Below are 57,671 nucleotides of genomic sequence, written 5' to 3'. Positions count from 1 at the left end.
CGACGGGCACGCACGTCAGCACGGGCGTGCCCTCGAAGACGGGACGGTCCGAGCACCAGAAGTCGGTGAGGGCGCCGCGCTCGGCGACCGCTCGTCGTACCGGTCCGGCGTCGCGGGCGGCGAGCACCGACAGCGGCTGCACGAGCGCGACGACCCCGCCGGGCGCGACGAGGTCGAGCGCCCGGTGCAGGAAGACAGCGCTGGTGTCGGTGTAAGCACCCAGGGCACGCCGGTGCTCCTCGTTCTGCCCGGCGGACCGGCGGCGCAGCTGGCCCAGGAACGGCGGGTTGCCGACGACCGCGTCGAACGTCCGGCCCTCCCACGCGGTCAGCCCGTCGGCGAGGACGACCTGCCGCTCGATCTCGTCGGCCGCGACGCCGGGATCGAGGGCCTGGAGCCGCTCACGGGCGATCCGTACCGCCTCGGGGTCGAGGTCCGAGCCGTGCACCGCCCGCACCCCCAGGCGTCGGGCCGCGGCGACGAGGAAGTGCCCGGTCCCGCAGGCCGGATCGAGCACCGTCGCCCCCGGGGCGCCGGGCAGCGCGCGGTCGAGGATCCAGTCGACGAGCGCGGGCGGGGTGTAGAACGAGCCCTGGGCGCGGCGCCGGTCCCGCTCGTGGTCGGCGAGGTGCTGCTCGTAGGCGTCCGCCACCCCTTCGCCACCGCGCGCCATGCTGGTGAACGCTAGACCACCCTGTTATAGTCACACTGACTACAACATCGAGGAGCCGCGATGGACCGCACCGGACTGCTCACCGACCGCTACGAGCTCACCATGCTCGACTCGTTCGTCCGCGACGGGAGCGCCGATCGCCCTGCCGTGTTCGAGGCGTTCGCGCGCCGCCTGCCCGAGGGCCGCCGCTACGGCATGCTCGCCGGGCTGGGCCGGCTGCTGACCGCGATCGAGGACTTCTCCTACGACGCCGACGAGCTCGCCTGGCTGCAGGCCGAGGGGGTGATCGGCGAGCAGACCGCGCACTACCTCGCCGGCTTCCGGTTCGGCGGCGACGTCGACGGCTACCGCGAGGGCGATCTCTACTTCCCCGGCAGCCCGATCCTCACCGTCACCGGGACCCTCGGCGAGTGCGTGGTGCTCGAGACGCTCGTGCTGAGCATCCTCAACCACGACACGGCGATCGCCAGCGCCGCGGCGCGCATGGTTGACGCCGCGCGCGGCCGGCCGATCATCGAGATGGGCGGACGGCGCACGCACGAGGAGGCGGCGGTCGCGACGGCTCGGGCGGCCTACCTCGCGGGCTTCGCGACGACGAGCAACCTCGCCGCGGGCCGGCGCTACGGCGTACCGACGGCGGGGACGGCGGCCCACGCCTTCACCCTCGCCCACGACACCGAGGCCGACGCCTTCCGCAGCCAGGTCGAGGCCCTCGGCGTCGGCACCACGCTGCTGGTCGACACCTACGACATCGCCGAGGGCATCCGTACGGCGGTCGAGGTCGCCGGCACCGACCTCGGCGCGATCCGGATCGACTCCGGCGACCTGGGCGACGAGTCCCACCGGGCCCGGCTCCTGCTCGACTCGCTCGGCGCCACCGGGACCCGCATCGTGGTGACCAGCGACCTCGACGAGTTCGTCATCGCGGCGCTCACCGACGCCCCCATCGACGGCTACGGCGTCGGCACCCGCGTCGCCACCGGCTCGGGCCACCCGACCGCGAGCATGGTCTACAAGCTCGTCGCCATCGCCGACCACGACAGCGCTCCCCTGCGCCCGGTCGCGAAGAAGTCCAAGGACAAGGGCTCGGTCGGCGGCCGCAAGCGCCCCTACCGCACCTACGACGACCAGGGCCTCCTGACCGCCGAGTGGTTCACCGCCCAGGGGGCTCCCCCACCCGGCGCCGGCGCCCGCGAGGTCCAGGTCCCCCTGGTCCGCGCCGGCGAGGTCGTCCACCGCCCGACGCTCGGCGAGGTCCGCGACTTCGCCGCCGCCACCCTGGCCACGCTGCCCGCCGAGGCCCGCAGCGTCTCGGCCGGGGCGGCGTACCTGACCACCACGCTTCGAGAGGAGACCCCGATGGCCCCCCAGAGCACCAAGGCGCTGATCGTCGTCGACGTCCAGAACGACTTCGTCGAGGGCGGCTCGCTCGGCGTCACCGGCGGCCGCGCGGTCGCCGGCCGGATCAGCGAGCACCTCGCCGCGCACGCCGCCGACTACGCCCTCGTCGCCGCCTCGCGCGACTGGCACCGCGCGGGCGAGACCAACGGCGGCCACTTCCACGAGCCGGGCCAGGCCCCCGACTTCGTCTCGACCTGGCCCGTGCACTGCGTCCAGGGCGAGGCGGGCGCCGACTACGCGCCCGAGCTCGTCACCGACGCGGTCACCCACCACGTCGTCAAGGGCATGGGCGAGCCGGCGTACTCGGCGTTCGAGGGCGTCACCGACCGCGGTGAGCGCCTCGCCGACCTGCTCGCGGCGGCCGGCGTGACCGAGGTCGACGTCACCGGCATCGCCACCGACTACTGCGTCCGGGCGACCGCCCTCGACGCGGTCAAGGCGGGCTTCACGGTCCGCCTCCTCGACGGGCTGCACGCCGGTGTCGCGCCGGACTCGTCGGCCGCGGCACTCGACGAGCTGGCGGCGGCCGGCGTCGACGTGGAGGTGGCGCGATGAGCGAGCACCCCCCGTTTGCGGTCGCGGTCGACCTCGCCGTGTTCACCGTGCGCGACGGAGCGCTCGCCGTCCTCCTGGTCGAGCGCGGCGAGGAGCCCTTCGCCGGCTCGTGGGCACTGCCCGGCGGCTTCGTCGAGCCCGACGAGGACGCCGAGCAGGCGGCCTGGCGCGAGCTGCGCGAGGAGACCGGCGTCGAGCGCTTCCCCGGCCACCTGGAGCAGCTCAAGACCTACTCCGCGCCCGACCGCGACCCCCGCATGCGCGTGGTCTCGGTGGCCCACGTCGCCCTCGCCCCCGACCTCCCCGAGCCGCACCCCGGCACCGACGCCGCCGACGCGCGCTGGTGGGTCGTCGACGACCTGCTCGAGGGCCGCGACGACAGCGACGGACCGGCGCTCGCCTTCGACCACCGCCAGATCCTGCTCGACGCGCGCGAGCGGGTCCGGGCCAAGCTGGAGTACACGACGCTCGCGACCGAGTTCGTCGCCGAGCCGTTCACGCTGCCCGAGCTGCGCCGTGTCTACGCGGCCGTCTGGGGCACGCCCCCGGACCTCGGGAACTTCCGCCGCAAGGTGCTCGGGACCGACGGGTTCGTCGTACCGACGGACACGCGGGGGCACGCCACCGAGGCCGGCGGACGCCGCGCGCTGCTCTACCGCCGCGGCGACGCGACGCTCATCTCGCCCCCGATGGCGCGGGGCGCCTGACGCTCTCTCCTCATTGCTCAACCGAACGGTTGACAAGGACCTCGACCCGGATGCATGCTCAACCACATGGTTGAGCAAGAGGACCGGCTGTCGCGGATCTTCGGCGCGCTCGCCGACCCGACCCGGCGTGACATGGTCGCCCGCCTGGCGGCCGGCGACGCGACGGTCGGCGAGCTCGCGGCGCCGTACGACGTGTCGCTCCAGGCCGTCTCCAAGCACCTCAAGGTGCTCGAGGAGGCAGGTCTGGTCCGGCGCAGCCGCGACGCCCAGCGCCGGCCGGTCCACCTGGAAGCGGAGGTGTTCGACCTCATGACCAAGTGGATCGAGCGGTACCAGCAGCAGGCCGAGGAGCGCTATCGCCGCCTCGACGCCGTCCTCGCCCGGATGCAGGGCCAGGACTCCCCCACCGAGATCAGCGACCGAGCACGAGGAGAAGCAGGATGAGCACCGAGACCACGACCCCCGAGACCCTCATCGAGGCCGACCCCGACGTCCCCACCGTGCGGATGGTCCGCGAGTTCGACGCCCCGCGCGAGCTCGTCTTCCGCGCCCACGTCGAGCCCGAGCTCGTGAAGCAGTGGATGGGCCCCGACTCGATCGGGATGGACATCGACGTGTGGGACATCCGCACCGGCGGCGAGTACCGCTACACCGCCACCCGCGAGGGCGAGGAGATCGCGCACTTCTACGGCGCGGTGCACCGGGTCAACGAGAACGAGAAGATCGTGCAGACCTTCGGCTTCGAGGAGATGCCCGACGCGGTCAGCCTCGACACCATGGTGTTCGTCGAGCTGCCCGGCGGCCGCACCCGCATCGAGGCGCTCTCGGTCGTCTACGACTTCGAGTCCCGCGCCGGCATGCTCGCCAGCGGCATGGAGGTCGGCGTCAACGAGGGCTATGCCGCCCTCGACCGCCTCCTCGCCCGGCTCGTCGCGGAGTCCGGCCGGTGAGCGCCGCCGAGGAGCACCGCTCGATCGCCGGCACCTTCGGCGACAAGGTGCGCGGGGTCGGCGCCGGCGGCTGGGACGCGGCCACGCCCGTCGCGCAGTGGCAGGCGCGCGACGTCGTACGGCACCTGGTGGAGTGGTTCCCGGCGTTCCTCGCCGACGGCTCGGACCTGCGCCTGTCCCCCGGCCCCTCCGTCGACGACGACCCCGTCGCCGCGTGGGAGCACCACGCCGCCGGGGTCCAGGCCGTCCTCGACGACCCGGCCAACGCCGACCTCACCTTCGCCCACCCGCGGCTCCCCGCGATGCCGCTGCCCCGGGCGATCTCGGAGTTCTACACCGGCGACGTCTTCATGCACACCTGGGACCTCGCCCGCGCGACCGGTCAGGACGACCGGCTCGACGAGGAGCGCTGCCAGGTGATGTTCACCGGCATGGAGCCGATGGACGAGATGCTGCGCCAGAGCGGCCAGTACGGCGCCCGGGTCGCCGTACCGGAGGACGCGAGCTGGCAGGACCGGCTGATCGGGTTCATCGGCCGCGACCCGCAGTGGCGACCGTGACCTCGGCCTAGCCGGCTGCCAGCACCAGCTGGACCGCACCGGCGGCGAGCAGCGCTGCCATTCCGGCCGTCAACAACGGACGGAGCCGGGCCGTGGCTCCTGCATGTCCGCCGGTGCGGGAGATCCGCAGGGTCACCACCAGCAGGCCGAGGCCGAAGGAGAGCCCGTAGACGGCACCGGACCACCACGGCGCGACCCCCAGGATCACCAGGCCGAGGATCGCCCAGGTCCCGGAGGTCACCCGGAAGGTCGAGAGCATCGTCCCCGTGTCCAGTCCCCACAGCAGCGCACCACGACTCGCTCCGTACAGGTAGAGGTAGGTCAGCGGCGTCTGGCGCTTGAGCATCGGCGGCTCGAGACCGACCGCGCCTCCGTTGAAGACCACGCACAGCGCGAGCCAGCCGGCGGCGAGGAGCGAGCGCCCGGCGGACGACAGGTCGAGCACCTCGACCAGCGGTCGCCCGAGCAGGCTCACCAGGCTCGTCACGATCAGCGCCGACGTGGCGTAGCCGATCGTCAGGAAGGCCACCGGGCGCCGGACCGACGCCCACGCACGGTCAGCGGCGGAGGTGCGCAGCTGACCGGCGAACGAGAGTCCTCAAAGGCTGACCAGCTGGGCCGTTCCGGCCAGGACGACGACGCCCAGAACCGTCGCCGTCAGGACCACGCTCATGCGTTGAACCTCGCCTTGTCGAAGGTGAACAGCTGTGGGTTCTGGTCGACGAAGTCGGGATCGGGCGCCTTGGGATAGGTGCCTGCGCGCATCTGTGCCAGCTCCGCGGGATCGACCTTCGGCTCGAAGGACATCGGCGAGAGCCGCCCGATCGTGCAGTTGTTGGGCGCCACGGTCCAGCCCGCCGAGCAGTAGAAGGAGCCCGTGTAGCAGTTGCCGCCCGACGTGCACTCCCCGCACGCGTAGGTGCGGCCGCCCTGGCAGCAGTACCAGACGCGCATCGTCCCGCGGGTGCAGTAGTAGCTGCCACCGGAGCTTGGGCAATTCGGCGAGTACACCAGGTCGCAGCAGCGCCAGCCGACCAGGCGGGCACGCGCGTTGGCAGCGGCCCGCTGGGGCGTGGCCACGACGCCGGCCGCCCCGGCCACGGTCGCCGTGCCGGCGGCGCTGAGCAGGCCGAGGAACGAACGCCGCGAGGGCGCGGGGCGCCCCCTCTCCCGGTCCGAGTCCTCGGATCTTGTGTGTCTTCTCCGCACAGCCCTTCCTCCTTCTTCCTCGTTCCTTGTTCGGCGTCCTGCCTTGCCCGGCACCTACCGGGCGACGTTGGGTGTGGCGAGCCGCCCGATCGCCTCGTCCAGGCGCCGCACCGACGGCACGGTCTCCATGGACGCGAACCGCCCCTCCGCGATGAACAGCACCGCCGGCGTCGTGTGCAGCCCGAGGGCGTTGCTCACGGCGCCAGCCCGGAGGGGTTCGACGAGCAGGTGCTGGGTGAGGCCGTACTCCTCGATGAAGGACGCCCCGTTGTCCTGTGACTGCGGTACCACCAGGATCTGCAGCTCGCGTCGCGCCCGGCGGGGCCCGATCCACTCGGCCAGCTGGTGGCAGGTCGCGCACTTCTCGGACAGCACGAGGACGCCGCCCGCAGGCACGGTGTCGAGGTGCTCCGCGAGCCCGAAGGCACTCGGCCGGCGCCCCGCGAGATGCGTGCTGTCGATCTCCTCGGCCCGGTCCTCGATCGAGAGATAGGCACGCAGCTGCTCCAGCTGGCGGTACATCTCGATGAGGGCGCCGAGCAGCAGCGCCACCGCGATCGCCAGCACGACGACCAGGACCAGAGCGACGACGGCGAGGCTCATGCGTCTGCTCCCGGGAGGAGCCGGGCGTTCAACCAGATCTGTGCCCTGCGCTGGGCCGCGACCTCGCGCGCCAGCCGTACGACGCGGACGGTGCGCGGCGCCACCAGCAGGGCGAGGACGAGGCCGGCGAGGACGGCCAGGCCCTGAGCGGCAGACCAGGAAGCACCCGCCCCGGGCCGGGCGACCAGGGCGAGCGCCAACAGCCACAGCGGCAGCGCGGCCACCTGCCGGATCCCGAGGACCGACCGTGCGGAACGGGCTCCCCAGCACGAGCAGCGCACCGCATGGCGCCGGGTCATCGCCACGATCCCGGTGCCGGCGAAACCGAGCGCGAGGGTGAGCGCCGCGAGCACCCCGACCATCGCCCCGGGCCGCAGCACCAGGGCCGCGCCGGTACCGAGCTCGGACAGCGGAACAAGGAGCGCACCGGCGCGGACGAGCCTCTCGGACCTCACCCCCAGGTCGCGCAGCGTCGCCGCGAACAACGAGGGCCGCTCGAGCTTGGCCGTCGCCGCGCCGAGAAAGACACCACCGAGCGCGAGCGTCGTAGCACCGGCGAGCAATTCCAACAACTCGTTCGCGTCCATGGGCGCTACCGTTCCGAGACGACACGTCGACTGCGGGCCGCGAAACTCGACGCCGAATCCATCGGCGCCGATCCACTCATTCTCCCGACCTGCCTCGCGAAATTAACCTCGATATCCGCGCAATGTCCAGGGGCACTGAGGAATTCGCGCCGAATTCCCGCGAATTCTGCTCAGTTCACCGCAACCGGCCGCCGCTGCCCCGGGCACGGCGCACCGGCGCCGACGCTGACCTCGGTCGACCGCGCCCCGACGTGCACCCGCAGCCGCACGCAGGAAGGGCGGGTCAGGTACAGGCCGCCGGTGAAGACGCGCCAGCCCGGCGTACGCGGGCACGGTCGCGCCGTGAACCTCGCACCCGGCTCCGTCTCGCCCCAACCGAGCAGCAGGGGCGGCTCTCCCGCGTCGCCGCTGCCCGGGACCTGCTCGATCACGATCGGCTCGTCGCCCCGGAGCAGCAGGGCGGTCTTCGCGAACAGCACGCCCGCACCGGCCCCGTCGCCCGCCTGCTGTGCGCGGCGTGCGGTCCGCGCCGTGGGGAGCCCCACGGCGCCGAGAACGGCTTCATATCCACGAGGCAGCGTGCGTTGCCGAGCGATGGACATGTCGCACCACGTGCGCTGCGGAGTTTCGGTGTCACGCGCGACCGCACTATCGGGCTCGCTCGACCGGGAAGGCGCCGACGCCTCCGAGCAACCGGTCACGGCGACAATGCCGAGCACGGCGACGAGCGCCCTTGTCCGAATTCCCGAAATCATCGGTCCGCTCCTCGCGCATTGACCGGCACACCCGAATTCCTGCTCTCCCCAAGATACCTTCGACCAGCACGCCTGTGTCGCACTGTCGGTGCCGGGTCCTAGCCTCGTCCCATGGCGTACGACGAGCGGCTGGCGGCCCGGCTCCGCGACCTCCTGGTCGACGAGCCGAGCCTCGCGGGTCACGAGGTGACCGAGCAGAAGATGTTCGGCGGGCTGGGCTTCATGGTCGGCGGCAACATGGCCGTCGCCGCGTCCGGCCAGGGCGGGATCATGGTCCGCGTCGCGCCCGACGAGACCGAGCACTACGTCGAGACCACCGCCGCGGTCCCGATGGAGATGCAGGGCCGCAGCATGCGCGGCTGGCTCCGGGTCGACGCCGGCGACGTGCTCGAGGACACCGCGCTCGGGACGTGGGTCGGCATCGGGGCGGCCTACGCCGCGAGCCTGCCGCCCAAGCCGAAGAAGTGAGGGCCTTCTGGGGCGCGCTGCCCACGGAAGGCCGGTGGCTGCTGTCCACGGTCGCCATCCAGACCCTCGGTCGCGGCCTGACCCTGCCGTTCACGCTGATCTACCTGCACGAGGTGCGCGGCTTCGACCTCGGCCTGTCCGGCACGCTCATGGCGCTCATCGCCGTCGTCGGCTTCCTGGTCACCGGTCCCGGCGGCGCCCTCACCGACCGGTACGGCGCCCGCGCGGTGCTGCTCACCGGCACGGCCGCCATGATCGCCGGCAACGTCCTGCTCGCCTTCGCCACCACGCCCGCCCTCGCAGCGGTGGCGCTGGTCCTGGTCGGCTTCAACTTCGGCGTCTCGTGGCCGGGCTTCAACGCGCTCATCGCGAGCGTGGTCAGCGGTGAGCTGCGCCAGCAGTACTTCGGCATCAACTTCGCCCTGGTCAACCTCGGCATCGGCGTCGGCGGGGTGGTCGGCGGGCTGTTCGCCGACGTGTCCCGGCCCGGCACCTTCACCGCGATCTTCCTCGCCGACGCCGCCTCGGGGCTGATCCCGATGGCACTGCTGCTCGGCCCGCTGCGCCACGTCCACGGCCGCGCGGCGGCGCCCGCCGACGGCAGCCCCGCGCCCGCGACGGTCGGCTACCTGACGATCCTGCGCGAGCCGGCGGTGCGCTGGCTGACGCTGCTGACCTTCATCGGGACGTTCATCGGCTACGGCCAGCACGAGGCGGGCTTCCCCGGCTTCGCGCGCCAGGCAGCCGAGGTGTCCACGCGCACGATCGGGCTCGCGTTCGCGGTCAACACCGCGATCATCGTGGTGCTGCAGTTCGCGGTGCTCTCGCGCATCAGCGGGCGCCGCCGTACCCGGGTGATGCTGGTGATGGCCGCGACCTGGGCGGTCGCCTGGGCGCTGCTCGGCCTCGCCGGGCTGGCCCCGGGCGGACTGGCCGCCGCCACCGGCGTGATCGCCTTCATGGGGGTCTTCGCGCTGGGCGAGACCCTGCTCCAGCCCACGGTGCCGGCGATGAGCAACGACCTCGCCTCCGACCACACCCGCGGCCGCTACAACGCGCTCACCGCGGCCGCCTTCCAGGGTGGCGCGATCGCCGGACCGGTCGTGGCGGGCTTCCTGCTCCAGCACGACCTGAGCGTGGTCTACATCGCGCTCATGGTGCTGGGCTGCGCGGCGATCGCCCTGGTCGCGCTGGTCCTCGAGCGCCATGTCTCGGCGACGGTCAACGGCCAGCAGACTGAACCCGCCGCGGTCGGGGAAGGAACGCCGTCATGACCTCCCCGCTCCGCGCTGCCGCGCTCGCCGTGCTCGCGACCCCGCTGCTGGCCGCCGGCTGCACCGGCGGCTCCGGTGATCTCGCCGCCGGCGAGGTGGTGCGGGCCGCGACCGACGCCCCCGCACCCGGCAGCCCCGCCGCCGAGCGCGGCTGGACCGCCGAGCTCCAGCTCCCCGACGGGCGCCTCACCGCGCGGATCGCGCCGCTGCCCGGGGCCGAGGTGGACGCCGCCGGGACCTTCGCCGAGGAGGCGGTCTCGGCCGACGACGACAGCACCCTCGTCGCGGTCTCCTGGACGACCGAGGCCGGCGCCGGCGTACCCACGGCGGCCCAGACCTCGGTCCTCGACCCGAGCGTGCCCGACGAACTCGCGCTCGTCGCCGGCGACGGCGAGGACGAGCGGCGGGTCCCGCTCGAGGTCGACGGCCTGAGCCGGAGCGCCGGGTTCGTCTACGTCGCCCTCGACGACCCTGCCGGCTGGGGCCTCGAGGTGGTCTTCGACGGCGTCGCCCAGTCGGTCACCGAGGACGCCGCGGCACCCCACGTCGACCCCGCCGCCCAGCCGCTCTACGACGTCCCCGCCTCCACAGCGGCCGGCTACACGAGCTGCCGCACCACCGTGACGCCCACGTCCTTCACCCGCACCGGCGGCAGCGCCTTCTGCCGCGCCCGTACGGCGAGCTGGCCGTGGGTCGCCGGCCAGGGCTGGTCCGCGGACGGCCCGTGGCGGGTGGTCCAGCTCGAGACCACGCTCCAGCCCTCCGGCAGCGCGCCGGTGAGCGCGACCGAGGTCCGGGCGAGCGTCGACGGGCGCGCCCCCGTGGCCACGCGCGACGAGGACCGCGGCGAGAGCGGCGCGACGTCGTCCACGCTGGTGTTCGCTCCCGGGGGCACCCGGCTCGAGGTCCGCCGGACCAGCACGGTCGGGGGCGACCCGGTCACGCTGACCGGGTCGCTCCCCCTCGACCGCTGAGGCTCCGGCCTCAGGCCTTCTGCCAGGGACCGTTGAGGTTCGGCAGGTCGACGCTGGTGAAGTCGGGCCACTTGTCGCCCTCGAAGCCGCGCTGACCGAGCTTGGCCTGGATGGCGTCCCAGTCGCCGGCGTTGCCGACGTTGAGGGTGATCCAGTAGTCGACCGCCTCCTTGACGATCGACGCCGCCTGCGAGCCCGCGGTGACGATGATCTGCACGATCACGCCCGCGCCCCCGGTGAACCAGTTGCCGACGTCGCCGAGCTCGCCGGCCTTGCCGAGGATGGCCGCGGCCAGGTCGACCAGGTTCTTGAGCTGGGCGTTCCAGTGCTTGAGCAGGTTGACCTGGTGGTCGTCGAGCAGGTCGGCCGCCTCGGCGAACGAGTCGGACATGCCCTGCACGGCCTTGAGCTGGAACGCCGAGGTGTTCTCGTACGCCGTGTAGGCGCGGCCGGTCCAGCTTTTGGCGAGGTAGCGGTTGGCCGCGTCGATGTCGATGCGCACCTGGCCGAGCTCCTCGACGGAGTCGCGGTAGCGGCTGGCGATGCTCGACATCCGCAGCGGGTCGCCCAGGATCGAGCCGATCGACTGCCGGATCGTCTCGGAGGCGGTCTCCCAGGCCTCGTTGATGTTGTCGATCGCGTCGTCGAAGCGCCCCTCGAGCTCGTGGCCGACCAGGCCGCCGACGATCGCACCCGGGATGCCGCCGGCCAGGAAGCCGCCGAGGATGCCCCCCTCGGTGAGGTGGTCGTTGATGAAGTTCGCGGACTTCTCGATGAACTCGCCGATGGCCTTGTTGACGTCCTCGATGGCGTCGTTGACCTGGGTGAGGAAGACCTGCGGGTCCTTGTCTGCGTCAGTCATTCGCCTGCCCGATCCTTCAGCTTGCGGAAGTTCTCGCCCTGGGTGGTGTCGGTGCCGCTGAGGTCGTTCGCGGTCTCGACCAGGCCGTTGGCGAGGGTCTGGGTGATCCAGTGCCCGTCGGCGGCGCCGTTGACGAGCACCTCGTTGACCGTCTGGTGCAGCCGGCCGGCGGTGTAGAGCGTGTCCTGCATGCCGAACAGGCTCGGGTAGCCCCAGCCCTCGGAGGCGTAGCCCCACACCTTCTGCAGGGCCGCGGACAGCCCGTCCCAGGCCACCGACGCGGTGACCAGGTCCTGGATCTCGGCCGAGAACTCGCCGTTCGCGCCGCCCGGGGGGTGCGGCTCGCCGTAGCCCGGCGGGTCGTCCGGCGGGTTCCACTGCGGCGGGACGAACGGTCCGTAGACCGGGGAGGGGTTGGGGGTCGTGCTCATCGCCGGCCTCCTTCCTGGGCGTCGGTGAACGCCTCGTTGAGGGCGTGGCGGAGCAGGTCCGCCGGTGCGGTTGCGAGGAACTGCGCGTCGGCGTCGAGGCGGCGCAGGCCGTCGATGTAGCCGAGCTCGACCCGGATCTCGCCCTCGCGGGAGGTGCCGGTGACGGTGCGGTCGAGCCGGTCGTCGCGCCAGGCGCTGCGAGGCTGCACCGGTCCGTCGGGGGCGACCAGCGGCGCCGCGCGGTACGCCGGCGGCGGCACCAACCGGCGCCGTCCCTCGACCAGCTCGCGGCCCCGCTCGATCTCGGCCGGGCTCAGCCGGCGGCGCTCGGCGTTGTGGGCGAGGTGGCCCAGCACCGCGCCACCGATCGCGCGCTCGAGGGCGGCGCGGAGCCCGGCCGCGTCGCGCAGCTCGGGCGCCACCGCGGTGAGCGCGGCCACCCGCACCGGCCACCCGGTCGCGTCGACCTCGATCTCCAGGCCGGTGTGCTCGTCACGGCCACCGGTCGTCTCCTCCGATGCGAACCACTGCGGTCCCCGGATCTCGCGCTGCAGCGCGGCCCGGTCGCCGTACGTCGCGGACAAGTTCATCGCTACCCCGTCGCTGGCTGGGCGCTCGGAGCGGGCTGCCCCGAGCATTGCCCCCAGCCTTCCTCAGCCGCCGCCGATCGAACCCTCGGTTCGGCACCCAAAGTCGCGCGCCGTGTGTTCCGCCACAACGAGGCCCGTTCGGGCCCGGCAGATTTCCTCCGGATCGGCCCCGAGTCGTAAAGTTTTCAACCGTGAAGCACCCGGTCCACGCATGATCTCGTTGAACTCGTTCTGGGCCGCGCTTCCTCGTGAGGGACGCTGGCTGCTGTCCACCGTCGCGATCTCCACCCTCGGTCGCGGACTGGTGCTGCCGTTCACCCTGATCTACCTCCACGAGGTGCGCGGCTTCGACCTCGGCCTCGCCGGAGCACTGATGGCGCTCATCGCCGCGGTCGCCTTCGTCGTCACCGGACCCAGCGGCGCCCTCACCGACCGGTACGGCGCCCGCGTGGTCATGCTCGGTGGCCAGGTCTGCATGGTCGCGGGCACCGCGCTCCTCGCGTTCGCCACGACGCCCGCCGCCGCGGCGGTCGCACTGACCCTGATCGGGGTCAACTTCGGCGCCTCCTGGCCCGCCTTCAACTCGCTCATCGCGAGCGTCGTCGAGGGCGAGGTGCGCCAGCAGTACTTCGGCGTGAACTTCGCGCTCACCAACCTCGGCCTCGGCGTCGGCGGCATCGTCGGCGGGCTGTTCGCCGACGTGTCCCGGCCGGAGACCTTCACCGCGATCTACCTCGCCGACGCCGTCGCCGGACTGGTGCCGCTCGCGCTCTTCCTCGGCCCGCTGCGCCACCTGCACGGTCGCGCGCCGCGCCCGCCGCGCGACCTGGCCGGCCCCGCCGCACCCGGCTACCGCACGATCCTGCGCAGCCCGGCCGTGCGCTGGCTGACGGTGCTGACCTTCGTCGCGACGTTCATCGGCTACGGCCAGTTCGAGGCCGGCCTGCCCGGCTTCGCCCGCGAGACCGCCGGGCTCTCCACCGGCCTGATCGGCGCCGCCTTCGCCCTCAACACGTTCGTCATCGTGGGACTCCAGTTCGGCGTCATGCGCCGCATCCGCGGCCACCGCCGGACCCGGGTCCTCATCGCCATGGCCGGGCTCTGGGCGGTCGCGTGGGCACTCGTCGGCCTCGGCGGCATCGCGCCCGGCGGCGGCGTCGCCGCGATCGGGCTGCTCGGCTTCGGCCTGGTCTTCGGCCTCGGCGAGACGCTGCTCCAGCCGACCGTCCCCGCCATCACCAACGACCTGGCCGAGGACCACCTGCGCGGTCGCGCCAACGCGATCAACGCGGGCGCCGTCCAGGCCGGCACCGTCGCCGGGCCGATCGTCGCCGGACTGCTGCTCCAGCACGGCCAGGGCACGCTGCTCATCGCGCTCATGCTCGTCGGGTGCGCGGTGATCGTCGTCCTGGCCCGGGTGCTCGAGCGGCACCTGCCCGAGACGGTCAACGGCCGGCTCCCCGCGCCCGCACCCGCGGCTCAGGCCCAGGCTCGGGCTCAGACGGCCGGACGCGCGAACCAGAGCGTCCGGTGCGACCAGTCCCCCGGCCCGCGGCGCTCGCCGGAGCAGACCACGATGACCACCTCCGGCGAGCCGTCCACGGCGTCCCAGCCGGGATAGCCGTCCTCGGCGCGCACCTCCTCGCGCACGCTCACCCGGTAGCAGGCGACCTTGCCGCCGGCGCCGTGCAGCACGATCCGGCCGCCCTCGCGCAGGCCGTCGAGGAGCCGGTTGCCCAGCGCCGCCCCGTCGGGCCAGGTGTGGGCGTTGAGCAGCACGTGGCCCGCGCGGCTGCCGGGCTCGATGCCACCGAGGTCCCAGGCGACGACGTCCTTGTCGGAGACCGGCGGTACGCCGGGCACGCCCTGCGCGTCGCGCGGGAGACCCCGCACCTCCGCCCGCCGTACGACGCCGGGGACGCTGAACGCGGTCGGCACGAACCCCCGCCGCGCCTGGCCGTCGCACACGTCGCGCGGCGGCGCGGACGGGGCCGGCGTCGCGGTGAGCGGACCGGGCTGCGGGGACACCGCCTCCGGCGCCGGCGGCTCGGCGCGCAGCAGCCACCAGACGAGGCCGGCGACCACCAGGAGCGCGACGGCACCGGCGATGCCCAGGCGGGTTCTCCACAGCACGCACCCATTGTTCTCGAAGTGTCGGCGGCGTGCGCGAGGATGGTCGACATGGTGACCCCGGACCCGCTGGAGGCGTTCAGCGAAGCGACCCGCGCGTGGTTCCGCGCGGCCTTCGCCGAGCCCACCGCGGCCCAGGCCGGGGCGTGGGACGCGATCGGTCGCGGCCACCACACCCTCGTCGTCGCGCCGACCGGCTCCGGCAAGACGCTCAGCGCCTTCCTCGCGGGCATCGACCGGCTGCTGACCACCCCGCCGCCCGACGACAAGCTCCACCGCACCCGGGTCCTCTACGTCTCGCCGCTCAAGGCCCTCGCCGTCGACGTCGAGCGCAACCTGCGCGCCCCGCTGACCGGCATCCGCCAGACCGCCGAGCGGCTCGATCCCGGCCACCCGCTGCCCGAGGTCACCGTCGGCATCCGCTCCGGCGACACCCCGGCCGGCGACCGGCGCCGGCTCGCGACCCGGCCGCCCGACGTCCTGATCACGACGCCCGAGTCGCTCTTCCTCATCCTCACCAGCCAGGCCCGCGAGACGCTGCGCGGCGTCGAGACGGTGATCCTCGACGAGGTGCACGCCGTGGCCGGCACCAAGCGCGGCGCCCACCTGGCGCTGAGCCTCGAGCGCCTCGACGCCCTGCTCCCCCGGCCCGCCCAGCGGGTCGGGCTGTCCGCGACGGTCCGGCCGACCGAGGAGGTCGCCCGCTTCCTCGGCGGCAGCGCCCCGGTCGAGATCGTGGCTCCGCCCGCGCACAAGTCCTGGGACCTGCGCGTCGAGGTGCCGGTCGAGGACATGACCGAGCTCGGCCAGGTCGTCGAGGACGACGACCCCACCGCCGCGCCGGCCCGGGCCAGCATCTGGCCCCACGTCGAGCAGCGGGTCGCCGAGCTGATCGAGCAGCACCGCTCCACGATCGTGTTCACCAACGGCCGCCGTACGGCCGAGCGGCTGACGGCGCGCCTCAACGAGATCGCCGCGGGCGTCTCCGCCGACGGCGTCGAGCCGCCCGCCCAGATCATGGCCCAGTCCGGCGCCGCCGCCGGCGCGAGCCCGGTGCTCGCCCGTACCCACCACGGCTCGGTCTCCAAGGAACAGCGCGCCCAGGTCGAGGACGACCTCAAGGCCGGCCGCCTGCCCGCCGTCGTGGCGACCAGCAGCCTCGAGCTCGGCATCGACATGGGTGCCGTCGACCTGGTGCTCCAGATCGCCTCGCCGCCGAGCGTGGCCAGCGCCCTCCAGCGCGTCGGCCGTGCGGGCCACCAGGTGGGCGAGACCTCCCACGGCGTCTTCTTCCCCCAGCACCGCGGCGACCTCGCTCCGGCCGCCGTCGCCGTCGCCCGGATGCGCACCGGCGGCATCGAGCAGCTCCACGTCCCCGCCAACCCGCTCGACGTCCTCGCCCAGCAGGTCGTCGCCATCACCGCGGTCGACGAGTGGGACGTCGACGAGCTGTTCGCCGTGGTCCGGCGCAGCGCGCCCTACGCCCACCTGCCTCGCTCGGCCTACGACGCCGTGCTCGACCTGCTGGCCGGCCGTTACCCCTCCGACGAGTTCGCCGAGCTGCGCCCGCGGATCACCTGGGACCGGCTGACCGGCGTCATCAGCGGACGCCCCGGCGCCCAGCGACTCGCCGTCACCAGCGGCGGCACCATCCCCGACCGCGGCCTCTACGGCGTCTTCCTGGCCGGCGAGGGCACCAATCGCCGCGTCGGCGAGCTCGACGAGGAGATGGTCTACGAGAGCCGGGTCGGCGACGTCTTCGCACTCGGCGCCACGACCTGGCGGATCGAGGACATCACCCACGACCAGGTCATCGTCACGCCCGCCCCCGGCGTCCCGGGCCGGCTGCCGTTCTGGAAGGGCGACACCGCCGGGCGCCCGACCGAGCTCGGCGAGGCGATCGGCGGGTTCACCCGCGAGCTCGGCGCGCTGCCCGAGGCCGCGGCCACCGCGCGGGCCCGCGAGGTCGGCCTCGACGACAACGCGGCGGCCAACCTGGTCGGCTACCTGCGCGAGCAGGTCGAGGCCACCCAGGTGCTGCCGAGCGACCTGGCCGTCCTGGTCGAGCGGTTCCGCGACGAGCTCGGCGACTGGCGGCTCGCGGTGCACTCGCCCTACGGCACCGCGGTGCACTCCCCCTGGGCGCTGGCCATCAACGCCCGCCTGCGCGAGCGCTACGGCGTCGACGGCCAGGCACTCGCCTCCGACGACGGCATCGTCATCCGGATCCCCGACACCGACGCCGAGCCGCCCGGCGCCGACCTGATCGTCTTCGAGCCCGACGAGATCGAGGAGGTCGTCACCCGCGAGGTCGGCGGCTCCGCGCTCTTCGCGGCCCGCTTCCGCGAGTGCGCGGCGCGGGCGCTGCTCCTGCCGCGGCGCGATCCCGGCCGCCGCTCGCCGCTGTGGCAGCAGCGCCAGCGTGCCGCCTCGCTGCTCGAGGTCGCCACCCGCTACCCGTCGTTCCCGATCGTGCTCGAGACGGTCCGCGAGGTGCTCAACGACGTCTACGACCTGCCCGGCCTGGTCACGCTGCTGCGCCGCGTCGACCAGCGCGAGGTGGCGATCACCGAGGTCGAGACCAGCCAGCCCTCGCCCTACGCCCGGACGCTGATGTTCGGCTACGTCGCGCAGTTCGTCTACGAGGGCGACTCGCCCCTCGCCGAGCGCCGCGCCGCCGCGCTCACCCTCGACCAGGGACTGCTCGCCGAGCTACTCGGCCGCGCCGAGCTGCGCGAGCTGCTCGACCCCGACGTCCTCGCCGAGGTCGAGGCCGAGCTCCAGCGCACCGTCCCCGACCGGCGTGCCCGCGACGCCGAGGGGCTCACCGACCTGCTCCGCCTGCTCGGCCCGCTCACCCTGGCCGAGGTCGCCGCCCGCTCCCGCGACGAGGCCCCCGTCGCCGACTGGCTCGCTGGCCTCGCCGCCGCCCGGCGCGTGGTCACGGTCCGGATGGCCTACGGCGACGCCTGGGCCGCTGTCGAGGACGTCGCCCGCCTGCGCGACGGCCTCGGCGTCCCCGCTCCGGCCGGGACGCCGGCCGCCTTCACCGAGCCCGTCGACGACCCGCTCGCCGACCTGGTGGGGCGCTATGCGCGCACCCACGGACCGTTCACCTCCGACCAGGTTGCGGTCCGGCTGGGGCTCGGCGTGGCCGTCGTACGGCACACGCTCCAGCGGCTCGAGGCCCAGGGCCGGGTGCTCTCCGGCGAGTTCCGCCCCGTCGGCGCCGGCGAGGAGTGGTGCGACGTCGAGGTGCTGCGCCGGCTGCGCCGCCGCTCGCTGGCCAAGCTGCGCCACGAGATCGAGCCGGTCGAGCCGACCACGCTGGCCCGGTTCTCCACCGCCTGGCACCAGATCACCACCGCCAAGGGCCCGCGCGGGGCCGACGGACTCCTCCGAGCGATCGAGCAGCTCGCCGGAGCCGCCCTGCCCGCGAGCGCGCTCGAGTCCCTGGTCCTGCCGGCCCGGGTCCGCGACTACGAGCCGGCCCTGCTCGACGAGCTGACCGCGACCGGCGAGGTGCTCTGGGCCGGCCACGGACCGCTACCCGGCTCCGACGGCTGGGTCTCGCTCCACCTCGCCGACCGGGCCCACCTCACCCTGCCGCCACCCGCGCCGGTCGGCGACCCGCTCCAGCAGCGGGTCCTCGACGTGCTGGCCCCGGGCGGAGCGTGGTTCTTCCGCCAGGTCTCCGACCAGGTCGCCCAGGCCGCACGCGCCGACGGCGAGGACCCGCCCCTCGACGAAGCCGTCAGTGCCGCGCTCTGGGCGCTGGTGTGGGACGGCCGGCTCACCAACGACACCCTCACCCCGCTGCGCGCCCTGACCCGCTCGGGCCGCGCCGCCCACCGCACCCGCCGCGCCGCCGCCCGCCCCGGCCGCCTGTCCCGGACCGGTCCGCCCGAGACCGCCGGACGCTGGGCCGTCCTGCCCGCCATCGACGCCGACCCCACCCGCCGGGCCCACGCCGGCGCTGAGCAGCTCCTCGAGCGCCACGGCGTCGTCACCCGCGGCGCGGTCGTCAACGAGCGGGTACCCGGCGGCTTCGCCGCGATCTACAAGGTGCTCAGCGCCTTCGAGGAGTCCGGCCGCTGCCGGCGCGGCTACTTCGTCGAAGGCCTCGGCGCGGCCCAGTTCGGTACGGCCGGCTCGGTCGACCGGCTCCGCTCCTTCGCCCCGCCGGCCGGCGGCGAGGAGCTCGACCACAAACCGGTCGCCGTCGCGCTCGCCGCCACCGACCCCGCCAACCCCTACGGCGCCGCGCTCCCCTGGCCCGCGCCGCCCAGCGTCCGCGCGGCGGCCGAGAGCGCCGAGAGCGCCGGTCACCGCCCCGGCCGCAAGGCGGGCGGGCTCGTCGTCCTGGTCGACGGCGCGCTCGTCCTCTACGTCGAGCGCGGCGGGCGCACCCTGCTCACCTGGTCCGACGAACCCGACCTGCTCACCCCGGCCGCCGAGGCGCTCTCCACCGCCGTACGCCGCGGGACGCTCGGCCAGCTCACCGTCGAGAAGGCCGACGGCACCGCGCTCCTCGGCAGCGGCGGACCGCTGCGCGACGCGCTCGCCGCGGCCGGGTTCATCGCGACCCCGCGCGGCCTGCGGATCCGGGCCTGAGGACGGCCTCGCCGTGCCCGAGGGAGACGCGGTCCGCCGTACCGCCGACCGGCTCGACCGGGCGCTCGCCGGAGCGACGCTCACCCACAGCGACTTCCGGGTGCCCCAGCTCGCCACCACCGACCTGACCGGGGCCGTCGTCGACCGGACCGCCACCCACGGCAAGCACCTCCTCACCCGGCTCACCACCGCCGACGGCGTCCCGCTGACGCTGCACACCCACCTCAAGATGGAGGGCAGCTGGCGGGTGGTCCGGGCCGGCGAGCGCTGGTCCCGGCCGGCCCACGAGGCCCGGGTCGCGCTGCGGACCGAGCGGGTCGAGGCGGTCGGCTTCCTGCTCGGCGTCGTCGAGCTGCTGCCCACCGCCGACGAGGCGAGCGCCGTCGGACACCTCGGCCCCGACCTGCTCGGCCCCTGGACGCCCGCCGACGAGGCGACCGCGCTGGGCCGGCTGACAGCCGTACCCGACCGGGTCCTCGGCGAGGCCCTCCTCGACCAGACCGTGGTCGCCGGGATCGGCACCATCTGGCTCTCCGAGACCTGCTTCGTCCAGGGCGCCCACCCGCTCGGCCCCGTCAGTGCGGTCGCCGACCCGCTCCGCCTGCTCCGGCGGGCCCGCGCCCTGCTCCGGGCCGGGCTCGAGCACGGCCAACCGCTGACCACGGGCGACCGGCGCGACCCGGTCTGGGTCTACCGGCGCCAGCGCCGCCCCTGCCTGCGTTGCCGGACGACGATCGAGGCCGGTCCGGTCGGCCCACCCGGCCGGGAGCGGACCACCTACTGGTGCCCGCGCTGCCAACCGGCGGCCGCCGCGGCCCCGCCGCCCGGCGCGTGACCTGGGTCTCCTCGCCGCCCAGGAACGTCCGGCCCGCCGTCGTTCGTTGACCTGGCATGCACCGCCATTTCAACGGGCTCAAGACCGCGGGCCTCTTCGGCGCGATCTTCGCGCTGCTGCTCGCCGTCGGCGGCCTCATCGCCGCTGCCACGGGCAGCTCCGCCTTCATCTGGATCTTCGCGCTCATCGGTGTGGGTACCACGGCCTACGGCTACTGGAACTCCGACAAGCTGGCCATCAAGGCGATGCACGCCTACCCGGTCACCGAGTCCCAGCAGCCGGCGATGTACCGCATCGTCCGCGAGCTCTCCACCGCCGCGAACCAGCCGATGCCGGCCCTGTTCGTCTCCCCCACCCAGGCGCCCAACGCCTTCGCCACCGGCCGCAACCCGCAGAACGCCGCCGTGTGCTGCACCGAGGGCATCCTCGGCCTGCTCGACGAGCGCGAGCTGCGCGGGGTGCTGGGGCACGAGCTGATGCACGTCTACAACCGCGACATCCTCACCGGCTCGGTCGCGGCGGCCGTCGCCGGCGTGATCAGCTCGGTGGCGCAGTTCCTCGCCTTCTCGTCGATCTTCGGCGGCGGCAACAACGACGAGCGGCCCAACCCCCTGGTGATGATCGGTACGGCGCTGCTCGCGCCCTTCGCCGCCGCGGTCATCCAGATGGCGATCAGCCGCACCCGCGAGTACGACGCCGACGAGGACGGCGCCCGCCTGACCGGCGACCCGCTGGCCCTGGCCTCGGCGCTGCGCAAGCTCGAGTCCGGGACCGCCCGCGCCCCGCTCGCGCCCACCCCGCAGCTGCAGAACGCGAGCCACATGATGATCGCGAACCCGTTCCGGGCCGCCGACGTCCAGCGGATGTTCTCGACCCACCCGCCGATGGACGAGCGGATCGCCCGCCTGGAGAACATGGCCCGCCAGCGCTGATCGACGGCGCTCCCGGCAGCCCCGGCAGTGCCCGCAGCCCCGACGAGCAACAGCAACAGCCCCTCCGGTCCCGGACCGGAGGGGCTGTTGCGTCGTGCAGAGGGCCAGGCCAAGCCAGGCGGGCCGTCCGGGTCGGGCCGGATCAGGCGGCGGAGGCGACGACCTCGCCCGCGCGCCGCGGCGCGATCGGCGTGGGCACGGGGCCGAGCAGGGCGGCCTCCTCGAGGGCGACCGCGTCGGCGACGTCGCGCAGGACGTCGGACAGCGGGACGTCGAGGGCCTCGCACAGCGAGGCGAGCAGCTCGGAGGACGCCTCCTTCTGGCCACGCTCGATCTCCGAGATGTAGCCGAGGCTGACCCGAGCAGCGCCGGAGACCTCGCGGAGGGTCAGCCCGAGCTCAGCACGGCGGCTGCGCAGGATGTCACCGAGCGAGCGGCGGAAAAGCACCATCTCGATCTCCTCTCCGGGGTCGTGGAACGGCGGGTCGTGGCTCCAACGCTACCCGAGCCCCGAATCTTCCGCGGGACGCCCGGCCGCTGAGACTCCGGTGAGCTCCTCGCTCAGGGCGGTGAGGGCCGCGACGACGGTCGCGTCCTGGATCGCGCCGCGGCCGCCGCTGAGCCGGAGCGCGAGGACCTGGGTGCCCTCGGGGCCGGCCAGGCCGACGTACACGGTGCCGACGGGCTGGTCCTCCTGGCGGTCCGGTCCGGCCACGCCCGTCGTGCTCAGCGCGTACGACGAGCCGACCAGGCGGCGCGCACCCTCGGCCATCGCCCGGGCACAGGCAGCCGAGATGACGCCGTCGGTGTCGACGAGCGCCTGCGGGACGCCGAGCACCTCGACCTTGACCTGCGTCTGGTAGCTCACCACGCCCCCGACGAAGACCTGGGACGCTCCGGGGACCTCGGTCAGCCGCGCCGCCAGCCGGCCGCCGGTGAGCGACTCGGCGGTCGCCACCGTCGCCCCGCGCTCGCGCAGGGCATGGACAAGAGCCTCGGCCGGTGAACCCACGACACGCATCGTGTCACGGGCCACCGACCGAGGCTCTCGGCGAGGTGCTGCGGTGCGGCTCAGGTCAGCGGCGGACCACCCAGATCGTGGTGACCGTGGTCTGCGCCGTCAGCGCGGTGCTGCCGAGGTAGGTCACGGTGACCTTCTTGCGGCCGGTGCTCTTGAACTTGCCGAGCTTGACCACGGCCTTGCCGTTGACCACGGTGACGGTCTTGGCGGGCAGCCCCTTGGCCTTGACCTTCACCTTGCCGGTGACCGGCTCGCGGTCGGCGTTGACCAGCGTGACGGTGACCGTGGTCTTGGTCTTCTTGACCTTGACCTTGCCGGGCTTGGTCTTGACCGACATGGTCACCGCACCCTTGGCGACCGGCACGGTCTGGGCCGACGAGACGATCGCGTCCTTGTAGTCGGGCGCCGTGGCCCGCACCTGGACGGTGATCCGCTTGCCGGCCTGCGCACCCTTGAGCCGCAGCGTGCTCCCGGTGACCCCGGCGATCGGCGCCCCGTTGGCGAACCACTGGTAGGTCAGCGAGGCGGGCGTCGGCACCCAGGTGCCGGCGTTGGCCGTGAGCACCTTGCCGACCCGGACGGTCCCGGAGATCGTCGGCGTGGGCTGCGTGGTGAACGACTTCTTGTCCACCTCGGCCGTCGGGTCGGAGACGGCGACACCGTCGGTGTAGCCGTCGGCCTCGACCGTGACCCGGACCGTGATCTCCTTGCCGACCTCGGCCCCCGTGAGGGTGTACTTGTCCGTGGTCGCGCCTGCGATCTCGGCACCCTCGGCCAGCCACTGGTACGACGTCGTGGTCGGCGTCGGGGTCCAGCTGCCGGCCGTGGCGGACAGCTCCGCGCCCACCTGGGCCGTGCCCGTGATCACCGGCTTGGTGCCGTTGGCGAAGGTCGCCTTGGCCACCGCGGCCGTCGGGTCGGAGACGGCGACACCGTCGGTGTAGCCGTCGGCCTCGACCGTGACCCGGACCGTGATCACCTTGCCGACCTCAGCAGCCGTCGGGGTGTACTTGTCCGTGGTCGCGCCTGCGATCTCGGCACCGCCGGCCAGCCACTGGTACGACGTCGTGGTCGGCGTCGGGGTCCAGCTGCCGGCAGTGGCAGACAGCTCGACGCCGAGCTTCGGCGTACCGGTGATCACCGGCTTGGTGTCGTTGACGAAGGCACCCTCGGCGACGGTGATCGGGACGATCACCTCGGTCCCGGAGCTCGCGCCGACCAGCGTCAGCGACGTGGCGCCCGCCGGCTGGTTCGCCGGCAGGGTGACGTCGACGTGGGCGGTGCCGTACTGGTCGTAGACGGCGGTGCCGATGGTGTTGTCGAGCGTCGCGGTGCCGATCTGCTGGTTGCCCAGCTTGACCTGGATCTCGGTGTCCTTGGCGTCCGCGGGCGTCGACATGGTCCACGAGCTCACGTCGAGGACGACGTGGCCCCCCGGCTGGTACGACGCCGGGGCGTCGTCCGGGAACAGGATCCCGACCGCACGCTGGCTAGAGTCGAGCGGGAGCGGGGTGCTCGCCGCCTTGGCCGCGAGGTAGTCGACCATCGCCTGCAGGTCGACCTTGCCGGTGTCGGCCCGGCCGGTGCCCTCCTTGAGCTCGAAGAAGTTGTCACCTCCCGAGGCGAGGAACGAGTTGACCGTGACCGAGTACGTCGCACCGAGGTCGATCGGCGTCCCGTTGAGCCACATGCCCGTGACCGTGCCCTCGAAGGTGGCCGTGCCCTGCACCGTCACCGGCTTCTCGGCGTAGGTGTAGGTGAAGCCCTCCGAGACGCCGAGCCGCAGGAACGGCCGGGTCGGGACCTTGCCGGCTCCGTCGCGCTGCCACTGCTGCTCGAGCACCTTCTTGATCTGGGCACCGGTGAGCTTCATGTTCATCAGCGTGTTGGCGAACGGCTGGACGACGGCGGCCTGCTTGTAGCTCAGGACGCGGTCACCGATCTGCGCGGTCGAGTCCGGGTGCGCGTCCAGGTAGGCCTGGTCGACGATCGTGCCGCCCATGTCCTGGCGCAGACCGCCCGGGTTCATGAACGCGATCTGCGCGCTGCCGGACTCCGGCTTCTCGGTCGCCCAGCGCTGGACCTCGGCGACCAGGTTGCCCAGCGAGGACTCGCCACCACGGTTCTCGGTGGTGGCGTTGCTCAGCTTGGCCCGGTTGAAGACCCCGCCGAGCTCACCGAGCTCCTTGGCGCCGAGGACGTCGGCCTTGCTCACCGCGGCGTCGACGATCGCCTGCACGGCCGGGTCGGCCGGGTAGAGCGCCGTCGGCAGCAGCGGGCCGCTGCCGTCGGGGTCGGTGCTCATCAGCGGCAGGATCGCCGTGTCGAGGCCGACCACCTTGCCGGTCTCGTCGACCGAGAACTCCAGCTGGTTGAGGTTCATGCCGTACTGGCCGGACGAGACGACCGGACGCTGGGTGACGGCACGTCCCTCGCTCGCCCAGTCCGCCACCGGGAAGGAGCAGTTGTAGGCGAGGTGGGTGTGACCGGACACGATCGCGTCGACGTCGGAGGAGACGTTCTGGGTGATATTGCCCCAGGTCGTCGTCGGGTCGGTGAACTGCGGCGAGGCGCAGTCGGTGACCGGCGAGCCCTCGTGCACGAGCATCACCACGACGTCGGCGCCCTGCGTGCGCAGGTCGGCGGCCTCGGCGTTGACCGAGTCGACGATGTCGTCGACCCGCAGGTCGGCGATGCCGGACGGGGAGACCAGCGTGGGCAGGTCTTCGGTCACCGCACCGACGAAGCCCACGTCGACCCCGTCGACCGTCTTGATCCAGGTCGCCGGGACGGCGTCGTCACCGGTGGCCTTGACCTTGAGGTTGGCCGCGAGGTACTTCCACCGCGCCCCACCGAGCGGGTTGGAGGTGGCGTCGTAGTCGGCCATGATCCGGTTGACGAGGTCGTCGTAGCCTTGGTCGAGCTCGTGGTTTCCGACCGCCGAGACGTCGAGACCGGCCTCGTTGAGCGCGTCGATCGTCGGCTTGTCCTTCTGGATGAAGGACTCGAACGTCGAGGCGCCGACGAGGTCGCCCGCCGCCGCGAAGATCGTGTTCGGGTTGTCGGTCCGCAGCTTCTTGACCGCGCCGGACAGGACGGCGGCGCCGGCCTCCCGGTTGGCGGCGGTCGGCAGGAGCCGGCCGTGGAAGTCGTTGGTGCCGAGCACCTGGACCTTGCGGACGTCGTCGACCTGGATGACGTAGGGCACCGAGGTCTTGGTCGTCGGGCCGTAGACCGTCAGCTCCACCTTGCCGTCCGGCACGTCGGCCGGCAGCTGCACGGAGACCGCGGCGGTGCCGTGGTCGTCGTACGGCTTGTTGCCGAGGGTGTTGTCGACGGCGAACGTGCCGAGCACGTCGTTGCCGAGCTTGACCTGGAGCTGGGTGTCGGTGGCGTCGCCGTTGGCCGACATCGCCCACGAGCCGACCGCGAACTTCACGGTGTCGCCCGAGCGGTAGGAGTCCGGGGCGTCGGCGGCCGGGGTGAGCCGGACCGCGCGCTGGCGGTAGTCGACCGGAAGCGGGCTCCCCACGGGGAACTGCTTCATGTAGTCGACCATCGCCTGCAGGTCGACCTGGCCGGTGTCGACCTTCTGGGTGCCGTTGGCGAGCTCCCAGAAGTTGTCGCCGCCGCCCCCGAGGAACGAGTTGACCGTGATCGAGTAGGTCTGGGCCGGGTCGATCGGCTCACCGTTGAGCCACATCCCGGTGATCTCGCCCTGGAACGTCTCGACGGGCGCCGAGTTCGGCACGCTCACCGTCTCGGGCTTCTCGGTGTAGGTGTAGGTGAAGCCCTTGGACACACCCAGGCGCAGGAACGGCCGCGACGGCACGCCACCCTGGGCGGTGCGCTGCCACTGCTGCTCGAGGACCTTCTTGAGCTGGGCCCCGGTCAGCTTCATGTTGACCAGCGTGTTGGCGAACGGCTGGACGTCGGCCGCCTCGCGGTAGCTGAGCGAACGCTGGCCGCCGTCCGGCGTACCGGCCATGTCGGCGCGCAGGCCGCCCGGGTTCATGAAGGCGATGTCGGTGTCGATGCCGGCCTCGTCGGTGGCCCAGCGCTGGACCTCCGCGACCTGGTTGTTGAGCGTCGACTCGCCACCGCGGTTCTCGGTGGAGTTGCCGCCGGGCAGGTAGCGCGCCCGGTTGAACGCGCCGTCCATGTAGCCGAGCTTGGCCGCACCGGCGGTCTGGGCGTGGGCGACGGCAGCGTCGACGATGCCCTGGACGGTCGGGTCGGAGGGGTAGCCGACACCGGCCGTCGCGATGACGTCCTGGGTGACGACCGCGAGGTTGCCGGTCGTGGTGTCGAACTTGAAGACCAGCTTGTTGAGGTTCGTGCCGTACTGACCGGCCGAGACCACGGGGCGCTGGGTGACCGCACGCCCACCGACGACCCACTGGGGCACGGTGTACTTGCAGTTGTAGGCCAGGTGGGTGTGACCGGAGATGATCGCGTCGACCTGGGCCGAGGTGTTCTGGACGATATTGCCCCAGGTGGTGGCGGCATCGGTGCCGGCCGAGCAGCTCGTGGTCGGCGCACCCTCGTGGACCAGGAGGATCACGATGTCGGCGCCGGCGGTCTTGAGGTCAGCGGCGGCCGCGTTGGTCGCCTCGACCACGTCGGTCACCGTGACGCCCTGGATGCCGGCCGGGTTGACCAGCGCCGGGAGGTCCTCGGTCACCGCACCGACGAAGCCGACCTTGACGCCGTCGATCGTCTTGGTCCAGGTCTCGGCCAGCTTGTCGGGCTGACCCTCCGGCTCCTCGACGTTGGCGGCGATGTACTCCCAGTCGGCCCGGTTCTGGATCCGGTTGACGAAGTCGGCGTACCCACGGTCGAACTCGTGGTTGCCCGCGGCCGAGACCTCCAGGCCCATCGCGTTGAGGGCGTCGATCGTCGGGTTGTCGTCCTGGATGAAGGACTCGAACGTCGAGGCGCCGACGAGGTCACCGGCAGCGGCGAAGATGGTGTTCGGGTTCTCCTCGCGCAGCTCCTTGACCGCCGTGGCGAACGGCCCCGCGCCGGCGGCGTTGCCGCCGTCGGGCAGCAGCCGGCCGTGGAAGTCGTTGGTGCCGAGGACCTGGATCTCCTTGTACGCCGAACCGCTCGAGTCGGGCAGGTCCAGGCCCACGATCTCCGGGTTGTGGTCGGAGGTCGCGAACGGGAGCGTCGGCTCCCAGAAGTCGGTGACGTTGTAGTTGTAGCGGCTGTACTGGTACGAGATCGCCTCGTTGGCGTTGATCTCCCAGATGTCCGCGCCGGTGACCATGGCCTTGGCGGCCGGGTTGCCGAGCACGTGGTCGAGCGAGCCGGACAGACCCGAGTGGGAGTACGACATCTCGCCCGGGGTGTCGGACTCGATCGGGGCGTACCCGCCGTCCTTCAGGATCTTGATCGGCTCCTCGCCCGAGTAGGAGTTGAAGTCACCGGCCAGGAAGACCGCCTCGATGCCGCGGTCGGCGGCGAACTCGTCGGCGAACTGCACCAGGCGCGTGGCCTGGCGCTTGCGGTCGCCGTTGAAGGCGCCCGTGTCGACCGTGTTGGCGTTGTCGCCGGTGGCCGGCGGCGCCGGGGAGGTGTTGTCGCCCTTGGACTTGAAGTGGTTGACGATCACCGCGAAGGCGTCGCTGTCGGGGGCGCCGGGCTTCTTGAACGCCTGGGCCAGCGGCTCGCGGGCGTTGGCGAACTGGTCGGTGCCGAAGAGGATCTCGGACTGGCCGACCGGGGTGACCTTGGCGGGCTTGTAGATGAAGGCCGGGCGGATCGTGTCCTGCTCGGCGACCGCCTGGGCCGTGAGCGCGGAGCCCGGGCTGCGGACGTACTTCCAGGTGCCCGCACCCTCGCGGTTGTTGAGCAGCTCGACCAGACGGCTGAGCGCGTCGTCGCGGTTGGTCTCGCCGGGCAGCTTGATCGAGTTCTCGATCTCCTCGAGACCGATCACGTCGGCGTTCATGTCGACGATCGTCTTGGCGAGCTTGGCCTCCTGGCGCGCGAGGCTCTGGTCCGTCGCGGCACCGCGCGGGCCGCGGGCGTCGTTCTTGGACGGGTCGTCGACCAGGCGGACGCCACAGGTGTTGTTGCCGATCCGGGCACCGGCGCGGTCGGTGTAGTAGGAGCACGTGGTCGCGACCGGCGGGTTCTGCGCCGGGCCCGCGGCGACGTAGGCCTCACCGGTGGTGTTGAAGTAGTTGAGGACGTTGAAGGTCGCGATCTTGATGTCGCCGGTCGCGCCGAGCACGTCCTGGGGCACGAGGTTCTGGGACCGGGTGTCCTCGAAGCTCACCACGTCGGCGCCGTTGAGCGTGACCGGCCCTCGGGGCTGGAGCTTCCAGGCGTCGTTGCGCCAGTCGAGGATGACCGCGCTGTTGAACGTGACGCCCGCACCGACCCGCGGCGGGACCGGGTTGGCCTGGCCGTTGGCGCCGGTCAGGTAGGGCACCGGGAGGCCCTTGTTGGCCTGGTTCTGCAGGAAGTTGATGCTCGTGCCGTCGTCGAGGACGACCGCGCGCTGGGCGTTCTCGTCCTTGATCGCCTGGAGCGCGGCGGCGTCGGTCGCGTCGGCGTACTCGGAGGGCTGCTTGAGCGGGAGGTCTCCGGTGGCCAGGCCGACCTCGCCGTACTGGTTGGTGGCGTAGACGTTGGAGACGGTGAGCTGACCGGTCGGCGCGAGGAGCATGCCCTCGAGCGGCTCGCGGGCGGCGTCGGTGGTCGGGAACGCGGTCGCCAACGGCGTCACCGCGGGCAGCGGGGTGTCGAGCTTGGCGACACCCGAGGCACCGGGCGAGATCTGCGTGGCGTTGTAGAACTCGCTCACCCAGCCGGTGACGTCGACGGAGTCACCGACCTCGATGCCGGCCGGGATGTTGGCCATCGTGCTGCCGCCGTAGACGAAGATCGCGTCGGAGGCGTCGGCGTTGGGCCGCGGCGTCGTACCGGTGCCGCCGGTCTGGATGAACATGCCGTTGAGGCCGCCGGTGCGGTACATCGCGGTGACGACACCCTGCGTGCGCACCCGCTGGCCGCTGTCGTTGCCCGTCGCCGGCGCGTACGGCGAGCGCGCGCCCGTGCCCTGGATGTCGGCGATGGTCTTGAGCTCGAGCGCCGGCTGGACGTTGATCGAGAACGTCGTCTGGGCGGTCGCCGCGGTCGGGGTGGCCGCGTCCGTCGCGGTGACCGTCACCGAGGTGGTGCCCAGCGCGGTGGGCGTGCCCTCGATCTTGTTGCCGTTGAGCGTCAGGCCGTCCGGCAACGTGGTGCTGGACCAGGTGTAGGGGCTGACGCCGCCGGTCGCCACGAGGTTGATCGGGGCGATCTGCGAGTCCTGGTTGAAGGTCTTGTTGGTGACGTTGGTGACCGCCAGCGGGTCCGGCTCGCCGCCCTCGATCTCCGAGGAGTTCTTGGGGGTCGGAGCGCCCGTGGTGAAGTCGACCGCGTTGTTGTCGCTGTCGGTGTGCGTGGCCCCGCGGGAGGTCGAGGTGGCGTTGGCCGTGGCCGGCGCCTTCCCGGTGCCCTCGTAGGAGTAGGTGCCGCCGGTGGCCGAGCCCCAGCCGACCATGTCGACGACGCCGGCCACGCCGACCATGTTGCCGCTGCCCGGGTTGAGCAGCGTGGTGCTGTTGGACAGGAAGACCTGGCCGGCCGTGCCGCCCATGGCGATCGTGCCCACCACGTCCGGCTGCGGCAGCGCCTGCTGCGTCCCCGCGCCGTCAGCGGCCTTGACCAGGTAGTAGCCGTGCGCCGGCACCGAGCCCGTCAGGGGCGTCATGTTGCTCGAGCCGACTGCCGTCACTCCGGTCTCGGAGCGGTACTGGATCGACCAGCCGTCGACGTTGATCGCCGACCCGGTGGGGTTGAACAGCTCGACGAAGTCGCTCTTGTAGATCGCGCCTCCGTTGCCACCCCCGCCGTACACCTCGTTGATGACCAGACCAGTGCCGGCCTGGTTGGCCTGGGCCGGCGAGGACGCGAGCACGGACAGGCCGGAGAAGGCCACGGCCGCGCTGAGGGAACCCAACAACAACTTCTTCACGGAGCGCATGGACTTCTTCCGGGGTCGTCGAACTACGGCCATGGGGGTTGACCTCGCACGCTCCGAGCAGGCGTCGAGATCCGGGGGAAGAGGCATGACCCTATGCCGACCCACCGACTCCTTGGCAAGAACCTTGGAAAAACTCGTGCAACGAATCGGTGAAGATTCCGTGCTGGCGGCCCGAAAGAGCCGCAGAGTCCCGCGTGCGGGCCCTCAGGCCGCGGACGACTTGCTGCCGCCGCCGCGGATGCTGTGCCGCTGGCGCCAGACGTCGCGGAAGAACTCGTAGCCCGACCACAGGGTCAGCACGAAGGCGACGAGGAGCAGTGCGATCGCCACACCGTAGGTCACCTCGCCCGGTACGTCGAGCCATCCGTCGACCTCGAGCAGCGGCAGGCTGAGCAGGCCGAGGGCCAGCGCCTGGGCGACGGTCTTCCACTTGCCGCTCTGGGCGGCGGCGATGACGACCGACTTGAGCACCGAGAGGCGCAGCAGCGTGACCGCCCACTCGCGGACCAGGACGACGACGGTGATCGTCCACATCCACCAGGTGTCCATGATGATCGACAGGCCGATGAAGGCCATGCCGGTGATCGCCTTGTCGGCGATGGGATCGGCGATCTTGCCGAAGTCGGTGACCAGGTTGCGCGCGCGGGCGATGTCACCGTCGATCTTGTCGGTGACCATGGCGACGAAGAAGATCGCCCAGGCGATGGTGCGCCAGGTGACCGAGTCGCCGCCGTCGTGCAGCAGCACCCAGCCGTAGACCGGCACGAGCAGGATCCGCAGGGTGGTCAGCGCATTGGGCAGGTTCCAGTTGCTCGGCTTCGCGGCGGCGGGGGTCTGCCCCGTGCTGGTCCCGGTCATCGCTGGTCTCCTGCCGGCTCGGCGATCAGGTCGACGCCGTCGGAGGCGACGACGACAGCGCGGACGAGGTCGCCCACCCGGGCGCCGGGGACGCCGAGGACGCGCGTCGTACCGTCGACCTCGGGGCCCTGGAGCGCGGCGCGGCCCTCGACGGTGCCGTCACCGGTCTGGTCCGGGTCGACCTCCTCGACGAGCACCTCGACGGTGCTGCCGATCCGCTCCTCGGCGCGCTGGGCGGTCAGCTCGCCGACCAGGTCGGTGACGTGCTGGACCCGGGCGCGGATCTCGTCCTCGTCGAGCTTGCCGTCGAAGGACTCGGCCTCGGTGCCGTCCTCGTCGGAGTAGCCGAAGACACCGGTGACGTCCATCCGTGCGGCGACGAGGAAGTCGCACAGCGTCTGGAACTCCTCGTCGGTCTCTCCGGGGAAGCCGACGATGACGTTGGAGCGGACGCCGGCCTCGGGGGCCAGCGTGCGGACCTGGTCGAGCAGGCCGAGGAAGCTCTCCGGGTCGCCGAAGCGGCGCATCCGGCGCAGCACGGTCGCGCTGGCGTGCTGGAACGACAGGTCGAAGTACGGCGCCACGCCGGGCGTCGTCGCGATCGCCCGGACCAGGCCCGGCCGGGTCTCGGCGGGCTGCAGGTAGGAGACCCGGACCCGCTCGATGCCGTCGACGGCAGCCAGCTCGGGCAGCAGCGTCTCGAGCAGACCGAGGTCGCCGAGGTCCTTGCCGTAGGACGTGGAGTTCTCCGAGACCAGGAACAGCTCCTTGACGCCCTGCTCGGCCAGCCAGACGGCCTCGAGCAGCACGTCGGAGGGCCGGCGGCTGACGAAGGAGCCGCGGAACATCGGGATGGCGCAGAACGTGCAGCGCCGGTCGCACCCGCTGGCCAGCTTGAGCGGCGCCATCGGGCCGCCGTCGAGGCGGCGCCGGATCGCGGAGCGCCCGGGGATCGCGATGTCGACGTCCTCGGGGGTCAGGGTTGCGACGGCGGCCTGGCGCTCGGCCGGGCTGATCGGGAGCAGCAGGCGCCGGTCGCGCGGGGTGTGCGGGTGCGGCTTCTCACCGGCCAGGATCGAGCGCAGCCGCCCGGAGATGTCCTGGTAGTCGTCGAAGCCGAGCACCGCGTCGGCCTCGGGCAGCGAGTCGGCCAGCTCCTCGCCGTACCGCTCGGCGAGGCAGCCCACCGCGACGACCGCCTGGGTCCGGCCGGACTCCTTGAGGTCCGCGGCGGCGAGCAGCGTGTCGATCGAGTCCTTCTTGGCCGCGTCGACGAAGCCGCAGGTGTTGACCACCACGGTGTCGGCGTCCTCGGGGTCGTCGACGAGCGTGAAGCCGTCGGCCGCGAGGCGGCCGGCCAGCTCTTCGGAGTCGACGTCGTTGCGGGCGCAGCCCAGGGTGAGCAGGGCGACCGAGACGGGGTTCGTGGGAGAGCTGGTCATGTCCGGTCGAGGATACCGGCGAACGGCAGCGACCGCCGCTTCCGGGACACACGACACCGCCCCGCTGACCACCGCCCGGAAGGGCGGGACCAGCGGGGCGGCGCGGGCGGTGCGAGAGGTGGTTCGGGGGCTCAGCGGGCGACGAGGGTCTTGGAGACCTCGGCGCCGGTCTCCCCCAGCGCCTTCGGCTTCTTGCCGCCGAGCGCGTAGGTGACCGAGCCGTCGGAGGACCAGATCCGGACCGGCGGGACGACCTTGAGCTCGGTGGACTGCCCGAACGCGAGGTTGCCGTCGAAGACGATCGCGCCCGCGGCGTCCCGGATGACCAGCTGGGCGCCGCCGCCGGCGGCGGTGAGGGCCAGCTTGAGCGGGTCGCCCTTGGCCGGCGTGCTCGTGACGCCGCCGCTCTGGTTGAGCACCGGGGTGCTGGAGACCGGCTCGGGGCCGTCCATCGCCAGCTTGGCCACCGACCAGATGAGCACGGCGCCCATCACCGCGGCGATGAGGACCGACCAGTTGCGGCCGCCGCGGGTGCTGCGGATCGAGCCGCCCGCTCCGGTCGCGAGCTCGGCCTCGAAGACCCGGCGGGGGTCGACCGGCGCGTGCGCGTAGTGCTCGTCGTAGGAGGCGAGCAGGGGGCCGGCGTCGATGCCCAGCACCCGGGCCAGGGTGCGCAGGTGGCCACGGGCGTAGAAGTCCCCGCCGCACGGCGCGAAGTCGTCGACCTCGATCGCCTCGATGACGTGGGGCCGGATCCGGGTCCGCTCCGAGAGCTGGTCGATGCTCAGGCGCAGCCGGTCGCGGGCCTCGGTCAGCTCGGGACCGATCACCGGGTCGGCGGCCGGGCGCACGGCCAGGTCGTCGAGGACGACGGTCATCGTCTCGGCGTGGTCCACGGGCGCGGCCGGCGGGAGCTCGGGGTCGGGCTGGGGCGGGGCGACCGGGCGCTCGATGGCGACGCGCGCGGGCAGGACGGTACGCCGCTCCGGCTCGATCTCGGGCTCGGTCTCGATCTCGGGCTCGGCGACGACGGCCGCGATCTCGCCGGTGTCCTCGGCGTCGGCGGCATCGAGCACGATCTCGCCGGTGGCCTCGGTGTCCGCGGTGTCCTCGGAGTCAGCCGAGTCAGCGGCCGCGCGGCCCGCCAGGCCGGCGGCGACGCGGGCGGAGATCCCGTGCCGCTCCTCCGGTACGACGGGCGCGTCGTCCTCGGCGTAGAGGTCGCTGAGCTTCGGCACGGACGCCGAGCGGCTCGCCGCGGTGTCGTCGGGCAGCCCCGGGACGACCTCGGTCACGTCGGCGCGGCCGTCGGCCAGCTCGGCGAGCGCGTCGCTGAGCGAGCCCGACTCGGCACCGACCAGGCGGGTCGCCAGGGTCAGCGGGACGACGAGCTGCTGGTCGTCGTACCCGTCGACGAGGAGGTGACCGTCGCGCAGCAGTCCGCGCCGCGGGAGGTGCTCGAGGCAGTCGATGTCGGGCCAGGCGATACCGCGCCACTGGGCGCCCTGGCGCAGCCGGACGCCGTGGGCGTCGGCGACCAGGAGCGGCGCGCGGCCGTCGGCGATCGAGGCGGCGTGGGCGATGCTGACCAGGGCGAGGACGCCGAAGGCCAGCCAGTCCAGGGCGGTGCCGCCGGTGAAGGCCCGGGCCGCGAAGGCCACGGTGAGCAGGCCGGCGACGCCGGCCACGCCGGCCGAGAGGGCGACGTTGCGGCGTACCTCGACGCGCAGGTCGGGGCCGGAGCCGGTGGACTCGGGAGCCTCGGGCGACTCGGCCGCCTCGTCGGGCTGGATCGGGTGCTCGGTCATCTGGGTCACGCCTCCCCCTGGATGGTCATGATCACGGCGTCGATCTCGTCGGGCTTGACCAGGACGTCGCGGGCCTTGGAGCCCTCGCTCGGCCCGACCACGCCCCGGCTCTCGAGGATGTCCATCAACCGGCCCGCCTTGGCGAAGCCGACCCGGAGCTTGCGCTGCAGCATCGACGTCGAGCCGAACTGCGTGGAGACGACCAGCTCGATCGCCTGGACCACGAGATCCATGTCGTCGCCGATGTCGTCGTCGAGGACCTTGTTGGCCGCGGCGGGCGCGGTGACGTCCTCGCGGTAGCTGGGCTCGAGCTGACCCTTGCAGTGCTTGACGACCTGCTGGATCTCGGACTCGCCGACCCACGATCCCTGCACGCGGATGGGCTTCGAGGCGCCCATCGGCAGGAACAGGCCGTCACCCTGGCCGACCAGCTTCTCCGCACCGGGGGTGTCGAGGATGACGCGGCTGTCGGCGAGGCTGGACGTCGCGAACGCCAGGCGGGACGGGACGTTGGCCTTGATCAGACCGGTGACGACGTCGACCGAGGGGCGCTGCGTGGCGAGCACCAGGTGGATGCCGGCGGCCCGGGCGAGCTGGGTGATCCGGACGATCGAGCCCTCGACGTCGCGCGGGGCGACCATCATCAGGTCGGCGAGCTCGTCGACGATCACCAGCAGGTACGGGTACGGCGTGAGCGTGCGCTCGCTGCCCGGCGGGACCTCGACCTTGCCCTCACGTACGGCCTTGTTGAAGTCGTTGATGTGGCGGAAGCCGAAGTTGGCGAGGTCGTCGTAACGCATGTCCATCTCGCGGCAGACCCACTCGAGCGCCTCGGCGGCCTTCTTGGGGTTGGTGATGATCGGCGTGATCAGGTGCGGCACGCCCTCGTAGGCGTTGAGCTCGACCCGCTTGGGGTCGACCATGATCATCCGTACCTCGTCGGGCGTGGAGCGCATGAGCACCGAGGTGATCATCGAGTTGATGAAGCTCGACTTTCCGGAGCCGGTGGCGCCGGCGACGAGCAGGTGCGGCATCTTCGCCAGGTTCGCGACGACGAAGCCGCCCTCGACGTCCTTGCCGAGTCCCGCGATGAGCGGGTGGTGGTCGTTGCGCGCGACGTTGGAGCGCAGCACGTCGCCGAGGGAGACGATCTCCTTGTCGGAGTTGGGGATCTCGACGCCGACCGCGGACTTGCCGGGGATCGGGCTGAGGATCCGCACGTCCTCGGAGCCGACGGCGTAGGAGATGTTGCGCTGGACGCCGAGGATCTTCTCGACCTTGACGCCGGTGCCGAGCTCGATCTCGTAGCGGGTGACCGTCGGGCCGCGGGTGTAGCCGGTGACCTGGGCGTCGACGTTGAACTCGTCGAGCACGGTCTGCAGCCGCTCGACGACGTCGTCGCTGGCCTTGGAGCGCGCCCGGTGCGGGTCGCCCGGCTTGAGCGCGGTCGCGTCGGGGAGCGTGTAGACGATGTCGCCGGACAGCGCGAGCTGCTCGACGCGCTGGGGCAGGTCGGCGTGCGGCGGCGGCTCGAGGTCGGCCGGGTCCTCCTCGACCGGCGCGGACCGGGCGAGCCGGCGCGCGATGAGCGCGTTGGAGCCGGCCTCGGGGTCGATCGGCTCGTCGTCGGCGAGCGGGAGGTCGATGGGCTCGAGCAGCTCCATCGACTCCTCGGCCGGATCGGGCGTCTCGGCCTTCTTGCGGCGCTTCTTCTTCGGCTCGGCCAGCACCGGCGAGTCGTACGCCGGGTCGCCCATCCGCTCGAAGGTGTCGTCGAGGTGCATCGCCTGGGTCTGGTCGCCGTCGTCCTCGCCGTGGTGGCGGCCGAGCAGCAGGTCACCGAGGTCGCGCAGCCGGTCGGGGACGCGGTAGAGCGGCGTCGCGGTGATCACCAGGACGCCGAAGAACGCGAGCAGCGCCAGCAGCGGGACGACGACGCCCGGCGAGCGCAGCAGGTCGAGCAGGAGCGCCGAGACGACGTACCCGACGGCGCCGCCGCCGTCGCGCAGCGGCAGGGTGTCGCCCTGCACCGGCTCGGGGCTGCCGTTGGCGATGTGCACGATGCCGAGCAGGCCGAAGGACAGCGCGGTCCAGCCGATCACCTGGCGTCCGGCCGGCCCGTTGCCGATCGGGTCGCGCATGATCCGCCAGCCGGCGAGCAGCACGATCAGCGGCACCAGCCAGCCGACCTTGCCCACCGAGCCGGACACGGCGGCCCGGGCGAAGTTCATGACGCCACCGGGCAGCTCGAACCACACCGCGGCGGCGATGACGATGGAGACCGCGACCAGCAGCAGGCCGAATCCGTCGCGGCGCTGCTCGGGCTCGATGTCGCGGGCGCCGTGGCCGACTCCGCGGGCGACCGCCCCGATGCCGTGCGCGAACGCGAGCCAGACCGCGACCACGCCGCGGCCGAGCGCGGTGAAGAGCCGCGCGACGGGGCCGGGACCGCTGCGCACGGCGCGCGGAGCCGGCCGCCGGGCCGAAGCGGACTTCTTCGCGGCGGGCTTCTTCTTGGTGGTCGTACTCCGGGAACGCGAGCTGGCTGTCTTCTTCGCTCCCGAGCGGGAGGAAGCACTGGTCCTGCTGCGCGACGCCGGCGGGGAAGACGTACGGGTCGCCATGACACCAAACCTAGGCGATCGTCCCACCTGTCACAGGGACAACACGCGGGAGCGAGGCGCCCCGCTCCGCGACGTCCCACCAGCACCATGCGTCTCCTGCGTCACGCGACTCCCCCGGGACGATCTTCGGCCCGCCCGGCGGTCGGACGGATGCCTTGCGAAGAATCTCTGGACCTGCCGTATTCCTGAGCCCTAAGGTGCCGAGAGCGTGTCCGGAGCGGGCGACACTCGGCCCCCGCCGACGGCACGCCTCACCCCCGAGGAGACATTTCGTGAGACACAACCTGTCCGGGCTCCTGCGGAAGGGAATCGGCATCTCGCTCGTCGGCGCAGCCCTGGCCGTCGTCCCTTCGTCGCCCGTCACCGCGGCACCGAACGACCCGTCGGTCGTCCAGCAGATGCGCAACGAGGCCGAGGGCACCGTCACCGTGCGGACCTCCTCGGCCTCCGCCAAGGTCGGCTTCGTCCGCGCCACCGGCGACCTGTTCCCCTCCGAGGCCACCGGCAAGACCCGGGACGGCGCCACCGACAAGGCGCGCGGCTACCTCGACAAGTACGCCCGCGCCTTCGGCGCCAAGGCGGGCGAGCTCGAGCAGTCCGCGATCACCAAGTCGCCGGCCGGCTACACGGTCGACTTCACCCAGCGCTACCAGGGCGTGCCGGTCTTCGGCTCCAAGCTCCGCGCCCAGGTCGACAACCAGGGCGACCTGACGTCGGTCTCCGGCTTCGTCGCCCCGTCGATCGCCGTCGGCACCACGCCGCGCATCGACAAGGCCACCGCGAGCACCACCGCCATCCGGCTCGCCAGCAGGGCTCCGGCCGGCACCGGCGACAGCGGCGCGGACAAGCCCAAGGCCAGCAGCCTGAGCGTGACCAAGGCCGAGCTGGTCATCTACCGGCTGGGCGCCCTCCAGGGCGTCGAGGGCCGCAACCTGCTCGCCTGGGTGGTCGAGGTGACCGACGGCGCGCAGGTCCGCGAGACCAGCGTGCTCGACGCGCTGACCGGCAAGGCGGTCAACCGCTACTCGATGATGGCCCACGCGCTCGACCGCGAGCTGCACGAGGAGTCCATCGAGGACACGCCCGTGTGGAAGGAGGGCGACGCCTTCCCCGGCACCCTCGACCAGGACCAGAAGAACGAGATCCAGGGCACCGGTGAGGCCTACTGGTTCTTCAAGAACTCCTTCGGCCGTGACTCCTTCGACGGCAACGGCAAGAAGATGATCACGGTCAACAACGACCCCGACATCGCCTGCCCCAACGCCAACTGGAACGGCACCTCGACCAACTACTGCTCGGGTGTCTCCTCCGACGACACCGTCGCCCACGAGTGGGGTCACGCCTACACCGAGTACACCTCGGGTCTGCTCTACCAGTGGCAGTCGGGCGCGATGAACGAGGCGTACTCCGACATCTGGGGCGAGACGGTCGACATGCTCAACGACCGCTTCAACACCCCCGACGAGACCGCGCTCCGCACCGACGGGCACTGCTCGCAGGGCACGCGCACCGACATCTCGCTGGTGGTCAACAGCCCGGCGGAGGCCGCCGGCAGCTGCGTCGTCGTCCCGGCGTCCTTCGGCCCGGTCATCGGCAGCGAGATCACCTCCGACATGGTGATCGGCACCGACGTCGACGAGAACCCCGGTGACCCGGCCGTCGGCACGACCACCGACGGCTGCTCGCCCTTCGACAACGCGGCGGCCATCGCCGGCAAGTTCGTCTACGTCGACCGCGGCTCCTGCAACTTCACCGTGAAGATCGGCCACGCCGAGGACGCCGGAGCCACCGGCATCATCGTCGGCAACAACGACAGCCCCATCGGCTCGATCTCGGGTGACTCGCCGCTCTACGGTGCGATGGTCTCCAAGGCCGACGGCACCCGGATCAAGTCGGCCACCGGCACCCTCAACATCACGATGGCGCCGGCCGGCGCTCCCGTGCTGGACGCCAGCTACCGCTGGCTCTCGGGCGAGGACGACCCGGCCTTCGGCGGCGCAATCCGCGACATGTGGAACCCGAACTGCTACGGCGACCCGGGCAAGGTCTCGGACGAGGAGTACTACTGCGACACCGCCGACAACGGCGGCGTGCACACCAACTCCGGCGTGGTCAACCACACCTACGCCCTGCTCGTCGACGGCGGCACGTTCAACGGCGTCACCGTCCCGGGCATCGGGCTCGACAAGGCCGCGAACATCTTCTGGCGCACCCAGACGTCGTACCTGACGCCGATCTCGGGCTTCGCCGAGCTCGCCGACGGCCTCGACGCCTCGTGCCGCGACCTGACCGGCAACACCTCGCTCAAGAAGCTCACCGTGGGCACCGGCCCGACCGGTGGCGGGCAGGCGGACGGCGGTCCGATGCCGGCCATCACCACCGCCGACTGCGCCGCGGTGACCAAGGTGGCCCAGGCCACCGAGCTGCGGGTCAAGCCGGTGCAGTGCAACTTCCGCCTGATGTTCCGCAAGGGCACGGTCGGCTGCGGCGACGGCACCGTCACCAAGAAGCTGTGGTCCCAGGAGTTCGAGGGTGCCGGTCTCCCGGCCGGCTGGACCACGGACATCGAGGCGGACAACAGCTACTTCGAGCCGAGCATCAGCCGTGCGCTGCCCCCGATCAGCGAGAAGGGGACCCCGCACAAGGGCGGTGCCGGGATGCTCTACTTCAACGACAAGGGCAACGCCGGCAACTACGGCAGCTGCAAGCCCAACGACCCGAACGACTACAGCTCGCGGGTCAGCGTGGCGACGCCCGAGCTGACGGTGCCCGAGGGTGACCTGCCCCGGCTCACCTTCGACCAGTACATGTCGTCCGAGGTCCGTACCGACGGCGGCAACGTCAAGGTCAGCGTCAACGGGGAGGCCTACGAGCTGGTCCCGGCCGACGCGTGGATCTACAACGGTCCGCGCACCACGCTGCTGAGCGCCGAGGAGGACAACACCAACCCGATGGCCGGCGAGGACGCCTTCACCGGCACCGACGGCGGCGTGCCCACCGGCTCGTGGGGCTTCTCGGCGATCGACCTGTCCGAGATCGCGGACGAGGGCGACACCGTCCAGTTCCGGTTCGACTTCGGCATGGACGGCTGCAACGGCGTCGACGGCTGGTACATCGACAACGTGGCGCTGAGCATCTGCGACACGCCCGTCACGCCGCCGGCGCCCAGCCCGGCCACGGTGGCCAAGACAGCCGTCGCCAAGAAGGGCGTCGTCAAGATCGGCGTCAAGGTCAAGAGCGGGGCCACGCCGAGCGGCAAGGTCAAGGTCACGATCAAGGGCAGGACCTACACCGGCAAGGTGGTGCGGGGCGTGCTGACGATCAAGGCCAAGCCGCAGCTGGCCAAGCTGTGGCGCCAGCACGTGCGCAAGGTCAACGCCAAGGTCACCTACCAGGGTGACGCCAAGGTCGCGCCCTTCGCCGGGAAGGTCACGGTGAAGCTCAAGGGCCGGCAGTAGAACGGGGACACAGGAACGCCCCGTCCCCCTCGGGGGCGGGGCGTTCCGCTGTCCGTACGGCGACGGCAGGCGCCGGCGAGGCGCTGCCGGCGGCGGCGCTCAGGCCTCGACGACCACCGGGATGATCATCGGGCGGCGCTTGTGGGCGCTGCTGACCCAGCGGCCGATCGTGCGGCGCACGGTCTGCTGGAGCTGGTAGGTGTCGGTGGTGCCCTCGGTCAGCGAGCGGTTGACCGCGTCGATGATGGGCTGCTTGATCGGCTCGAAGTCCGAGTCGGCCCAGGCGTGGCCTCGGGCGTGGATCTCGGGTCCGGCGGAGACCTTGCCGGCCACGGAGTCGACGACGACGATGACCGAGATGAAGCCCTCCTCGCCGAGGATGCGGCGGTCCTTGAGCTCGGACTCGGTGACGTCGCCGACCGACTGGCCGTCGACGAAGACGTAGCCGCACTCGACCTTGCCGACCACCGAGGCGACGCCGTCGACGAGGTCGACCACGACGCCGTCCTCGGCGTAGACGACGTTCTCGACGCCGGTCTGCTTGGCCAGGTCGCCGTTGGCGAGCATGTGCCGGACCTCGCCGTGGACCGGCAGCACGTTGCGCGGCTTGACGATGTTGTAGCAGTAGAGCAGCTCGCCGGCGCTGGCGTGGCCGGAGACGTGGACGAGCGCGTTGCCCTTGTGGACCACGCGCGCGCCGAGCCGGGCCAGGCCGTTGATCACGCGGTAGACGGCGTTCTCGTTGCCGGGGATCAGGCTGGAGGCGAGGACGACGGTGTCGCCCTCCTCGAGGTGCACGAAGTTGTGGGTGCGCTGGGCGATCCGGGCCAGGGCGCTGAGCGGCTCGCCCTGGGAGCCGGTCGAGATGAGCACCTGGCGCTCGGGCGCGAGGTCGGCGAGCTCCTTGGCCTCGACCATGACGCCGGGCGGCACGGTGAGGTAGCCGAGGTCGCGGGCGATGGCCATGTTGCGGACCATGGAGCGCCCGACGTAGGCGACCTTGCGGTTGTGCTTGACCGCGGCGTCGAGCACCTGCTGGACGCGGTGCACGTGGGAGGCGAAGCAGGCGACGATGATGCGCTGCTTGGACTCGGCGAAGGCCTGCTCGAGGACCGGGGTGATCTTGCGCTCGGCGGTGGTGAAGCCGGGCACCTCGGCGTTGGTGGAGTCGGTCAGGAAGAGGTCGACGCCCTCCTCGCCCAGGCGAGCGAACGCGCGCAGGTCGGTGATCCGGCCGTCGAGCGGGAGCTGGTCCATCTTGAAGTCGCCGGTGTGGAGCACCAGGCCGGCGCCGGTGCGGATGGCGACCGCGAGCGCGTCGGGGATGGAGTGGTTGACCGCGACGAACTCCAGGTCGAAGGGGCCGAACGAGATCTTGTCGCCCTCCTTGACCGTGTAGAAGGGCGTCTGGCGCAACCGGTGCTCGCGCAGCTTGGAGTTGAGCAGCGCCAGGGTCAGCTCGGAGCCGACCAGCGGGATGTCCTGGCGCTCGCGCAGCAGGTACGGCGTCGCGCCGATGTGGTCCTCGTGCCCGTGGGTGAGCACCAGCGCCTCGACCTTGTCGAGCCGGTCCCGGATGGCCGCGAAGTCGGGGAGGATCAGGTCGACGCCCGGCTGGTGGTCGTCGGGGAAGAGCACGCCGCAGTCGACGATGAGCAGCCGGTCGTCGTACTCGAAGACGGTCATGTTGCGGCCGACCTCGCCGAGGCCGCCGAGCGGGATGACGCGCAGGCCGCCCTTGGGCAGCTTCGGCGGGGCGGAGAGCTCGGGGTGCGGGTGGCTCATCAGAGGAGGCCCGCCGCGGTCAGGCCGGCGCGGAGCTCCGCGACCTCACCGTCGTCGAGCGCCATCAGTGGAGGTCGTACGACGCGGTTGTCGAGCACGCCGGTCAGCTCGAGCGCCGCCTTGGCCGTGGTGGCGCCGTAGTTGGCCACGCCCATGATCGCCTCGTAGGCGGGGATCAGGCCGGTGTGGATGCGCAGCGCCTCGGCGTGGTCGCCGGCGAGGAAGCTCTCGATCATGGTCCGCAGCTGGGTGCCGGCGACGTGGGCGGCCACCGAGACCAGACCGGTCGCGCCGTAGGCGAGGTAGCCGAGCGTGTTGACGTCGTCGCCGGAGTAGACCGCGTAGCCGAGGTCGACGAGCTGGGCCGTGCGGGACAGGTCGCCGGAGGCTTCCTTGACCGCGATCACCGTGTCCCACTGCTTGGCGGCGGCGTAGGTCTCGAGCGCGATCTTGGTGCCGGTCCGGCCCGGGACGTCGTAGAGCATCACCGGGACGCCGGTGGCCTCGACGACGTGGCGGAAGTGGTTGAGCACGCCGGGCTGGCTGGGCTTGTTGTAGTAGGGCGTGACGAGCAGCAGCCCGTCGGCGCCGACCTTCTCGGCCTGCTTGGCCAGCTCGACGGAGTGCCTGGTGTCGTTGGTGCCGACACCGGCGACGACCTTGGCCCGGTCGCCGACCGCGTCCTTGACCGCGGCGAGCGTCTCGCCGTCCTCGGCGCCGGTGGTGGTCGGCGACTCGCCGGTGGTGCCGGAGACGACGATGCCGTCGTTGCCGTGGTCGACCAGGTGCTTGGCGACCTTCTGCACCCCGTCGAGGTCAACGGAGCCGTCCTCGTGGAACGGCGTGACCATGGCGGTCAACAGGGTGCCGAAGGGCGCAGAAGTCATGGAGCCAGGCTATCGCCCCCGGCTCGTATCGCTCACTCCGCACGCTCCCCCGGTCTGTCGGTGGTCACTGGCAGGGTCGGCGGCGTGGATCAACCCGTGCTCTTCCTCAGCGGCTCCGGCCTGCCCACCTGGATCTGGGACGAGGTCCGCGCCGGCCTCCCCGTGAGCGCCGTCGCGCCCCGTCCGTCCGCCCCGGGCGCCGACCCCACGGCGTACGCCGCCGCGGCGCTCGCCGCGGTCGACTGGCCCCGGTTCACCGTGGTTGCCCACTCGGTGGGAGGCGTCGTCGCCCAGGCGGTCCTCGCCGCCGCGCCCGAGCGGGTGACGGGCGTGCTGGGCGTCGCCGCAGTCTGGCCGAGCCCCGGACGCTCCTTCGCGGGTGCGCTGCCGGCGCCCCAGCGGTGGGTGCTCCCGATGGTCCTGCGCCTGGCCGGCACCCGGCCCCCGGAGAAGCAGCTCCGCGCCGGGCTGGGTGCCGGGCTCCCCGAGGCGACCGTGGACCGGCTGGTCGCCGGGTTCACGCCAGAGTCGCGCGCGCTCTTCGTCACGCCCGCGCCGCCGGTCGCGGCCGGGTGGTCCGGGCTCCGCGGCTACGTCCGGACGACGAGCGACCGCGACGTCCCCACCGCGCTCCAGGACCGCTCGGCCGAGGCGCTCGGCGCGACCTTCGTGCGCGAGCTCGCGACCGGGCACCTGCCCATGCTGAGCGACCCGGCCGGCCTGCGCGCGGCCGTGACCGGCTTCACAGGTGAGGCATGACCTCCGCGGCGACCAGCCGCAGGTGGTCGAGGTCGGCCAGGTCGAGCGTCTGGAGGTAGATCCGCTCGGCACCGAGCGCCTCGAAGCGCTTGATCTTGTCGACCACCTCGGCCGGCGTACCGGCCAGTCCGTTGACCCGCAGCTCGTCGACCTCGCGGCCGATGGCGGCGGCCCGGCGGGCGATCGCGGCCTCGTCCTCGCCCACGCACAGCACGAGCGCGTTGGACCAGGTGATCGTGCCGGGGTCGCGGCCGATCTCCTCGGCCGCGGCGCGCACCCGGGCGAACTGGGCGGCGGTGGTCTCCTCGTCGGCGAACGGCAGGTTGAACTCGTCGGCGTAGGCCGCGGCGAGCGCCGGCGTCTGCTTCTTGCCGAGCCCGCCGATGAGCACGGGCGGGCCGCCGCGGTGGCCGGAGGTCTGGGTCGGCTTGGGCAGCGCCGGGCTGTCGGCGAGCTGGTAGTGCGCGCCGTCGAAGGCGTAGCGCTCCCCGACCGGCGTGGTCCACAGGCCGGTGATGAGGGCGAGCTGCTCGGCGTACCGCTCGAAGCGCTCGCGGGTGTCGGGGAACGGGATGCCGTAGGCGGTGTGCTCCTGGGCGAACCAGCCGGCGCCGAGGCCGAGCTCGATCCGGCCGCCGCTCATCTGGTCGACCTGGGCGACCTGGATCGCGAGCACGCCGGGGTGCCGGAAGGTCGCGCTCGTCATCATCGTGCCGAGCCGGATCGTGCTGGTGTCGCGGGCCAGGCCGGCCAGCGTGGTCCAGGCGTCGGTCGAGCCGGGCAGCCCGTCGCCGCTCATGTGGAGGTAGTGGTCGCTGCGGAAGAAGGCACCGAAGCCCAGCCGCTCGGCCACGAGGGCGACGGCCAGCAGGTCGTCGTACGTCGCGCCCTGCTGGGGTTCGGTGAAGACACGGAGCTCCATGGCTCCTACCTTGTCAGGCCCCTCCACACGCGAAGACGCGCTCCCACCACACGATGGTGAAACCGTCGCGTGGCTCACGCCGGACCTGGCGCCAGCGCTTCTCGCCGAACTCCGGGTAGTGGGTGTCGCCCTCGGGCGAGAGCGGGATCTCGGAGATCACCTGCTCGTCGGCGTAGGGCAGGGCCGCCTCGTAGACCGCCGCTCCCCCGCCGATCATCACCTGGCGGTCCTCCGGCTGCCCGTCGAGCAGCCGGTCGGCGAGCGCCAGCGCGTCGGTGATCGAGTGCGCGACCTCCACCCCCTCGGCCGCGTACGACGGGTCGCGGGTGAGCACGATCGTCGTCCGGCCCGGCAGCGGCCGCCCGATGCCCTCGTGGGTGGTCCGGCCCAGGACGAGCACGTGCCCGAGCGTGGTCGCCTTGAAGTGCTGGAAGTCCTCGGAGATCTTCCAGGGGATGTCGGCGTCGGCGCCGATCACGCCGTTCTCGGCGACGGCGGCCACCATCGTGACGCGCCGGCCTGCGGGAGTCGTCATACGGCGATCGGAGCCTTGATCGCGGGGTGCGGGTCGTAGCCCTCGATCGCGATGTCCTCGAGCTCGAAGGCGTCGATCTCGGTGACCGCGGGGTTGAGCACCAGCGTCGGCAGCGCCCGCGGCTCGCGGGTGAGCTGGAGCCGGGCCTGCTCGAGGTGGTTGGAGTAGAGGTGCGCGTCGCCGAGCGTGTGCACGAACTCCCCCACCTCCAGACCCGTCACCTGGGCGACCATGTGGGTCAGCAACGCGTAGGAGGCGATGTTGAACGGCACACCGAGGAACACGTCGGCCGAGCGCTGGTAGAGCTGGCAGCTGAGCCGCCCGTCGGCGACGTAGAACTGGAACAGGCTGTGGCACGGCGGCAGCGCCATGTCGTCGACCTGGCCGGGGTTCCACGCCGAGACGATGTGGCGGCGGCTGTCGGGATTGGCCCGGATCTGCGCGATCACCTGGGCGAGCTGGTCGATCTGCTGCCCGTCGGGGGTCGGCCAGGAGCGCCACTGGGCGCCGTACACGGGGCCGAGGTCGCCGTTCTCGTCGGCCCACTCGTCCCAGATCGAGATGCCGCGCTCCTGGAGCCAGCGGACGTTGGTGTCGCCGCGCAGGAACCACAGCAGCTCGCCGAACACCGAGCGGGTGTGGATCTTCTTCGTGGTGACCATCGGGAAGCCGGCCCTCAGGTCGAAGCGCATCTGGTGACCGAAGACGCTGAGCGTGCCGGTGCCGGTGCGGTCGCTCTTGTCGACGCCCTCGTCGAGGATGCGTTGGACCAGGTCGAGGTAGGCGCGCACGACGTCAGCCTAGGGCGCGGGTGGTGCTCAGAGCGCGACCGTCCCCTGGATGGTCGACAGGGTGTCGCCGCCGACCCAGATCGTGCCGTCGGCGTCGGTGTCGACGTGGATCCGGCCGCGCCGGCCGATCGCGGTCCCCTGGGCGGCGACGTACGACGGCGGGAGCACCCCGCTCGTCGTGAGCCACTGGGCCAGCGAGGCGTTGAGCGAGCCCGTGACGGGGTCCTCGGCGATGCCGGCGGCGTGCGGGACGAACGCGCGGACCTCGACCGCGCACTCGGCACCGTCCGGGTGCGGACCGATCACGCCCACGTCGACCGGCAGCCGGCCGTGGTCGGGCCTGAGGGCGAGCACGGCCTCGGCGCTGGCGAGCCGGGCGCCGACCCAGCCGGGGCCGTTGTCGGCCCAGGCCAGGTCGAGGATCTCGGCCCGATCGATCCCGAGGGCGGCCGCGATCTCGTCGGCGAGGGCGTCGTCGACGGGTCCCGAGCGCAGCAGGTCGGGGGCGGCGAACGCGAGCCGGCGGTCCTGGCGGCGCAGGGCGACCAGGCCGACCCCGCACTGCTGCACGATCCGCTCGCCGGCGGGCACGCCGCCGGCCTCGAGCCAGGCGTGCGCCGAGCCGAGGGTCGGGTGCCCGGCGAAGGGCAGCTCGGTCTCGGTGGTGAAGATCCGCAGCCGGTAGTCGGCACCCGGCTCGGTCGGCTCGAGCAGGAAGGTCGTCTCGCTCAGGTTGGTCCAGCGCGCGAAGCGCTGCATCTCGTCGTCGGAGAGCCCGTCGGCGCCGTGCACGACGGCCACCGGGTTGCCCAGCAGCGGCTCGTCGGTGAAGACGTCGACCTGGCGGAACTCGCGGGAGGTCGTCACGACCGGCTCAGGCGCTCAGCGACATCGGGCCGTAGACCTCGCGGTCGGCCTCGAAGAGGGTCACCTGGGCGACCCCGCGCTCGGCGAGCTCGGACCAGATCTCACCGATCCACGACTCGGCGTCGCCCTGGTTGGGGAACGCCTGCTCGCCGTACTCGTCGGCGTCGGCGCCGGTGAGCACGACCTCGGCGCCGGAGGCGTCCTCGAGGCGCCAGCGCCAGGGCTGCTCGGCCGGCGGCTGCGGGCGGTAGGAGGCGGGCTGCTCGGGAAGGGTCATGGCTCAAGACTCCCTGACGGAGGGCTGGACGAACGGCGGCTTGGTGATCTGGAAGACCTCGGGACGGCCCCGGACGTCGACGCGCACCTCGGCGTCATCGGCGACCGCGGTCGAGACCAGGGCGAGGCCGATGCCCTTGCGCAGGGTCGGCGAGAAGGTGCCCGAGGTGACCTCGCCCAGCGGGACGTCGCGCAGCAGCCGCACGCTCATGTGGGGACGCGGGATGCCGCGGCCGGTGGCGACGATGCCGACGAGCTTGCGGCGCGGACCGGCCTCCTTCTCGGCGAGCAGGACGTCACGGCCCCAGAAGGCCGGCTTCTTCCAGCCGACCGCCCAGCCCAGGCGCGCCTCGACGGGGGTGATGTCCGGGGAGATGTCCTGGCCGTGGAGCGGGTAGCCCATCTCGGTGCGCAGCGTGTCGCGCGCGCCCAGGCCGGCCGGCACCAGCCCGTACGGCGTACCGGCCGCCAGCAGCGCGTCCCACAGCGCCGGGGCGACCTCGGAGGGCGCGATCAGCTCGTAGCCGCGCTCGCCGGTGTAGCCGGTCCGGCACACCACGACCCGGGCGCCCTCGAAGGGCGCCTCGACGAACGTGAGGTAGTCGTGGCCGACCGGGAGGCCGGCGTCGGCCAGCACCTCGTCGGAGCGCGTGCCCTGGACGGCGAGGACGACGTAGTCCCGGTGGTGGTCGAGCACCTCCACGCCCTCGGGCGCGGCCTCGACCAGGCGCCGGCGTACCTCGGCGTTGTTGGCGGCGTTGGGGACGACCAGCACGTGCTCGTCGTCGCGGTAGTAGGTGAAGACGTCGTCGATGATCCCGCCGGTCGCGTCGTCGACGACGAGGCTGTACTGCGCCTTGCCGGGGCCGATCCGGTGCAGGTCGTTGGTGAGCGTGGCGTTGAGGAAGTCCACCGCGCCCGGGCCGCGCACGACGAGCTTGCCGAGGTGGCTGACGTCGAAGATCCCGACGCCCTCGCGCACCGCGGCGTGCTCCTTGACCACGCCCGTCGGGTACTCCAGCGGCATCAGCCAGCCGCCGAACTCCGAGAACTTGGCACCGAGTGCCTCGTGCCGGTCGTGGAGGGGTGAGTGCAGTGGGGTCGCATCCGCCATGCTCCGCAATGTAGCGCTCGATATCCTGCGGCGGTGACGACCTTCGCCCTCCGTACGGCCAGCCCCGCCAAGACCCGCGCCGAGGCCGTGGTCGTCGGGGTCCTCCCCGACGGGGTCCTCGCCCCCGGCGCCGAGGACGTCGCCGCCGCCTACGGCCGCAAGCTGGCCGGGCTGCTGGCCACGATCGGCATGAAGGGCGCGCCCGGCGAGGTGGCCAAGGTGCCGACCGCGGGGGTCATCGCCTCGCCGCTGCTCGTGCTCGTCGGGCTCGGCGCGGACCCCGGCCCGGACGCCGTACGGCGTGCGGCGGGCAACGCCGCCCGCGCGGTCACCAACGCCGCCTCCGTCGCGCTCGCGCTGCCGGCCGACACGCCCGAGCTCGTGCGGGCGATCGTCGAGGGCTACCGGCTCGGCGGGTACGCGTTCACGTCGTACAAGAGCAAGCCGGCGACGCCCACGACGCCCGCCGAGATCGTCGTCCTCTCCCCCGCCGCCCGCCGCGGCGAGGTCACCGCCGCCGTCGAGCCCGCCCAGGTCGTCGCCGACGCGGTCCGCGCGGCCCGCGACTGGGTCAACACCCCGCCCGCCGACCTCACCCCGCCCGCCTTCGCCGACGCGATCGCCGCCGCCGTCAGGGCCGCCAACAAGGGGCTCGCCAAGGGCGCGACCAAGGTCACCGCCACCGTGCTCGACGAGGAGCGCCTGGCCGAGCTCGGCTGCGGTGGCCTGCTCGCCGTCGGCAGCGGCTCCTCGGCGCCCCCGCGCCTGGTCGAGCTGTCCTACGCCCCCAAGGACGCGGTCGCCCACGTCGCGCTCGTCGGCAAGGGCATCACGTTCGACTCCGGCGGCCTCTGGATCAAGCCCGCCGCCAGCATGGCCACGATGAAGGAGGACATGGCGGGCGCCGCCGCCGTCGTCCAGGCCACGCTCGCCGCGGCCCGGCTCGGCCTGCCGGTCCGGATCTCCGCCTACGCCGCCCTCGCCGAGAACATGATCGGCGAGGCCGCGATGCGCCCCGGCGACGTGCTGACCACCTACGGCGGCACCACCGTCGAGATCAGCAACACCGACGCCGAGGGCCGCCTGGTCCTCGCCGACGCGCTCGACCGCGCCGTCGAGCGTGAACCTGACGTCATCATCGACATCGCCACCCTGACCGGCCACATGGTGATGGCCCTGGGCGACCGGATCGCCGGCGTGATGGGCGACGACGCCGTCGTCGCCGAGGTCCTGGCCGCCTCGGCCGCCGCCGGCGAGGACACCTGGCCGATGCCGATCCCGGAGGCCATGGACGAGCGCATCCGCAGCTCGGCCGTCGCCGACCTCGCGCAGTACGACGGGATCCGCTGGGGCGGCGGGCTGTTCGCCGCGGCCTTCCTGCGGGAGTTCACCGGCGGACTGCCGTGGGCGCACCTCGACATCGCCGGGCCGACGTTCAACAAGGGCGGCCCCACCGGGCACCTCGCCACCGGCGCGACCGGCTACGGCGTGGCCACCCTCGTGGAGTGGCTCAGGAGTCGCGCTGCTGGCGCTCCCGGTCGCGCTGCTTCTGCGCCTGCCTGACCCGGGAGTTGTAGTCGCGCATCCGCTGGGGGACGCCGACCACCGCGGCGTCGTACGAGGGGACCTGCTGGCGGTTGCAGAAGTCGTGGGCCCACTTGATCGACGACACCCGCCGCCGGGTCCACTCACCGTCGTGCGCGACGAGCAGCAGCGTGATCTCGCTGACCGCGGTCCGCGGCTCGACGAAACCCTCCACGCCACGCCGCTCGCGCAGCCACGCGAGCAGGTGCTCCTCGTCGCCACGGTCGGAGGCGCGGACCCGCGTGGAGCCCGTGCGTGCGGCGTCCTTGGCGGGGTTACTCATCCGTAGCTTGGAACCCCCGCGGAACCGGTCGAACATGCCCATGGGACCAGTTTGCCCGATCCGTGGGTGGGCCGTTGCGACTTGTGTGAGTCGTGGTGCAAGGATTGCCCCCATGGCGACCGAAGTCACTCTCCCCGCACTCGGTGAGTCCGTCACCGAAGGCACCGTCACCCGCTGGCTCAAGCAGGTCGGCGACCAGATCGCGATCGACGAGCCGCTGCTCGAGGTGTCGACCGACAAGGTCGACACCGAGATCCCCTCTCCGGTCGCCGGAACCCTGATCGAGATCCGCGCCAACGAGGACGACACGGTCGAGGTCGGCGCCGTCCTGGCCGTCGTCGGCGAGGCCGGTGAGGCTCCCGCCGGCGACGCTGCCCCGGAGGCTGCTCCCGAGGCCGCCGCGGAGGCCGCCCCGGCCGCCGCCGAGCCGGAGCCCGAGCCGGCGCCGGAGCCCGCTGCCGCGGCGGAGCCCGCGCCGGAGCCGGAGGCCGCCCCGGCTGCCCCCGCCGCGTCCGGTGGCGCCGGTGCCGCCGAGGGGACCGCGGTCACCCTCCCCGCCCTGGGCGAGTCCGTCACCGAGGGCACCGTCACCCGCTGGCTCAAGCAGGTCGGCGACGCCGTCGCGGTCGACGAGCCGCTGCTCGAGGTGTCCACGGACAAGGTCGACACCGAGATCCCCTCGCCCGTCGCCGGGACCCTGCTCGAGATCAAGGCCGCCGAGGACGAGACCGTCGAGGTCGGCGCCGAGCTGGCCATCATCGGCTCCGGTACGCCCGCCGCGCCGGCTGCCCCCGCCGCGCCGGCTGCCCCCGCCGCTCCGGCTGCCCCCGCCGCTCCGGCTGCCCCGGCTGCCCCCGCCGCTCCGGCCGCTGAACCCGCGGCCGCTGCCCCGGCTCCGGCCGCCCCGCCGGCCCCCGCTGCCCCGCCGGCCCCGGCCGCCCCCGCCCCGACCCACGCGGCGGACGCGACGGACGGCCCCGGCTACGTCACCCCGCTGGTCCGCAAGCTCGCCGCCCAGCACGGCGTCGACCTGGGCCAGGTCACCGGCTCGGGTGTGGGCGGACGGATCCGCAAGCAGGACGTCCTCGACGCCGCCGCCAAGGCCGCCCCGGCGGCTCCCGCGGCCGCTGCGGCCGGCTCCGGCTCCGGCTCGTCCGCGGGCTCGGCCCCCGCTGCTGCGGCGGCTCCGGCCACGCCGTCCCCGCTGCGCGGCCAGACGGTCAAGGTCAGCCGGCTGCGCAAGATCATCGCCGAGCGGATGGTCGACTCCCTGCACGTGTCGGCCCAGCTCACCCAGGTCGTCGAGATCGACGTCACCAACATCGCGCGGCTGCGCGAGTCGGTGAAGGCGGAGTTCCTGGCGCGTGAGGGCGTCAAGCTGACGTACCTGCCGTTCTTCACCAAGGCGGCGATCGACACCCTCAAGCAGCACCCGGCGCTCAACGCCAACCTCGACCTCGAGAAGGGCGAGATCACCTACTACGACCGCGAGAACGTCGCGTTCGCCGTCGACACCGAGAAGGGCCTGCTCACGCCGGTCGTCAAGGACGCCGGCGACCTGTCGATCTCCGGGCTGGCCAAGAAGATCTCCGACGTCGCCGAGCGGACCCGGACCAACAAGATCGGGCCCGACGAGCTCTCCGGTGGCACCTTCACCATCACCAACCTGGGCAGCTTCGGCGCCCTGTGGGACACCCCGATCATCAACCAGCCGCAGGTCGCCATCCTCGGCCCCGGTGCGGTGGTCAAGCGTCCCGTGGTGATCGACGACGAGGACCTCGGCGAGACGATCGCCGTGCGCCACATGGTCTACTTCGCGCTCACCTACGACCACCGCGTGGTCGACGGCGCGGACGCCGGCCGCTTCCTGCGCGACCTCAAGAGGCGCCTCGAGGCGGGCCAGTTCGAGGTCTGAGGACCCGTACCCGCAGCGCCCAGCAACGACGACGCCCCCCGGAGCCGCACGGCTCCGGGGGCGTCGTCGTCCGAGGCGGACCTGGCGGACCTGGCGGGCCCGGGAGCGCTCAGCGCGCCTCGGTCGCGATCCGTACCTCGGTGGTGAGCCTGGTCGTGACCCGGGCGTCGCCGACGTCCACCACCGTGGTGCCGCGGATCGTGGACGACGAGCGCACCGGCAGGAACATCCCCTCGCGCACCTCGATCCGGCCCCGGCTGGTGCTGCTGCCCTCGACGATCGTGCCGCCTGCGTAGGGACCGCCCGGCGCTGTGGTCTGCTCGGTGCGGACGTCGAGCGTGTATCCCTCGTCGCTCAGTCCCACGACCTCGTACGTCGAGTCCACCCGCACGCTCGCCCCACCGATCTCGACCTCGTCGGTCGTGCGCCAGCGGGCACCCAGGCCGACCTCCTCGACGGGGAACCGCACGATCGCGAAGCCCTGGGCGAGGACGTCGTCGAGCACCGGGCCGACCAGGTCCGGACCGTCGTCGCCGAGGTCGACGTCCCGGGACACGGTCGTCCCGTCGGGGCGCACCACCGTGGTCATCGTGGCGCCCTCGAGGAACGTCAGCGCCTGCTCGATCGGGCCGGCCAGGCTGCGCGCGATCCCGGTGCGGTCGACGGTCGTGGGGCCGAAGACGGTCTCGACGCTCAGCTCGTCGTCGGTGACATCGGTGACCGTCGAGGTCACCTGGAGCGTCATCGGGATCCGCATCTCCCCCGCGAACCTCTCGGTGCCGCGCAGGGTGCTGCTCTGCGTCGTGGTGAGGGTGAGCGTCGCGTGCTCGACGTGGCCCTTCTCGACCCCGATCCGGAGCAGCCGCCGCGGCGCCGCACCACGGTCGAGCACCGCCGGCGACGTGGACGGGGCCGACGACGGGGCCGACGACGGGGCCGACGGTGAGCCGGGCGGCGTGGGGGTACCCGAGGCGGCCGGCTCGGAGCCGGCGCCATCCCCGTCCTCGTCGCAGGCCGACAGCGCGGACAGGGCGAGGGCGGCGACGCTGGCCGCGGCGAGCGCTCGGAGGCGCGGAGGCATGGTGCTCATGGGACTCCCTCGGTCGGTGGTGGCAGGCTTTCACACATGACCCCGCTCCATGTCGTCATCGCCGGCTCGTCCGGCTACCTCGGCCAGTCGCTGGTTCCGGCCCTGCGCGAGCGCGGCCACGAGGTCACCCGCCTGGTACGACGCGAGGCCGGTCCCGGTGAGTCGACCTGGGACCCGCAGGGCGGCGTCGTCGACGAGGCGCTCGTCCAGGGCGCCGACGTCGTGGTGAACCTGGCCGGGGCGCCCCTGATCGGCAATCCGCACTCCAAGTCGTGGGCGCGCGCGGTGCTCGACAGCCGCCGGGCCACGACCGGGCTGCTCGCCGCCACCGTGGCCGCGGCGCCCGGGCCGCGGCTGCCGGCGCTCGTCAACGCCTCCGGCATCAGCTGGTACGGCGACCACGGCTCCGCGCCGCTGACCGAGGCCTCCGACACGCGGGGTCACGCTCTCCTCACGCGCGTGTGCCGCGAGTGGGAGGCCGCGGCCCGTCCCGCGTCCGAGGCGGGCGCCCGCGTGGTGCTCCTGCGCACCGCACCGGTCCAGGACCGCCGGCACCCGCCGCTGCAGCAGCAGCGCCTGCTCTTCACCGCCGGCCTGGGTGGCCGGCTGGGCGGCGGCGACCAGCACTACCCGCTGATCTCGCTGCGCGACTGGGTCGGCGCCGCGGTCCTCCTCGTCGAGCACCCCACCGCGTCCGGACCGGTCAACATGTGCGCGCCCGTGACGCCGACCAACGCGGAGTTCACCCGCGCCCTGGCCCGCCAGGTGCACCGGCCGGCGTTCTTCGCGGTACCGGCGCCCGCCATCCGGCTCGCCGCCGGCGCGATGGCCGCGGAGGTGCTCGGCTCGCTCGACGTGCGTCCGGCCGCGCTGCTCGGCCTCGGCTACGAGTTCGCCGACCCGGACGTCGACGCGGTGCTCGCCACGGGGCTCGCCCGCGGCTGAGCCGAGGACAGCAGCCAGCGCCCGGCCACGCGCCGGAACACCAGGCGGGACGTGGACGGTCCGTCCCGGGGCAGCGCCCGCCGGGCGGGCCCGGTCGTGCCGACGCCGGACGGCGGCACCGCGAAGCCGCCGTCCAGCCGGTCGGTGACCACGAGCACGAGCCGCCGCGGGGTCCAGGCCCGCAGCCGGACCGCCAGCACCTGGGTGGTCATCCCCTCGACCCGCAGCCCGCGCCCCGTCCAGGCCCGGAGCATCGCGAGGTCGCGCCGCCCGGCCGCCGAGCCCGGAACGTAGAGCCGCGCGAGCGCCCGCGGGTCACCGCGGGCCCAGGCGCGGGACCGCGCCCGGTCCCAGGCGCGGAGCACCGCCAGCGAGCCCACCGCCGGGCTCACCCGCACCGATCCCGGTCCCGGTCCCGCGTCGGGAGCGGCCACCCCGGCCGAGCCCGCGCCAGACGCAGCCACGGATCCCGGCGCACCCCGCGCCACGACCCCACCGGCGACGACCAGCGCCGTCACCGTCACCACCACCACGACCACGCCGGCCAGCCGAGCGCGGGACCCCGAGAACCGCATGGGACGTTCCTACCCCGAAGGTCCGACGGATGCATCCGGTCCTCCACAGGCCCCGACCGGCCCCGACCGGCCCCGACAGACCCCGAGTAGGCTCGACGTCGTGACGCTCACTTTCCGCGAGGACGGGCTCGGACCGGACTTCATCGACTACGTCACCGCCTGGGATCTCCAGCGCGAGCTCCACGCCGAGGTCGTCGCCGGCGAGCGGACCGACACGGTGCTGCTCCTGGAGCACCCGGCGGTCTTCACGGCCAGCCGGCGTACGGCCGAGCACGAGCGGCCCACCGACACCGGTGGCGCGCCGGTCATCGAGGTCGACCGCGGCGGCAAGATCACGTTCCACGGTCCCGGTCAGCTCGTGGGCTACCCCATCGTCCGGCTGCCCGACCACGTCAAGGTCGTCGACTACGTACGCCGCCTCGAGGAGGCGATCATCGCGGTCTGCGCCGAGCTCGGCGTCACGACCGCGCGCATCCCGGGCCGCACCGGCGTCTGGCTCAAGGCCGACGAGCGGGGCGGCGAGCGCAAGATCGCGGCCATCGGCATCCGGGTCCGCAACGGGGTCGCGATGCACGGCTTCTCGCTCAACTGCGACGTCGACCTGAGCTGGTACGACCGCTTCGTGCCCTGCGGCATCGCCGACGCCGACGTCACCTCCCTGAGCGCCGAGCTGGGCCGCGACGTGCCGGTGCGCGAGGTCGTCGCCTCCGTACGACGCCACCTCGACGAGCTGCTCGCCTGGGGGCCCTACGTGGCGACGCCCGACTACGAGCCGCGCCCCGATCCGGCCAAGACTCCCCCGCCCGTCGGCGTGGCGGTGCTCAGCTACCCCGCACGCTGAGGTCAGACTGTCCTCCTGCTCTCCCCCCTTCGAGAGCCGACTGAGGAGGACGCGTGAGCGACCTGGTCATCGAGACGACGGGGCTCCGCAAGGAGTTCCGCACCGTCCGCGGCGGACAGCGCGTCGCCGTGCAGAACCTCGACCTGGCGGTGCCCGCCGGCGGTGGGGTGCACGGCTTCCTGGGCCCCAACGGGTCCGGCAAGACCACGACGATCCGGATGCTGCTCGGCCTGGCCCGGCCCACCCGCGGCACGATGCGCCTGTTCGGCCAGCCGGTCCCCGAGCTGCTCCCCCAGGTCATCGACCGGGTCGGCGCGGTCGTGGAGTCGCCGAAGTTCTCCCCCAATTTCAGCGGGCGGCTCAACCTGCAGCTGCTCGCCGACGCCATCGGTACGCCGCGCGGTCGCGTCGACGAGGCGCTCGAGACCGTCCAGCTCGGCGGTCGCGACAAGGACCGCTACAAGTCCTACTCGCTGGGCATGAAGCAGCGGCTCGCCATCGCCGCGACCCTCCTCAAGCGCCCCGACCTGCTCATCCTCGACGAGCCGACCAACGGGCTCGACCCGGCCGGCATCCGGGAGATCCGCGAGACCATCCGCGGCCTGGGCGAGGCGGGCGTCACCGTGCTGCTGAGCTCGCACATCCTCGCCGAGGTGCAGCAGGTGTGCACCTCGGCCACGATCATCGGCAACGGCCGGCTGCTGGCCTCGGGACGGGTCGACGACCTGCTCGGGACGACGACGGCCCACCGGGTCGTCGTACCGGAGCCGGAGCGGGCGGTGGGCGTGCTCCAGGCCGCCGGGCTCAGCGCCGTGGTCGTCGCCGGAGCCGACCACGAGCGGCCGCACGAGGTGCGCGTCGAGACCGAGGATGCCACCCGGATCACCCAGACGCTCAGCGGCGCCGGGATCTGGCTGACCGAGCTGACCCCGCTGCGCCCGGACCTGGAGACGTTCTTCCTCGCGCTCACCGACGCCGAGCGGCTGGGGGCGGACCGATGAGCGCCTTCGCCCGGCTGCTCCGCGTCGAGCTCATCCGTCTCGTACGACGCCGCGCGGTCCTCGTGCTCCTGCTGGTCGCGCTCGTCGTCCCCGTCGTGGTCGGCGTCGCGATCACCCTCGACACCCGCCCGCCCTCCGCAGCCGCGCTCGCCGACGCGAAGGCGCAGGTCGAGCGCGACCGCAAGGATCCGGCCTACGCCGAGTCCCTCGAGCAGTGCATCGCCGACCCGGTCAACTTCGGCGGCATCCAGAGCACCGACAAGGCCGAGATCGAGCGCCTCTGCACCGAGCAGACCCAGCCCCAGGTCGACTGGTACCTCTACGTCAACGACCTCGACCTCGCCACCGAGATCACCCAGGGCTCCGGCATCGCGCTGGTCGTCATCCTCGGCCTGCTCATGATGGTCCTCGGCACGACGTTCACCGGCCACGACTGGGCCAGCGGATCGGTCAGCAACCAGCTGCTCTTCGAGCCGCGCCGGGCCCGGGTGTGGGCGGCCAAGGCGATCGTGGTGACGGGGGTGGCGCTGGTGCTGTCGGCGCTGGTGCTCTCGGCGTACTGGCTCGGGATCAACGCGGTCGCCGCCTCGCGCGACCTCCCCTCCGGCGGCGCGGTCCTGCTCGACTGCCTGCAGATGGGCTGGCGCGGTGCGGGCGTGGTCGCCGCGGCGGCGCTGTGCGGCTTCGCGCTGACGATGCTGTTCCGCAGCACGGTCGCCACGCTCGGCATCCTGTTCGGCGTCGCGCTGGTCGGCGGCATCGTCCTCGCGGTGCTGGGGGTCTCCGGCCGGTTCGACCCGGCGCTCAACACGCTGGCGGTCGTCGCCGACGGGGCGACGTACTACGTCGACGCGCCGTGCCCGCCCGAGCAGGGCATCGACATGGCGGGGGCGACGTGCTCCGAGGAGCGGACCCTCACGTTCGCCTCCGGCGCGGCGTACACCGGGACGGCGGTGGGCGGCTCCGCGGTGCTCTCGCTCTTGTGGTTCCGGCGGCGCGACGTGCCGTGAGGCCACCGGAGTAGGCTGACCCGGTGAGCGCAACACCCGAGGGGCGCAAGCTCCTCCGCCTCGAAGTCCGCAACGCCGAGACCCCCATCGAGCGCAAGCCGTCCTGGATCAAGACCAAGGCGAAGATGG

Annotated in this window: 47 protein-coding genes and 2 pseudogenes (1 of these 49 running past the window's edge); 22 read left to right on the top strand and 27 right to left on the bottom strand. The window is 72.7% G+C overall.

What is annotated here, in order from left to right; all coding sequences use genetic code 11:
* Positions 1-673, bottom strand: the 5' portion of a protein-coding gene (locus CCO04_RS21140) for a class I SAM-dependent DNA methyltransferase (RefSeq protein ID WP_215816158.1). It extends 806 nt beyond the left edge of the window; only the first 673 of its 1,479 coding nucleotides appear in the window; its start codon is at positions 671-673; its stop codon lies off the left edge, out of view.
* Positions 674-733: 60 nt separating this feature from the next.
* Here CCO04_RS21140 and CCO04_RS21135 point away from each other — a divergent pair.
* The 6 genes and pseudogenes from CCO04_RS21135 to CCO04_RS21110 form a co-directional block, all read left to right on the top strand.
* Positions 734-2,053: pseudogene (locus CCO04_RS21135) on the top strand (nicotinate phosphoribosyltransferase); the annotation flags it as partial.
* Positions 2,033-2,629, top strand: a complete 597-nt coding sequence (locus tag CCO04_RS30110; protein ID WP_215816199.1) for an isochorismatase family protein — start codon at positions 2,033-2,035, stop codon at positions 2,627-2,629. The pseudogene CCO04_RS21135 and the gene CCO04_RS30110, both read left to right, overlap by 21 nt.
* Positions 2,626-3,336 carry an NUDIX domain-containing protein gene (locus tag CCO04_RS21125; protein ID WP_215816157.1) on the top strand — a complete coding sequence of 237 codons (711 nt, stop codon included), beginning with the start codon at positions 2,626-2,628 and terminating at the stop codon, positions 3,334-3,336. Before CCO04_RS30110 ends, CCO04_RS21125 begins: the two co-directional genes overlap by 4 nt.
* Positions 3,337-3,402: 66 nt before the next feature.
* On the top strand, positions 3,403-3,780 hold the full coding sequence (locus CCO04_RS21120) for a helix-turn-helix transcriptional regulator (RefSeq protein WP_215816156.1): 378 nt from the start codon (positions 3,403-3,405) through the stop codon (positions 3,778-3,780).
* Positions 3,777-4,286 carry an SRPBCC family protein gene (locus tag CCO04_RS21115; RefSeq protein WP_215816155.1) on the top strand — a complete coding sequence of 170 codons (510 nt, stop codon included), beginning with the start codon at positions 3,777-3,779 and terminating at the stop codon, positions 4,284-4,286. The genes CCO04_RS21120 and CCO04_RS21115 overlap by 4 nt, the downstream gene beginning before the upstream one ends.
* Positions 4,283-4,846 carry a TIGR03086 family metal-binding protein gene (locus CCO04_RS21110; RefSeq protein ID WP_215816154.1) on the top strand — a complete coding sequence of 188 codons (564 nt, stop codon included), beginning with the start codon at positions 4,283-4,285 and terminating at the stop codon, positions 4,844-4,846. Before CCO04_RS21115 ends, CCO04_RS21110 begins: the two co-directional genes overlap by 4 nt.
* 7 nt (positions 4,847-4,853) lie before the next feature.
* On the opposite strand, the gene CCO04_RS21105 is transcribed toward CCO04_RS21110, so the two are convergent.
* The 5 genes from CCO04_RS21105 to CCO04_RS21085 form a co-directional block, all read right to left on the bottom strand.
* A complete protein-coding gene (locus CCO04_RS21105) occupies positions 4,854-5,375 on the bottom strand; it encodes a hypothetical protein (protein WP_215816153.1) in 522 nt (173 codons plus the stop codon).
* Positions 5,376-5,515: 140 nt separating this feature from the next.
* On the bottom strand, positions 5,516-6,055 hold the full coding sequence (locus CCO04_RS21100) for a hypothetical protein (protein ID WP_215816152.1): 540 nt from the start codon (positions 6,053-6,055) through the stop codon (positions 5,516-5,518).
* 54 nt (positions 6,056-6,109) lie between these two features.
* The gene (locus CCO04_RS21095; RefSeq protein ID WP_215816151.1) at positions 6,110-6,658 is read right to left on the bottom strand and encodes a hypothetical protein; all 549 of its coding nucleotides are present in this window, start codon (positions 6,656-6,658) and stop codon (positions 6,110-6,112) included.
* The gene (locus tag CCO04_RS21090; RefSeq protein WP_215816150.1) at positions 6,655-7,245 is read right to left on the bottom strand and encodes a MauE/DoxX family redox-associated membrane protein; all 591 of its coding nucleotides are present in this window, start codon (positions 7,243-7,245) and stop codon (positions 6,655-6,657) included. Before CCO04_RS21090 ends, CCO04_RS21095 begins: the two co-directional genes overlap by 4 nt.
* Positions 7,246-7,415: 170 nt before the next feature.
* Positions 7,416-8,000 carry a hypothetical protein gene (locus CCO04_RS21085; RefSeq protein WP_215816149.1) on the bottom strand — a complete coding sequence of 195 codons (585 nt, stop codon included), beginning with the start codon at positions 7,998-8,000 and terminating at the stop codon, positions 7,416-7,418.
* A gap of 111 nt (positions 8,001-8,111) precedes the next feature.
* On the opposite strand from CCO04_RS21085, the gene CCO04_RS21080 reads away from it, so the two are divergent.
* The 3 genes from CCO04_RS21080 to CCO04_RS21070 are packed head-to-tail and all read left to right on the top strand — an operon-like array spanning position 8,112 to position 10,716.
* Positions 8,112-8,468, top strand: a complete 357-nt coding sequence (locus tag CCO04_RS21080) for a TfoX/Sxy family protein (RefSeq protein ID WP_215816148.1) — start codon at positions 8,112-8,114, stop codon at positions 8,466-8,468.
* Positions 8,465-9,742, top strand: a complete 1,278-nt coding sequence (locus tag CCO04_RS21075; protein ID WP_308281416.1) for an MFS transporter — start codon at positions 8,465-8,467, stop codon at positions 9,740-9,742. The genes CCO04_RS21080 and CCO04_RS21075 overlap by 4 nt, the downstream gene beginning before the upstream one ends.
* Complete coding sequence (locus CCO04_RS21070; protein WP_215816146.1) at positions 9,739-10,716, top strand: hypothetical protein; 978 nt, start codon at positions 9,739-9,741, stop codon at positions 10,714-10,716. The genes CCO04_RS21075 and CCO04_RS21070 overlap by 4 nt, the downstream gene beginning before the upstream one ends.
* Positions 10,717-10,726: 10 nt before the next feature.
* Here the strand turns inward: CCO04_RS21070 and CCO04_RS21065 are convergent, their stop codons facing one another.
* The 3 genes from CCO04_RS21065 to CCO04_RS21055 are packed head-to-tail and all read right to left on the bottom strand — an operon-like array spanning position 10,727 to position 12,599.
* Complete coding sequence (locus CCO04_RS21065) at positions 10,727-11,578, bottom strand: hypothetical protein (protein WP_215816145.1); 852 nt, start codon at positions 11,576-11,578, stop codon at positions 10,727-10,729.
* Complete coding sequence (locus tag CCO04_RS21060; protein ID WP_215816144.1) at positions 11,575-12,009, bottom strand: hypothetical protein; 435 nt, start codon at positions 12,007-12,009, stop codon at positions 11,575-11,577. The genes CCO04_RS21065 and CCO04_RS21060 overlap by 4 nt, the downstream gene beginning before the upstream one ends.
* Complete coding sequence (locus tag CCO04_RS21055) at positions 12,006-12,599, bottom strand: hypothetical protein (RefSeq protein ID WP_215816143.1); 594 nt, start codon at positions 12,597-12,599, stop codon at positions 12,006-12,008. The genes CCO04_RS21060 and CCO04_RS21055 overlap by 4 nt, the downstream gene beginning before the upstream one ends.
* A gap of 112 nt (positions 12,600-12,711) precedes the next feature.
* Between CCO04_RS21055 and CCO04_RS21050 the strand changes: the two genes are divergently transcribed.
* The 4 genes from CCO04_RS21050 (at position 12,712) to htpX (ending at position 21,110) form a co-directional block, all read left to right on the top strand.
* Positions 12,712-14,220 (top strand): MFS transporter, encoded by a 1,509-nt coding sequence (locus tag CCO04_RS21050; RefSeq protein WP_374197018.1) that lies wholly within the window; start codon positions 12,712-12,714, stop codon positions 14,218-14,220.
* A 551-nt stretch (positions 14,221-14,771) separates the two neighbouring features.
* Positions 14,772-19,343: an ATP-dependent helicase gene (locus CCO04_RS21045; protein WP_215816141.1), complete on the top strand. Its 4,572-nt coding sequence runs from the start codon at positions 14,772-14,774 to the stop codon at positions 19,341-19,343.
* Positions 19,344-19,356: 13 nt separating this feature from the next.
* Positions 19,357-20,178, top strand: a complete 822-nt coding sequence (locus CCO04_RS21040) for a DNA-formamidopyrimidine glycosylase family protein (RefSeq protein WP_215816140.1) — start codon at positions 19,357-19,359, stop codon at positions 20,176-20,178.
* Between the two features lie 56 nt (positions 20,179-20,234).
* Positions 20,235-21,110, top strand: a complete 876-nt coding sequence (gene htpX / locus CCO04_RS21035) for a zinc metalloprotease HtpX (protein ID WP_215816139.1) — start codon at positions 20,235-20,237, stop codon at positions 21,108-21,110.
* Positions 21,111-21,252: 142 nt separating this feature from the next.
* On the opposite strand, the gene CCO04_RS21030 is transcribed toward htpX, so the two are convergent.
* From CCO04_RS21030 to CCO04_RS21000, 7 genes are all read right to left on the bottom strand, one after another.
* Positions 21,253-21,561 carry a helix-turn-helix domain-containing protein gene (locus tag CCO04_RS21030; protein WP_038679555.1) on the bottom strand — a complete coding sequence of 103 codons (309 nt, stop codon included), beginning with the start codon at positions 21,559-21,561 and terminating at the stop codon, positions 21,253-21,255.
* A 48-nt stretch (positions 21,562-21,609) separates the two neighbouring features.
* Positions 21,610-22,122 carry a nicotinamide-nucleotide amidohydrolase family protein gene (locus CCO04_RS21025; protein WP_308281415.1) on the bottom strand — a complete coding sequence of 171 codons (513 nt, stop codon included), beginning with the start codon at positions 22,120-22,122 and terminating at the stop codon, positions 21,610-21,612.
* Positions 22,123-22,186: 64 nt separating this feature from the next.
* Positions 22,187-30,148, bottom strand: a complete 7,962-nt coding sequence (locus tag CCO04_RS21020; protein ID WP_215816138.1) for an ExeM/NucH family extracellular endonuclease — start codon at positions 30,146-30,148, stop codon at positions 22,187-22,189.
* 228 nt (positions 30,149-30,376) lie between these two features.
* A complete protein-coding gene (gene pgsA / locus CCO04_RS21015; RefSeq protein ID WP_215816137.1) occupies positions 30,377-31,030 on the bottom strand; it encodes a CDP-diacylglycerol--glycerol-3-phosphate 3-phosphatidyltransferase in 654 nt (217 codons plus the stop codon).
* Positions 31,027-32,472 carry a 30S ribosomal protein S12 methylthiotransferase RimO gene (gene rimO, locus CCO04_RS21010; RefSeq protein WP_215816136.1) on the bottom strand — a complete coding sequence of 482 codons (1,446 nt, stop codon included), beginning with the start codon at positions 32,470-32,472 and terminating at the stop codon, positions 31,027-31,029. Before rimO ends, pgsA begins: the two co-directional genes overlap by 4 nt.
* Positions 32,473-32,603: 131 nt before the next feature.
* On the bottom strand, positions 32,604-34,280 hold the full coding sequence (locus CCO04_RS21005) for a helix-turn-helix domain-containing protein (RefSeq protein WP_252373688.1): 1,677 nt from the start codon (positions 34,278-34,280) through the stop codon (positions 32,604-32,606).
* A gap of 5 nt (positions 34,281-34,285) precedes the next feature.
* Positions 34,286-36,904 (bottom strand): DNA translocase FtsK, encoded by a 2,619-nt coding sequence (locus CCO04_RS21000; protein WP_215816134.1) that lies wholly within the window; start codon positions 36,902-36,904, stop codon positions 34,286-34,288.
* A gap of 272 nt (positions 36,905-37,176) precedes the next feature.
* Here CCO04_RS21000 and CCO04_RS29515 point away from each other — a divergent pair, with 272 nt between their 5' ends.
* Complete coding sequence (locus CCO04_RS29515; RefSeq protein WP_215816133.1) at positions 37,177-40,362, top strand: M4 family metallopeptidase; 3,186 nt, start codon at positions 37,177-37,179, stop codon at positions 40,360-40,362.
* A gap of 99 nt (positions 40,363-40,461) precedes the next feature.
* Here CCO04_RS29515 and CCO04_RS20990 read toward each other — a convergent pair whose 3' ends face one another.
* Both CCO04_RS20990 and dapA read right to left on the bottom strand, forming a co-directional pair.
* Positions 40,462-42,147 (bottom strand): ribonuclease J, encoded by a 1,686-nt coding sequence (locus CCO04_RS20990; RefSeq protein WP_215816132.1) that lies wholly within the window; start codon positions 42,145-42,147, stop codon positions 40,462-40,464.
* Positions 42,147-43,034 (bottom strand): 4-hydroxy-tetrahydrodipicolinate synthase, encoded by an 888-nt coding sequence (dapA, locus tag CCO04_RS20985; RefSeq protein ID WP_215816131.1) that lies wholly within the window; start codon positions 43,032-43,034, stop codon positions 42,147-42,149. Before dapA ends, CCO04_RS20990 begins: the two co-directional genes overlap by 1 nt.
* A gap of 84 nt (positions 43,035-43,118) precedes the next feature.
* On the opposite strand from dapA, the gene CCO04_RS20980 reads away from it, so the two are divergent.
* The gene (locus CCO04_RS20980; protein WP_215816130.1) at positions 43,119-43,793 is read left to right on the top strand and encodes an alpha/beta fold hydrolase; all 675 of its coding nucleotides are present in this window, start codon (positions 43,119-43,121) and stop codon (positions 43,791-43,793) included.
* Here the strand turns inward: CCO04_RS20980 and CCO04_RS20975 are convergent.
* Genes CCO04_RS20975 through gcvT form a run of 6 tightly spaced genes read right to left on the bottom strand, consistent with a single transcriptional unit; the run spans position 43,777 to position 48,298 of the window.
* A complete protein-coding gene (locus tag CCO04_RS20975; protein WP_215816129.1) occupies positions 43,777-44,715 on the bottom strand; it encodes an LLM class F420-dependent oxidoreductase in 939 nt (312 codons plus the stop codon). The two genes, CCO04_RS20980 and CCO04_RS20975, sit on opposite strands and share 17 nt — an antisense overlap.
* Positions 44,716-44,728: 13 nt before the next feature.
* Positions 44,729-45,250: a dihydrofolate reductase gene (locus CCO04_RS20970; RefSeq protein ID WP_215816128.1), complete on the bottom strand. Its 522-nt coding sequence runs from the start codon at positions 45,248-45,250 to the stop codon at positions 44,729-44,731.
* Positions 45,247-46,041 carry a thymidylate synthase gene (locus tag CCO04_RS20965; protein ID WP_215816127.1) on the bottom strand — a complete coding sequence of 265 codons (795 nt, stop codon included), beginning with the start codon at positions 46,039-46,041 and terminating at the stop codon, positions 45,247-45,249. The genes CCO04_RS20970 and CCO04_RS20965 overlap by 4 nt, the downstream gene beginning before the upstream one ends.
* A gap of 27 nt (positions 46,042-46,068) precedes the next feature.
* On the bottom strand, positions 46,069-46,908 hold the full coding sequence (locus CCO04_RS20960; RefSeq protein ID WP_215816126.1) for a PhzF family phenazine biosynthesis protein: 840 nt from the start codon (positions 46,906-46,908) through the stop codon (positions 46,069-46,071).
* Positions 46,909-46,915: 7 nt separating this feature from the next.
* Complete coding sequence (locus CCO04_RS20955) at positions 46,916-47,185, bottom strand: hypothetical protein (RefSeq protein ID WP_215816125.1); 270 nt, start codon at positions 47,183-47,185, stop codon at positions 46,916-46,918.
* Positions 47,186-47,188: 3 nt separating this feature from the next.
* Positions 47,189-48,298: a glycine cleavage system aminomethyltransferase GcvT gene (gene gcvT / locus CCO04_RS20950; RefSeq protein ID WP_215816124.1), complete on the bottom strand. Its 1,110-nt coding sequence runs from the start codon at positions 48,296-48,298 to the stop codon at positions 47,189-47,191.
* 33 nt (positions 48,299-48,331) lie between these two features.
* Here gcvT and CCO04_RS20945 point away from each other — a divergent pair, with 33 nt between their 5' ends.
* Complete coding sequence (locus CCO04_RS20945; protein ID WP_215816123.1) at positions 48,332-49,861, top strand: leucyl aminopeptidase; 1,530 nt, start codon at positions 48,332-48,334, stop codon at positions 49,859-49,861.
* On the opposite strand, the gene CCO04_RS20940 is transcribed toward CCO04_RS20945, so the two are convergent.
* Positions 49,809-50,165, bottom strand: coding sequence for a hypothetical protein (locus CCO04_RS20940; protein WP_215816122.1), 357 nt, complete (start codon positions 50,163-50,165; stop codon positions 49,809-49,811). The two genes, CCO04_RS20945 and CCO04_RS20940, sit on opposite strands and share 53 nt — an antisense overlap.
* Positions 50,166-50,277: 112 nt before the next feature.
* On the opposite strand from CCO04_RS20940, the gene sucB reads away from it, so the two are divergent.
* On the top strand, positions 50,278-52,080 hold the full coding sequence (sucB, locus tag CCO04_RS20935; RefSeq protein ID WP_215816121.1) for a 2-oxoglutarate dehydrogenase, E2 component, dihydrolipoamide succinyltransferase: 1,803 nt from the start codon (positions 50,278-50,280) through the stop codon (positions 52,078-52,080).
* Positions 52,081-52,189: 109 nt separating this feature from the next.
* Here the strand turns inward: sucB and CCO04_RS20930 are convergent, their stop codons facing one another.
* Positions 52,190-53,170, bottom strand: a complete 981-nt coding sequence (locus CCO04_RS20930) for a hypothetical protein (protein WP_215816120.1) — start codon at positions 53,168-53,170, stop codon at positions 52,190-52,192.
* Positions 53,171-53,206: 36 nt separating this feature from the next.
* On the opposite strand from CCO04_RS20930, the gene CCO04_RS20925 reads away from it, so the two are divergent.
* On the top strand, positions 53,207-54,115 hold the full coding sequence (locus tag CCO04_RS20925) for a TIGR01777 family oxidoreductase (protein ID WP_215816119.1): 909 nt from the start codon (positions 53,207-53,209) through the stop codon (positions 54,113-54,115).
* Here CCO04_RS20925 and CCO04_RS20920 read toward each other — a convergent pair.
* Entirely contained in the window at positions 54,055-54,690 is a 636-nt protein-coding gene (locus tag CCO04_RS20920) for a hypothetical protein (protein WP_215816118.1), read from the bottom strand. The genes CCO04_RS20925 and CCO04_RS20920 overlap by 61 nt on opposite strands.
* A 100-nt stretch (positions 54,691-54,790) precedes the next feature.
* On the opposite strand from CCO04_RS20920, the gene lipB reads away from it, so the two are divergent.
* The 4 genes and pseudogenes from lipB to CCO04_RS28765 all read left to right on the top strand — a co-directional run.
* Complete coding sequence (gene lipB, locus CCO04_RS20915; protein ID WP_308281413.1) at positions 54,791-55,531, top strand: lipoyl(octanoyl) transferase LipB; 741 nt, start codon at positions 54,791-54,793, stop codon at positions 55,529-55,531.
* A 53-nt stretch (positions 55,532-55,584) separates the two neighbouring features.
* Positions 55,585-56,532 carry an ABC transporter ATP-binding protein gene (locus CCO04_RS20910; RefSeq protein ID WP_215816116.1) on the top strand — a complete coding sequence of 316 codons (948 nt, stop codon included), beginning with the start codon at positions 55,585-55,587 and terminating at the stop codon, positions 56,530-56,532.
* Positions 56,529-57,542 (top strand): hypothetical protein, encoded by a 1,014-nt coding sequence (locus CCO04_RS20905; RefSeq protein ID WP_215816115.1) that lies wholly within the window; start codon positions 56,529-56,531, stop codon positions 57,540-57,542. The genes CCO04_RS20910 and CCO04_RS20905 overlap by 4 nt, the downstream gene beginning before the upstream one ends.
* Before the next feature lie 23 nt (positions 57,543-57,565).
* Positions 57,566-57,671: pseudogene (locus tag CCO04_RS28765) on the top strand (lipoyl synthase); the annotation flags it as partial.

It is taken from the genome of Pimelobacter sp. 30-1, from assembly GCF_018831735.1.
GTDB lineage: Bacteria > Actinomycetota > Actinomycetes > Propionibacteriales > Nocardioidaceae > Nocardioides.
This window is presented reverse-complemented; position numbering and strand designations above follow the sequence as displayed.

Coding starts and splice junctions, on each gene's coding strand:
- CCO04_RS30110 (WP_215816199.1), top strand. CDS start 2,033: ATGGCCCCCCAGAGCACCAAGGCGCTGATCGTCGTCGACGTCCAGAAC.
- CCO04_RS21125 (WP_215816157.1), top strand. CDS start 2,626: ATGAGCGAGCACCCCCCGTTTGCGGTCGCGGTCGACCTCGCCGTGTTC.
- CCO04_RS21120 (WP_215816156.1), top strand. CDS start 3,403: ATGGTTGAGCAAGAGGACCGGCTGTCGCGGATCTTCGGCGCGCTCGCC.
- CCO04_RS21115 (WP_215816155.1), top strand. CDS start 3,777: ATGAGCACCGAGACCACGACCCCCGAGACCCTCATCGAGGCCGACCCC.
- CCO04_RS21095 (WP_215816151.1), bottom strand. CDS start 6,658: ATGAGCCTCGCCGTCGTCGCTCTGGTCCTGGTCGTCGTGCTGGCGATC.
- CCO04_RS21090 (WP_215816150.1), bottom strand. CDS start 7,245: ATGGACGCGAACGAGTTGTTGGAATTGCTCGCCGGTGCTACGACGCTC.
- CCO04_RS21085 (WP_215816149.1), bottom strand. CDS start 8,000: ATGATTTCGGGAATTCGGACAAGGGCGCTCGTCGCCGTGCTCGGCATT.
- CCO04_RS21080 (WP_215816148.1), top strand. CDS start 8,112: ATGGCGTACGACGAGCGGCTGGCGGCCCGGCTCCGCGACCTCCTGGTC.
- CCO04_RS21070 (WP_215816146.1), top strand. CDS start 9,739: ATGACCTCCCCGCTCCGCGCTGCCGCGCTCGCCGTGCTCGCGACCCCG.
- CCO04_RS21065 (WP_215816145.1), bottom strand. CDS start 11,578: ATGACTGACGCAGACAAGGACCCGCAGGTCTTCCTCACCCAGGTCAAC.
- CCO04_RS21060 (WP_215816144.1), bottom strand. CDS start 12,009: ATGAGCACGACCCCCAACCCCTCCCCGGTCTACGGACCGTTCGTCCCG.
- CCO04_RS21055 (WP_215816143.1), bottom strand. CDS start 12,599: ATGAACTTGTCCGCGACGTACGGCGACCGGGCCGCGCTGCAGCGCGAG.
- CCO04_RS21045 (WP_215816141.1), top strand. CDS start 14,772: ATGGTCGACATGGTGACCCCGGACCCGCTGGAGGCGTTCAGCGAAGCG.
- htpX (WP_215816139.1), top strand. CDS start 20,235: ATGCACCGCCATTTCAACGGGCTCAAGACCGCGGGCCTCTTCGGCGCG.
- CCO04_RS21030 (WP_038679555.1), bottom strand. CDS start 21,561: ATGGTGCTTTTCCGCCGCTCGCTCGGTGACATCCTGCGCAGCCGCCGT.
- pgsA (WP_215816137.1), bottom strand. CDS start 31,030: ATGACCGGGACCAGCACGGGGCAGACCCCCGCCGCCGCGAAGCCGAGC.
- rimO (WP_215816136.1), bottom strand. CDS start 32,472: ATGACCAGCTCTCCCACGAACCCCGTCTCGGTCGCCCTGCTCACCCTG.
- CCO04_RS21005 (WP_252373688.1), bottom strand. CDS start 34,280: ATGACCGAGCACCCGATCCAGCCCGACGAGGCGGCCGAGTCGCCCGAG.
- CCO04_RS21000 (WP_215816134.1), bottom strand. CDS start 36,904: ATGGCGACCCGTACGTCTTCCCCGCCGGCGTCGCGCAGCAGGACCAGT.
- CCO04_RS20990 (WP_215816132.1), bottom strand. CDS start 42,147: ATGAGCCACCCGCACCCCGAGCTCTCCGCCCCGCCGAAGCTGCCCAAG.
- dapA (WP_215816131.1), bottom strand. CDS start 43,034: ATGACTTCTGCGCCCTTCGGCACCCTGTTGACCGCCATGGTCACGCCG.
- CCO04_RS20975 (WP_215816129.1), bottom strand. CDS start 44,715: ATGGAGCTCCGTGTCTTCACCGAACCCCAGCAGGGCGCGACGTACGAC.
- CCO04_RS20970 (WP_215816128.1), bottom strand. CDS start 45,250: ATGACGACTCCCGCAGGCCGGCGCGTCACGATGGTGGCCGCCGTCGCC.
- CCO04_RS20955 (WP_215816125.1), bottom strand. CDS start 47,185: ATGACCCTTCCCGAGCAGCCCGCCTCCTACCGCCCGCAGCCGCCGGCC.
- gcvT (WP_215816124.1), bottom strand. CDS start 48,298: ATGGCGGATGCGACCCCACTGCACTCACCCCTCCACGACCGGCACGAG.
- CCO04_RS20940 (WP_215816122.1), bottom strand. CDS start 50,165: ATGAGTAACCCCGCCAAGGACGCCGCACGCACGGGCTCCACGCGGGTC.
- sucB (WP_215816121.1), top strand. CDS start 50,278: ATGGCGACCGAAGTCACTCTCCCCGCACTCGGTGAGTCCGTCACCGAA.
- CCO04_RS20930 (WP_215816120.1), bottom strand. CDS start 53,170: ATGAGCACCATGCCTCCGCGCCTCCGAGCGCTCGCCGCGGCCAGCGTC.
- CCO04_RS20925 (WP_215816119.1), top strand. CDS start 53,207: ATGACCCCGCTCCATGTCGTCATCGCCGGCTCGTCCGGCTACCTCGGC.
- CCO04_RS20920 (WP_215816118.1), bottom strand. CDS start 54,690: ATGCGGTTCTCGGGGTCCCGCGCTCGGCTGGCCGGCGTGGTCGTGGTG.
- CCO04_RS20905 (WP_215816115.1), top strand. CDS start 56,529: ATGAGCGCCTTCGCCCGGCTGCTCCGCGTCGAGCTCATCCGTCTCGTA.